Genomic DNA, 45,757 nt, shown 5'->3' with positions numbered 1-45,757 from the left:
CCCCGCCAACATTCCACCGCACCAACTCGATCATGACCGGGATTCGGACACCGGGGACATGGTACGCAGGAGCCGCGAAGACGGCCGGTCATGGCCGACGGCGCACCACCCTTGTGTCGGCCTCTACGGCGCGGTTACCGGGTGATGCCGAGCGTGGCGATCAGGTCCTCGTGGAGTTCGAACCAGACCCGGTGACAGGAGTCGACCTCGATTCCGGTGATCCACGCCGGATCATGGTCGGCCTGGGCCAGCGCGGCGGTGAACCGGTCGTGGTAGCCGGCGAATCGGCCCAGGGGTGCGGCAAGAGGCCGTTCGAGGTCGCGCAACTCGCTGGCGAGGTCGGCGAGCTGCCGGAAGGCGTCCGTGGAACTGCCGGGGTCCAACTGCCAGGCGGTGAAGACCTGGGTTGCTCGGACGTTGAGCGGCAGGAACTGTTCGTGGACGGCGGCGACGGTCCCGTGGGCGCCGGCGCGGTTGAGCTCGTCGCGGAGCTGGGCCTCGTTGTGCCGGTACCCGGTCCCGGTGAGTGACCACCCAGCCAGGTCGGCAAAGGAGGATCTGCTGACCCAGCCGTGCGCCTGGGCGTCGAGGAGTTCCTCCCGGGTCTGGTCGGTGTCGAGGCCGAACCGGGAGGCGACGGCGGCAGTATCGGCGAATCCTTTGAGCCGTACCGCGTGGAGCACCAGCAGGTCGATGGGAGACGGATGGGCCATCAGCCACATCCGCAGGTGATGGTGCCGACGGTGCCGTCGACGGTGACGGGGGCGCCGTCGGTCAGGCTGGTCATCGCCTCGTCGGCGCCGACGACGGCGGGGATGCCGAACTCCCGCGCGACGATGGCTGCGTGGCTGAGTACGCCGCCGGTCTCGGTGACGACGGCCGCGGCGAGGCGGAACAGCGGCGTCCAGGCCGGGTCGGTGGTTCGGCACACCAGGATGTCCCCGCGCCGGACGCGGGAGAAGTCATCGACCGAACGCACGAGGCGTGCCGGTCCCCGCACTCGGCCGGGACTGCTGGGCACACCGGTGGCCAGCGGGCGAGCCGACCCCGGGCCGCCGCCGGGGGTGGCCGGGGCGCCGAGGGCGGTGATCGGGCGTGCCTGCAGCAGCCAGATCCGGTCGTCGCCAACCGCCCACTCGACGTCCTGGGCCCGGCCGAGGAGATCCTCACACCGCCGGCCGAGCGCGACGAGCCGGGCTACCTCGTCGACCGTCACGCAGCTGCGGGCCCTGTCGGATTCGGGTACGGGCGAACGCACCAGGCCGTGCTCGCGCAGGTCGAGCCGGGTCTGTTTGGCCCCGATGGTGACCCGGACGGTGTCCGCCTGCGCGGTCGCGACGACCTCGTCGGGGACCACGGCGCCGGAGACGACGGACTCCCCGAGGCCCCAGGACGCGTTGATCACCACCGCGTCGGCGCCGGTCCGGGGGTCGCGGGTGAACAGCACGCCCGCGTGGTCGGCCTCGATCAGCTGCTGCACGAGCACGGGCGCGGCGGGCTCGTCCGCGCCGTCATCGTCGAGGTCGAGGTGCGCCCGGTAGGTGCGCACCCGGTCCGTGTGCGGCGAGGCGGCGCAGCGCCGGATCGCGGCCAGGACCTCGTCGACGCCACGGGCGCCGAGGACGGTATCCAGCTGCCCGGCGAAGGAGGCAGTCGCCGAGTCTTCCGCCAACCCCGACGACCGGACCGCGACCGCCCGGCCGCACAGCCGGCCCAGGTGCTCCGCAACCACGTACGGGTCGACGGCCGGGTCGGTGACGACGAACCCGTCCGGGACAGGAAGGCCGGCTCGCAGCAGCGAGGCGAGCCCGTGGGCCTTGCGGCCGCACGCGGGACCCGCGTCGACGAGTGGGACGACGCTCATGAACCGGCTTCCCCGTCGAGCCGGGCCAGCACTCGCTCGTGCCGCTGCTGCGCCGCCTGAGCGGTCCGCAGGCCCAGCGGTCGGGCGACTTGGGCCCAGGTCAACCCCTCGGCTCGGGCGACGAACAGCAGACCCGCCTCGAGCTGGTCCACCTCGGCGCGTGCGGCGGTCAGCAGCGCGATCGCGGCCAGCAGGTCGTCGGGCAGTTCCAGCGCGCCCCGGTCGGTATTGGCCCGCCACAAGGCCTGACGGATCAGCGTGACCGCGTCGTGTGGCTGGCCGCCGGCCAGCCAGGGCAACCGCGGCAGGTCCTTGCCGCCGCGGGCGGTCAACCGGTCCCGCGCCCACCGCTCAGCGTCCCCGGCGGACTGGTCGTCCCATCCCTCACGCACGCGCCCAGCGTGTCTTTCAACAACTTGTTTGTCAACAGATTGTTGAAAGCTTCGTCGGCAGGCGAAGGGCCGTCGTAGCTCCTGCGGAGCCGTACCCGCCCTTCCGTCGACCGGTCCTCCACGATGTTGGTCGGTGTCGAAGGTCCATCGATTGCCGACGGCCGGCAAGCAAACCCCATGGTTGTTGGCCGGTGACATCCCGTGCCGTCCCTTCGTGCGCGGCGCAGGCTAGGCCCCACGGGCTGTACCGGAGCGAGCGAGGAGGCGAACGGTGACGAGTCACATGCTGACCCCGGTGCCGGGCGTTTGCGCCGCTGGGATGCGGTCTCATTCGGCCGGATATCCGGTACGCGTCGGTCCCGGCCGGCACGAACGCAGGGCGGCGATCGACCCAGCGGCCAGTCCAGGTGACGCGGTGTCGCGCTCGGCGTACGCGCCGGGCCCAGTGCCAGTGAAGCACTGAGCCGGCAACCCGCCCTCGCACGCTCGCACATCCCGTAGTCCGCTCCCCCGCCCCGTGGCACCACCGCACCCGAAACAGCCTGCCGCCCGGCGTGGTTGTCATCCGACCTTGTGCTCGAACCGTGGAAAGGACCAGTGAGGTGACCAGTACCGTGCAGGATCCGATCGACCTGCTCCGCTCCAGCCTGGAGGAGCAGTTCAAGCTATACACCGAGCAGCTCACCGAACTCACCGCGTGCAGCCGGCAGCCGGGCCGCGGCGGCTACGACCGCGACACGCTGACCGCGCTGATCGGATCGGCCCGCCAGGCGCTGGCCGACAGTGCTCGGGCGCTGCGCCGCATGGCCGAGGGCAGCTACGGGACGTGCGAACGCTGCACTGCCGATATCCCGCTGGAACGGCTGGAGATCCTGCCGCACGCCCGGTTCTGCGTTCCGTGCCAACGTCAGCAGACCGGCTGACCCGGCCGGCGCGGGGCGAGCACCGTCGCCGCGCTGGAGCCGCCATCCAGGACACGCTGGGTCCACCGAGCACCCGGGGTTCCGCGCACTCCCGATGTGTGGAGGCAAGAATGGGACGCATCACCATCGTCGTCGGCATCGACGGCTCCGAACAGAGCAGGAGGACAGTCCGGTGGGCCGCCGCCGAGGCGCGAATCCACGCCGCCCCACTGAAGATCCTCACCGCGTACCCGTGGAACGGGCCGTCAGAAGCGCTCCACGGTGTCGGTGAACTGCCGGAGCTCGTTGCGCAACGGTTCGAGCAGCTGGCCGCTACGACCGCCGCCGAGACGCGGGCGCAGCAGCCGGGCATCGAGGTCACCGGCACCGCGGTGATCGGCGACCCGGCCCAAGCCCTGCTGGAGGCCGGTCGAACCGCGGCCATGCTCGTCGTGGGCAACCGCGGACGTGGAGGGTTCGCCAGCCTCGTGCTCGGCTCCGTGAGCCAGCACGTCGCCACCCACGCGACCGGCCCCGTCGTCGTCGTCCGCGGTCGGGCCGACGCCGGATCCGGTCCGATCGCGGTGGGTGCCGACGGCTCGGCCTCGGCACAGCGCGCCCTGGCGCTCGGATTCGACGAGGCGCAGCGGCGCGGCTGCGGGCTCCTCGCCGTCCTCAGCTACCCGCCGCCACCGTACGGAATGGACGTACCGCCGCTGCCTTGTGACCGGGACGCCGCCTGGCGAGACGCGGCCAGCGACCTCGACGCGGCAGTGACGCCATGGCGCGAGAAATACCCTACGGTGCCGGTGAAGACGCTCACCGAGCCAGGGAGCCCGGCGAAAACCCTGGTCGACGTATCCAGGGATGCCACTCTGCTCATCGTCGGCAACCGCGGCCACGGTGCGCTGGCCGGCAGCCTTCTCGGCTCGGTCAGCCAGCAGCTACTCCACCACGCCGACTGCCCGGTGATGATCGTCCACGCCGACCAGGCGCCGTGACCGCGTTGTCCGGGGTGGTGGGCGCGGGGGCGGCCACCCCGCGTGGCCCAGGTGTCACGGGCCACGTCCACGCAGGCGGGTCCGTCGGCGCCGCCGCAGATGACAGGTATCGGGCCTGGGTGAATGCGATGATCGGCGCCGGGCACCAGAACGGGGTGCCGTGGCACCAGTGGCTCGGGAGGCGAGGCAGAGGTGACTGACAGCGCTCGGCGACGCGGCGGGCGGCGGGCGTCGGCACCTGGGCCGGAGGACGGCTGGTTGGTCGATGTCGCCGAAGGCGCCAGCCGCGACGCGGGCGGGGTCCCGGTGGAGTTGCTCGGCGACTATCTGCCGCTGCTCGCAGATGCGGCGGCCTACGGACGGCAGGCCAAGCGCGGCGAACTCGACGCGGTCGGTCTGCTCGGCCGGCGCGCCGCCGAGCAGGGCATCTCCGCAGGACGAGTGGTACAGCTGTACCTGTCCGCGGCGCGGCGGCTGTGGCAGGACCTGCCGGTCGTGGTGCGTTCCCGCGACCGGGAGGCGGTACGCGCGGCCGCCACGGCCGTGCTGCAGGTCGTCGACGACGCGGTCGCGACCCTCGCCGAGGGTTATGCGGTGGCACGCCGTGACCTGGTGCGGCGGGAGGAGGCACTGCGCCGGGAACTGATCGACGATCTGCTGCGCGGCGATTCCGACCTGGGCACCCTGGTGGAACGCGCGGAACCGTTCGGGCTGGACCTCGCCCGGGTCCACCAGGTGGCGCTGGCCGCACCGAGCCGGCGGCTACCGGACGCCGACGCGGCGATCAGCGCCCTGGAGGCGGTCGTGTTCGACCGGCTCGGCGATCGGGACGTTCTCGTCGCGACCAAGGACGGCCTGCTCGTGGTCCTGGCGCCGGCCGACCCCGCAGCGGCGGGCCGGTTGTCGTCCGCGATGGACGCGAGCAACGAACTCGGCCGGCTCATGCACCGCGAGCTCAGTCGGCTGCCTCGCGGACGACCGTGGCGGGTCGCCGTCGGCCGGGCCCACCCCGGCCTGTACGGCATCGCCCGGTCCTACGAGGAGGCCCGCGAGGCACTCGCCATGGCCGGCCGGCTCCACGCGGACACCCCCGTCATCAACGCCCACGACCTGCTCATCTACCGGGTCCTGCTGCGCGACCAACCCGCCATCGTCGACCTGGTCCAAGCCGTACTCAGCCCACTCACGCAGGCCCGGGGCGGCGCCACACCGCTGCTCGACACGCTGGACGCCTACTTCGCCACCGGCGCAGTGGCCACCGAATCGGCGAAACGGCTGCACGTGTCGGTACGCACCGTCACCTACCGCCTGGACCGGGTCAAGACGTTGACCGGTTATGACCCGGCCGACCCCGCCCACCGTTTCACTCTGCAGGCGGCGGTGCTCGGCGCCAAGGTACTCAACTGGCCGCAGGAGTCACTGCCGAACCCCGGATGAACGGACCCGGGTCCGATGAGGGTGCTGTCGGCAGGGGTCAGGCCGGTTGGTGGGACACGACCCCGCGGATTGCCTCGATCATGGCGGCCGTGCGGGGGTCTGGGCCCAGCGTGATGCGGAGTCCGTTCATCACGTACCCGAAGGCGATGCCGCTGGCCGGATCGGCGTAGCCGAGCGAGCCGCCGAGGCCGGGAAAGCCGAAGGCGGTGGGCGACGACCACGGCTGCTCCGGCAGCGGCAGGCCGAAACCGAGCGCCGGCCGGGTCGGCACCATCAGCACCCGGTCGATTCCGCTGACCTGCTCGCGGGTGGCGGCGGCGAGCGTGGTCGCATCGAGGATCCGGACGCCGTCGACCTCCCCGATCAGCCCGGCGTAGAAGCGGGCCAGTGACGAGGCGGTGCAGATGCCGTTGCCCGCGGGGATCTCCGCCGTCCAGGTACGTGGATCGGTGAGCAGGCCGAGCGGCGGGTCGGTCACCATCGTCGACCGGACCGCCAGCGACGTCGGATCGCTGTACGCGGCGAGCGCCTCCCGCAGCGCTTCCGGCACCGCCACGGTGGAGGTGGGCGGGGTGACCGGCTGCTCGACGATCCGGGCGACCCGGTGTGTCTCGGCGGGGGGCAGGCCGATCCAGAAGTCCAGGCCGAGTGGTTTGGCGATCTCATCGGCGAAGTACGTGCCGAGGCTGCGACCGGAGACGCGGCGTACCACCTCGCCGACCAGCCAGCCGTAGGTGACCCCGTGGTAGCCGTGCGCGGTACCCGGCTCCCAGGCGGGTGCCTGTGCGGCCAGCGCGGCGACGACCGGTTCCCAGGTCAACGCCTGCTCCAGCGGCACCGGACGGTCGAGTACCGGCAGCCCTGCCTGGTGGGACAGGAGCCAGCGGACCGGGATGTCGCCCTTGCCGGCCGCCGCGAACTCCGGCCAGTACTCGGCGACCGGTGCGTCCAGGTCGAGCTGCCCGCGCTGGGCCAGCAGGTGCGCGCAGGCCGCCGGCACGCTCTTGGTGGTCGAGTAGACCAGTTGGAGGGTGTCCTCCCGCCAGGCGCGACCGGTGGTGGGATCGGCGACCCCGCCCCAGAGCCGAACCACCTCCCGGCCGTGCCGGTAGACGCTGACGGCCGCGCCGATCTCGGACCGCGTCTCGAAGTTCGCCAGGAACGCCTCCCGAACCGGCTCGTAACCCGCCGCGACGGCGCCACTGACCACGGACATGCGCTTCTCCCCCTGGAGCGTCGGGCCCGGACGACGATCAGCCCAGGCATGCACGTCAGGATATGCTGACATGCTCAGTCAGGGAACCCTGACGAACATATGCTTGCGGGATGGCGGAGGAAATGGTTCCGGGGCACGCGAACCTCATCGCGTTCCGGTTGCCAGACGGGACGCTGAGTACCGACGCCGCAGCACCGGCCGGCACCGCCGCCTACCGGGCCCGGTGTAGTTGCGGTTGGGCCGGAACCAGCGACTATCCGGCCGCCGAAGAGGGGCGCTGGATGGCCACCTCCGAGTGGGGCGGACACATCAGGCCGATCCTGGCCGCCACTCCGCCCGGCTGGCTGCTGGTCCGCTCCGACACTCTTCGGGACAACGTCGCCGAGCTGGCCACTACCTGGCCGTTGCAGGCGCTCGGGGTCCTCGCCGAGGTGGAACGCTGGCAACGGCCGCTGATCGAACGGGCCGTGACGGCGGCCCGGGAGGCCGGGCTCTCCTGGGCCGAGATCGGCAAGGCGCTCGGCATCAGCCGGCAGTCGGCGCACGAGCGGTTCCGCAACGTCGCACCGTCCAAGCCACCTACCTGAGGTCCTCGGCGACGCCCCAATCAGCGCCGTCAGCTCGCGCACCGGCACGAGGAGGTCTCACACCACCAGCCCTGTGCGGTAGGCGTAGACGACCGCCTGTACGCGGTCCCGAAGGTCGAGCTTGGTGAGGATGCGGGACACGTACGTCTTGACGGTCTCCTGGCTGATCACGAGCGTCGCGGCGATCTCGCTGTTGGACAGGCCATTGGCGATGAGGCGCAACACCTCCAGTTCGCGCGGGGTCAGCACGACGTCGGCCGGCGTGCCCTCGGCGGGACGGATCCGCGCCGCGTACCTGCCCACGAGTTGCCGGGTCACCTCCGGTGCCAACAGCGCGGCACCGGTCGCGACGGTGCGGATGCCGTGCAGCAACTGTGCCGGCGGGGCGTCCTTGAGCAGGAACCCGCTCGCACCCGCGCGCAGCGCCTCGTACACGTACTCGTCCAGGTTGAAGGTCGTCACGACGAGCACCTTGACGGGATGCGCCACCCCGACGCCGGCCAGCAGGCGAGTCGCCCCGATGCCGTCGAGCACCGGCATCCGTACGTCCATCACGACCACGTCCGGGTGCAGCCGGCCGGCGAGGTCCACCGCGGCGCGCCCGTCGCCGCACTCCCCCACCACCTCCAGGTCGGGCTGTGCGCCGATGATCGTCGTGAAGCCGGTGCGGATCAGCGCCTGGTCGTCGCAGACCAGGACGCGAACCGGCGCGGTCACGACGGGCTCCCGGTAGGAATGCGGGCCTGCACCACGAAGCCGCCACCCGCCCGCCGGCCCGCGCTGAACTCGCCGCCGAGCGTCCCGACCCGTTCGCGGAGCCCTGCGAGGCCGCGCCCGCTGCCGCCCGGGGACGCGACAGGCGATCCCGAGCCGTCGGTGCTGACCTCCACAGTGGTCTCTCTTTCACCGTGGTGCACGTGGACGGTGGTGCGGCGGCCGTGGGCGTGCTTGAGGGCGTTCGTCAGCGCCTCCTGCACGACTCGATAGGCCGCGACCTCGGCGCTGCCGGTCACCTGCCCCGGCCTGCCATCCTCGGTGAATTCCACCGGCTGCCCGGCCCGCCGGGTCTGCTCCACGAGGGCGTGGAACTCGCCGACGGACGGCGTGCGCGGTTCGGTGCCGTGGTCGGGGTTGAGCAGATCGAGCAGGTGCCGCAGGTCTGTGATGGCCCGCCGGCCGGTGTCGGTGATGGCGGTCAGGGTCTGGTCGAGGCGCTCGGGGGCGGCGGTCAGGTAACGTGCCGCCTCGGCCTGCACCACCATCGCCGTCACATGGTGCGTCACGACGTCGTGGAGTTCGCGGGCGATGCGGGTGCGTTCGGCGGTGCGGGTGGTCTCGGCGACCTCGCGGCGACGTTCCGCCTCGGCGACCCGGGACAGCCGCAGCCAGGCCCCGATGGCCCACGCGAGGGCCAACGCCAGGTAGAACGTCACGAACCCGGCCACGTCTTCGGTCGAGCCGTGCCGGTCGAGCGCGACAGCCAGTGGCACGTACGCGGCGGAGGCCAGGACCACGGTGGTGCGCCGGTGATGTTCCAGATGGGCCGCCGCGCTCAGCAGCGCGATGGGTAGTGCGGTGCCCGCGACCGTGTGGTAGCCGCGGAGCTGGTCGATCGCGAAGCCGAGCGACACCAGCGCGAGGCAGAGAGCGGGCCAGCGCCGGCGCACGGCGAGCGGGAGGCACTCCAGAGCGACCGCCACGACGGTCAGGGCGTCGAAGGGACGGGGCGGCAGGTCGCCGATCCGCGTTCCGATGTTGTGCAGCGCCGGCACCACCGACGCGAGGGCGAGTAGCAGCGCGAACGGGAGATCCCGGACCGTGACGTCCCATTGCCGCCACCGGTCCGGGAACCTCCGGCGATCGATCACGGGGAGACTGTAGCGGTCGTCCGGGCCCCGGTCGCGCGGCGGCGACGCGGGACGATGTGACCGCGACGCCGGGCCAGCCACATGAACACCAGGGTCAGCACCACGCCCGCCGCCACGGTGTACAGGCTTCCCTCCGGGCCGAAGTCACCGCCGGTCAGCAGGGTCGGCCCGACATCGTGGCGTCCAGCAGACCCTTCGACTCGCCGTTACCGGAGACCACGACGCTGAAGATGCCGCCCGCGGCGAAGTTCCAGCCGAAGTGCAGTCCGATCGGCACCCACAGGTTGCGGGTCGCTGCATAACAGGCGGCGAGCATGAAACCTGCCTCGATCGCGATGGCGATCGCGCCCCACAGGCTGGCGTCCGGATTGAGGAGGTGCACCAGGCCGAACACCACGCCGCTGAGCAGCAGCGCGATCCAGGTGCCGGTGCGTTCTTCGACGACGCGGAACAGGACGCCGCGGAAGAGCAGTTCCTCGGTCACGGCGGCGGCGGCCATGAACCCGAGCAGCGCCACCGCGCCCGTCACCGAGCCCAGTCCGTCGACGTGGTAGCCACCGAGGAAGGCGATGTTGACGATGACGGCCGCGAACATCCCTGCCCCGATCAGCATCCCCCGGGTGACCCGGCCGACGGCACCGGTCCGGGCCACCTCCGTGGGCGCGCGGCGTTCGGTACGCCGCACCACCGACGCGTAGACACCGATCGCGAGCACGGCCGTCACGATGCCAAGAGCCAGAGCGAGCCAGGCGTTCCCCTGTACCGCGACGACGGCCTGGCCGCCGACGAAGGCAACCGCGGCAACGGCGACGAGCTGCTTCAACAGACGCATGAGGCTCCTCCACGAGGTACCCGCGGCCGGAGCGCCGCGACTGCGTCGAACGCTATGGAGTCGCCGGCCAGGAATCGTCACCGCACGGTGGACACTCGCGGGTAGCTCGCGCGGGGGACAGGTCGTCGGCTCGCGGATCGAAGCTGGGGGGACGAAAGTCCCTGCCGGGCCTGGCGCTATCCGCGCAGCAGTGGAAGCAGCTGGTCGCCCTGGCGCCTGATCTCCGGCAGGTACGGGGTGTCGGAGAGGACGAAGTGGGTGATGCCCAGGTCCTGGTACCGGCGCAGCGACCTCGCCACGTCCTGGGCCGAGCCGACCAGCCAGGTGGTGCCGGCGCCGCCCCCGCCGAACCTGCCCGGGGTGGTGTAGAGGTTGTCGTCGAGCACCTCACCTCGGGCGGCCAGGTCGAGCAGCCGCTGCTGACCGACGGCGGCCCGGCGGAGCGGATCCGGCGGGATGCTGCCGGCCCTGCCCTTCGCCATCTCGGCGACCTTGGCCTCGGCGTCGGCCCAGGCCTGTTCCGTGGTGTCCCGGACCAGGGTGGTGACCCGCAACCCGAACTCCAGCGGGGCGTGCTCGCGTCCGAGCTCATCGCCGAGTTTCCTGAGCCGTTCGATCCGCTCGCGGACACCGTCCAGCGGTTCGCCCCAGAAGAGCTGTACGTCGGCCTCGGTGGCCGCCACCCGCTCGGCGGCGTCCGAGGCACCACCGAAGTAGAGCCGGGGATGCCGGCGGTCGCCCAGGACGACCGTCCGTTGCGCCACTGTGGAGTCGGTGACCCGGAAGTGCTCGCCGTGGTAGGTGACGTTCTCCTGCGTCCACAGCCTGCGCACGATCTGGAGGAACTCCCTGGTACGGGCGTAACGGTGCGCCTGGTCGCCCTCGCTGTCGCCGTACGCCGCCAGGTTGTCCCGCCCCGAGACGATGTTGACCAGCACCCGTCCGCGACTGAGGTGGTCCAGGGTCGCGGCGGCGGAGGCGAAGTTGGCCGGATGCCAGTAGCCGGGCCGGATCGCGATCAACGGCTGGAAGGTCGTGGTCCGCGCGGCGAGGGCGGTGGCCACGGTGAGGGTGTCGGGCCGCCCCCAACCGGTGCCGAGCAGCGCACCACCCCAGCCGTGCTCCTCCAGGGCCCTGGCGTGGTCGGTGAGCGTCTCCAGGCTGTTGTGGTCCACGACGACGGCGTCGCCGCGGTGACCGGGCTGGACCTGGTTCGGGATGTACCAGAGGTACTCGGAACTCATTGACGGACCCTCCTTGTTCCCTCGGCGTGCAGGGCACGCGCCGGCTGTCGTTGCCAGGCGGCCACGCCGGATCGAGATCCGTGGTTCGGATCACAGCGGTAACCTATGAAGCCTATCGGTATAGTAGAGATTATGATCGGTCCGCTCCTCCGCCACAAGCGCGAGATCGCCTTCACACGGAGGACCGGGCCCCCCGACGTCGTCCCCCAACGCCTGGGAGAGTTACCACCCATGAGCTACGGCGCTTTCGAGAAAGTCCATGCGGCGGCCGAGGACCGGTACGAGAGGTTGGCGTACCGACGCGCCGGGAAATCCGGCCTCGACCTGCCGGCGCTCTCCTTCGGCCTCTGGCAGAAGTTCGGCGCCGACTACTCGTACGAGGTCCAGCGCGAGATCGTGCTGCACGCCTTCGACCTGGGCATCAGCCACTTCGACAACGCCGACCGGTACGGCCCGCCGCACCGTGCCGCGCAGCAGCTCTTCGGCAGGGTGCTGGCGAAGGACCTGGCGCCGTACCGGGACGAGCTGATCTTGTCGACCAAGGCCGGCAACCCGATCGGCCCCAGCCCCTACCTGCGGGGCGGCTCGCGCAAGTCGCTGCTCACCTCGCTGGAGCACAGCCTGCGCGACCTGGGCACCGATTACGTCGACATCTTCTACAGCCACCGCCCCGATCCGACGACGCCGCTGGAGGAGACCGTCGGTGCCCTGGTCAGTGCCGTGCAACAGGGCAAGGCGCTCTACGTCGGCGTCTCCAACTACAGCCCGGAGCAGACGCGCGACGCGGCCGAGCTGCTGCGCGGGGCGGGGGTGCCGCTGTTGGTGCACCAGCCGAGGTACTCGATCTTCGACCGTCGCCCGGAGCAGGACGGACTGCTCAAGCTGGCCGCCGAGGACGGCTTCGGCCTGGTCGTCTACTCGCCGCTGGCGCAGGGCCTGCTGACGGACAAGTACCTCGACGGCATCCCGGCTGACGCCCGGGCGCGGAACAGCCAGTTCCTCTCACCCGACGTCATCGACGACACCTATCGACTGCGGGCCGCCGCGCTCAACCGGATCGCCGAGGAGCGCGGCCAGTCGCTGGCCCAGTTGGCGTTGCAGTGGGTGTTGCGGCAACCGCAGGTGACCTCGGCGCTCATCGGCGCTAGCTCGACGCGGCAACTGGACCACAACGTCAGGGCGCTCGACTTCCCGCCGCTGCTGCCGGAGGAGCTGGCGATGATCGACGAGCACGGCGTACACGGGACCGGGTGGAAGCCGTGACCGGGCCGGCCGGTGCCGGACGGTACGGTGGCCTGATGTCCGTTGCCGCCCGCTACGGCGACCCCGACGCGACTCTCGCCGTGCTCAACGACGTACTCAGCCTGCAACTCGCGCATCGTTCGGTGCGCAAGTTCGGCCCCCGCGAGGTGACCGACGACGAGCTGACCGCGCTGGTCGCGGCGGCGCAGTCCGCGCCGACCTCCTCCAACCTCCAGGCGTGGAGCGTGGTGGCGGTACGCGACCCTCAGCGCAAGGCGCGGCTGGCCACGCTCGCCGGCGACCAGGCATTCATCAGGCAGGCGCCCCTGCTGCTGGTCTGGGTGGCCGACCTCGGTCGGGCCCGCCGGCTGGCCCGACGGGCCGGCCGGGAGGTCGCCGCCGCGGACTACCTGGAGAGCACCATCATCGGCTTCGTCGACACCGCGCTGGCTGCCCAGAACGCCGTGCTGGCCGCAGCGTCGCTCGGCCTGGGCTCGGTGTTCGTCGGCGCGTTCCGCAACCATCCCGAGCAGGTCGCGGCCGAGCTGGGACTGCCGCCACACACGGTGGCGACCTTCGGCCTGGCCGTCGGCACCCCGGATCCGACCGAGCACGCCGGGATCAAGCCACGCCTGCCGCAGGGCGCGGTGCTGCACCGCGAGCGGTATGACGCCGACGCCGCCGACGCGCACATCAGCACGTACGACGGACGGCTCGCCGCCTACAACACCCGGTTCGGGCTGCGGAGCAACTGGAGCGGCCGGGTGCTTGACCGGCTCAGGGGTCCGGAGTCGATGGCGGGACGGCACCGGCTACGCGGCACGCTGGAGCGTCTGGGCCTGCCCTCGTTGTGAACCCTCGACGCCCGGCGGAACAGCCCGGCGAAGCCCGATAACCGGTCCTACGGCGCCTGGTGCGGGTTCGTCGGGGTGACGAGGCCGGACTCGTAGGCGAGCACGACAAGTTGGGCGCGGTCGCGGGCGTGGAGTTTGGTCATCGCCCGGCTGATGTGTGTCTTCGCGGTCGCCAGGCTGATCACCATCTGCGCGGCGATCTCGTCGTTGGACAGGCCACGGGCGGCCAGCGCCACCACCTCGCGTTCCCGGTTGGTCAGGATCTCCAGTGCCGTCGAGAGGTCGCGCTGCGGCGGACGGGAGACGTACTCGTCGATCAGCCGGCGGGTGATGGTGGGTGAGAGCAGCGCATCTCCCCGGGCGGCGACCCGTACGCCGTGCAGCAGGTCCTCCGGCTCGGTGTCCTTGACGAGGAACCCGCCGGCTCCGGCCCGTAGCGCCGTGTAGACGTACTCGTCGAGGCCGTAGTTGGTCAGCATCACCACGTGCACCCCGGACAGGCGCGGGTCGGCGGCGATCTGCCGGGTCGCCTGGATGCCGTCGAGAACGGGCATCTGGATGTCGATCAGTGCCACGTCTGGCAGGTGCGTCACGGCGAGCGCGACCGCCTGGCTGCCGTTCGCCGCCTCGGCCACCACCTCGATGTCGTCCTCGGCGTTCAACAACGCGCGGAACCCGGCGCGGATCAGTGCCTGGTCGTCGGCGAGCAGCACCCTGATCACGAGTCCACCCCGAGCGGCAGTTCGGCCCGGACCCCGAAGCCCCCACCGTCTCGCGGGCCGACGTGCAGCGATCCGCCGAGGGCGGTCACCCGTTCCCGCATCCCGACCAGCCCCACCCCCGGCACGACGGACGCGCCACCGCCGTCGGCGACGGTGCCGCGTCCGTCGTCGTCGACCCGTACCGCCAGGGCGTCGTCGCGGTAGTCGAGTTCGACCGCCACGGTCGCCGCCCCGGCGTGCCGGGTGACGTTGGTGAGCGCCTCCTGGATGATCCGGTAGGCGGCACGGTCGACCGGGGCGGGCAGCGGACGCTGGTCGCCACCGACCTTCACCACCACCGGGAGGCCGGCCTTCCGGGCGCCCTCGACAAGGTTCGCCAACCGGTCCAGCCCGCTGCCGGGTTGGTCGCCGTCGCTGCGCAACACCTCCAGGGTCGCCCGTAGTTCCCGGGTCGCCTCGCCGCTGGCCTGCTGGATGGCGAGCAGCGCCTCGGGGACCGGCTCGTCGCGCTTGCGGGCCAGGTGTACGGCGACACCGGCCTGCACCTTGATGATCGAGATGCTGTGCGTGAGCGAGTCGTGCAGTTCCCGGGCGATCCGCAGCCGTTCCTCGTCGGCCCGGCGTCGGGCGGTCTCCTCCCGGGTCCGTTCGGCATCGGCCGCGCGCTGTTCCACCTGTTCCAGATACGCCTGCCGCTGCCGGGCCACCTCGGCGGCCACGCTGGCGGCGACCATCCAGCCGATGAGCAGGAACCACCGCTGGAAGGCGTCGGGGGCCGCCTGACCGCCGCTGGAGAGGACGACTTCGGCGGTGAAGCCTCCGACCAGGATGGCCCCGATGGCGGTGCCGGCGAGCCGACGGTGCCCGGCCTGCACCGTGGCGTACAGGGCGAACATCGTCGGCACCGCGGGGACGACTCCGGGATAGCCGCGCGCCTGATAGACCAGCAGGCAGACCGTGGTGATCCCGAGGACGAGTCTGGGCGTCCGCCGACGTACCGCCAACGCCGTCGCCGAGAGCACCAGCAGCAGACAGCCGGCCGCGTCGAGCGGAATCCGGCCGGGCTGCGCGGTCGCGGCGCCGAGCAGCACCAGTACGGCGACGCCGAAGGCCACCAGCCAGTCGCGCGACCCTCCGCGCCAACCATCGTCGCGCATGGTCGAAACGGTAGACGATCATCGGGGATCCCGCGTCGGGCGGAGGTTGTAGTCCGCCGCTACCGCCCGGGGCGTACCTACGGCCCGGGCTACGCCGCCGTCGGCAGCCGCGATTGTCGTCCCTGGCCCGACGACCTCGACCCCCGCGCGGCGGCATCGTCACTACTCGCAACGTCGGTATCGCGGGGACGGCGCTCGGCTCGGGCATCGGCCTCGTTCCCCGGCCCCGTTCCGTCAGCCCAGTGAAAGCGGGTAACCCATGAGCAACTCCGTCGACCGCACGCCCGCCCCCGGCGGTGGCCCCGGTGCGCGTGTCGAACCTGAACCTGGACCCGGACCCGAGGTAGTCCCGGCGGAGGGCCGCAGAGGCGCCTGGATACGCACGCTCCGGACGCTCGCGTTGCTCTCCACCGGCCTGCTGGCGGGAACGTTCTGCTACGGCGCGGTCAACGTCGTGCAGGCGTTCAGGGCCGTACCGCTCGACGTACGGCTGACATTCCACGCGGCGCTGATGAGGATGAACGGTCCCGTCATGCAGTCGGCGATGGCGGTGGCGGTACTCAGCACACTCGTGCTCGCCATCCTGCTCCGTTCCACGCCACGACGGCTCGCCGGCACCGCAAGCGCGCTGGTGGTGACCACCTTCCTGGTCACCCGGTTCGGAAACGTTCCGATCAACGGCCAGATCAAGATGTGGCTGGCCACCTCGGTTCCGGCCGACCACGCGGAGATCCTGCGGCGCTGGGAGCTGCTGAACTATGTCCGAACCGGCACCGCGCTCGCCGCGTTCGTCCTGCTGCTGGCCCTCGTCGACCGGGCCCTCGCCCGCCGGGGCGGCGCCGGCGCCGGGGCCGGAGGAGCCGCCTGATGCCGTCGACCATCCACTCCGGCCGAAGGTCCTTCGTCGGGCTGGTCGCCGGTCGGCGTACCAGGTGGGTGGTGTTGGGGTTCTGGCTGGTCGCCGCCGTCGCGGCGGCGGGCCTGGCTGGCCGGTTGGGGTCGGTGCAGCGTGACGACGCGGCGGCCTCGCTGCCGGCGGACGCCGAGTCCACCCGGGTGGTACGGCTCCAGCCGTCGGCCGCCGAGGCCGACACGCTGCCGGCGGTCGTGGTCTACGAGCGGCCCGGCGGACTCGACTCCGACGACCGGGCCAAGCTGGAGGCCGACGTGCGGGTCTTCGGCCAGCGTCCCGATCTCGGTGGTGGCGTCGCCGGGCCGACCCTGAGCGCCGACGGCACCGCCGCGCAGATCGTGCTGCCCCTCGACCTCGGCCCGGACGCGTTCGCGCGGGTCGGCGCCGCCGTCGCGACGATAAGGCAGGTCGCGCGGGCGGACGCGGCCGGAATGACGGTGCACGTCGCGGGGCCGGCGGGATCGCTCGCCGACCAGAGTGCGGCGGTCGGTGGGATCGACACCCGGCTGCTGCTGGCCACCGTCGCCGTCGTGATCGTGATCCTGCTGGTCACCTATCGCAGCCCGGTGCTGTGGCTGCTGCCGGTGCTGTCCGCCGGGCTGGCGCTGATCGCCGCGCAGGCGGTCGTGTACCTGCTCGCCCGGTACGCCCAGTTGACCGTGACCGCCGACAGCAGCGCGATCCTGACCATCCTCGTCTTCGGCGCGGCCACCGACTACGCGCTGCTGATCGTCGCCCGGTACCGGGAGGAACTGCACCGGCACCGGGATCGACACGACGCGATGGCGGTGGCGCTGCGGCGGTCCGCTCCGGCGATCATCGCCAGCGCCGGTACGGCGGCAGCGGCGATGCTGTGCCTGCTGCTGGCCGACCTCAACTCGACCCGGGGTCTCGGCCCGGTGCTGGCCATCGGCGTCCTGACCGGGCTGGTGGTGATGCTGACCGCGTTTCCCGCACTGTTGGTCACTACCGGTCGCTGGGTCTTCTGGCCGGCCCGTCCCCGGTACGGATCGACCGCGCCGGGCGCCGCCGGCAGGTGGACCCGGATCGGCCGGAACATCGCCCGGCGGCCCCGCCTGACCTGGCTGGCGACCACGTTCGCGCTCGGCGCGATGGCGCTCGGCATCGTCCAACTCGACGCGACCGGGCTGAACAACCAGGAGTCGTTCCGGGGCAGCCACGACTCGGTCCTCGGGGCCCAGGTGCTGGCCCGGCACTTCGCCGCCGGTGTCGGAACCCCGATCGTGGTCGTCAGCCGGGCCGACCGCGTCGACGAGGTACGCGCGGCGGTGCTCGGGACCCGGGGCGTCGACGCCTCTTCGGTGACGTCGGGCGCCATCCGCGGCGGCCGCGCACACCTGGAGGCGATCCTCACCGATCCGGCTGACAGTCAGGCCGCGTACGACACCGTGGACCGGGTACGCGCGGCGGTACATGCCGTACCGCAGGCCGACGCCCTGGTCGGCGGCGACACCGCGGTCCAGCTCGACATCCAGCGCGCCGCGCGAGCCGACCGGAACCTTATCGTCCCGATCGTGTTCGCGGTGGTGTTCGCGATCCTGGTACTGCTGCTGCGGTCCCTGGTGGCTCCGCTGCTGCTCGTCGGGACGGTGGTGCTGTCCTTCGGCGCCGCCCTCGGGGCGAGCGTCCTGGTGTTCCGGCACGTCTTCGGCTTCACCGGGGAGGACAGTTCGCTTCCGCTCTACCTGTTCGTGTTCCTCGTCGCGCTCGGCGTCGACTACAACATCTTCCTGATGACCCGGGTACGCGAGGAGGCCGCCCGACTGGGCACCCGACCCGCGACGGTGCTGGGGCTCGCCACGACCGGAGCCGTGATCACCTCGGCCGGTCTGGTCCTCGCCGGCACCTTCGCCGTGCTCACGACACTGCCGTTGACCATGATCGTCCAGCTCGGCTTCGCGGTGGCGTTCGGCATTCTCCTGGACACCATCGTCGTGCGGTCCGTACTGGTTCCCGCGCTCAGCCTGGATGTCGGACGGTACCTGTGGTGGCCGAGCCGGCTGCGCCACGAACCGGCGGAACCAGCGTGGTGACCGCGACCACGCTCGCTCATTCCTCGATCATTGTCCGTAACTTTCGGACGCTTTCGGAGGGGTTTCGGCGCTGCCGCGAGCCATTACTGCCTGGCCATTGGGCGACAGCATGAGGGATGGCATCATATGGATGAACTTGAATGGCTCGAAACTTTTCCGTAACGTCAGGATCGTCAAGGCCGCACGGAACGGGCCTCCCAGGCGACGCGCGGCATCGACTCCTGCTCACGCACAGCGGCCGACTACCGCGCACGCGGTACATCTCCGGCACCTGCGGCATCCGCGGCAGCCCGGGTGAGCCACGCGCGGCAGCGCAGAGTGTCTGCGGCTGCGGGACGACCAGCGACGGCCCGGCCGACATGATCGGGTGACATCCAAATCGGACCGCGGGACGTATGAGAGCACCTCGGGCCGGTCCGATCTGTGCTTGCGACGGACGTGCAGGAGACGCAATGGCGAACAATGTGGTGGAACGGCCGGCACCGGCCCCGGTGGGTTCGGCACGCACGACCCGTGCGCTGTTGGCATGCGGCGTCGTGGGCGGTCCGGTGTACGTGGCGGTGACGCTGACCCAGGCGCTGAGCCGCGACGGCTTCGATCCGAGGGTGCACCGCTTCAACGTGCTGACCACCGGTGACCTCGGCTGGATCCACAAGTCGAACATGCTGCTGGTCGGGGTGCTGACGGTGCTGTTCGCGGTCGGTGTGGGCCGGGTGTTGCGGACGGGCCGGGGTGCGGTGTGGGGGCCACGGCTACTCGGGCTGAACGGGGTGGCCTACATCGTCGGCGGGGTGTTCACAGCGGACCCGGTGGCCGGCTTCCCGCCCGGTACCGCGCCGGAGATGGTGCAGACCACCTGGCAGGGGGCCGTCCAGAACGCCTCACGGGGGGCCGGCTCACTCGTCCTCATCGCGGCGAGCCTGATGATCGCGGCGTGGTTCGCCGCGGCGGAACGCCTGGATGGGGCCTGGTTCTACGGGGCCGCCATCCCCATGGTCTTCGTGGTCCTGACCGCCGTCGGCTTCGCCATCGGCGGCAACCCCACCGCCCCGGCCTTCCTCGTGGCGCCGTGGATCTGGATCACGGCACTGGCCGCACACCTGTACCGACGTGAGGCAGCGCGACGTGATGACACCCCAGCCGGCAGGCTCAATACTGCATGACGCAGTAGACGACCGTCGGATGCGTGAACTTGTACCAGCGGTTCCACTTGCGGTCTCGCGTGCATCGGTTGCCGTTGGAGGCGCCCGGGACTATGTCGATGACATGAACCGTGCCCTTCGCCTTGCACTTCGGCGCGTGGACGACCCAGCCCTTGTCCTTTGGGAACTTGTAACAGAAATAGCGCACCAGGTGGTGCTCCAGACAGAGCCGATATCCGTTTACCGTGATGTACGGGGCACCGGCGTCGGCGCAGGGGCGCTGGTCATAATCGGCTGACACCACCTGGTAGGTGCCGCTGGTGCCATTGCAGTTGCCGATCCCGAGAAAGTTCCCCTCGGTGTCCACGCCGATGCACTGCCCGATCCGGGCCGGCGCCGGTGGCGGCGGTGGTGGCGTGGTCGTGGGAACCACCTCGGGCGGCGAGTAGGTGCTTCCGGCGGCGACCTGCGGGCCTCCGTCTTTCCTGTTGTTGTTGATCGCCACGCCCACCACCGCGACCCCGCAGACTCCGACCAGGCACAGGGCGAGGAGTCCACCGACCAGTCCGATGATGAGCGGCCCGTTGCTTTTCGGTGGCACCGGTGGCGGCACGGTCATGCCGGGTCGCGGTGGGGGCACGCCAGGATAGCCAGGCAGACCCGGCGGTGGAGGCGACGTCACGCGACGAGTCTCACATACGTCGTCGACAGACTACCAACCCCCCGTCTGTCCATGTCGGACTCACGCACTCGCGAACGGGATGACCCTTCGCTCTATTTCCTATACGCCGTAGCACTACTATACGGTGTAGCCCTACGCCACGTGAAGGCTTGGAGACTCCGCCCATGTACGGACTTGACGGCCCCGCACTGCTACTCATGCCGCTGCTCTGGCTGATCGCCGGTGTCCGACCGACGCGATGGCTGTGTGCGGTGGCGCTCGCGGTCGACGCCGTGTTCCTGGTGGAGGTGCTCGGCGATCTCGCCTGGTTCCTCGACCACGACAAGCGGTGGCTGCACGTCGCGCTGACGGTGCTGCCCGCCGCGGCGGTCTGTGTCTGGACGCTGCCCCGGCTGGGCAGCACGCGGGACTCCTGGCGACCATCCCGGGCAGGGCCGGTCGTGCCGGCGGGAAGCGCCGCCCTCTGCGCCGTGCTGAACCTCTACCTCGCCGTCGTACCGCACGAGCGGATCACGCCCGGCGTGCTCGCCGCTCCGCTCCTCCCCGCCGCCGCGCTGCTCGCGGTGATCGTGCTGCTGCGCCGCCGTGACCGCCCGCGAGGACGCCTCGCGCGGGTCACCGTCGGAATCGGCATGGCACTCGTCCTGGTAGTGGCCCTCGCAGTCGCCGCCATCACCACCAGCACCGTCACCGGGTACGACGCGAACGACGTCGCCGAGGCCCGGAGCCGGGCCGAGCGCGTCCCGGCCCGCACGGGGAGGGTCAGCACCGAAGGCGACGATCTCTACTTCGAGGTACGGGGATCAGGCCCGCCCCTGCTGATGATCGGCGGGGCCCAGGGCGATGCGGCCTTCTACACCTATCCGGCGGCACTACTCGCCGACGAGTTCCAGGTCATCACCTACGACCGGCGGGGCCACTCGCGCAGTACCCGCAACGTGACCGACTTCGACATCTCCCAGCAGGCCCGCGACGCGCTCGCCGTGCTCCGGGCGACCGGACACGATACGGCCACCATCTTCGGCAACAGCGCGGGCGCGATCATCGCCCTCGAACTGGCCGCCCGCCACCCCCGGGCGGTAACCGCCGTCATCGCGCACGAACCGCCGATGGTCGCCTTCGGGCCGGACCGCAGGTCCCTCGCGTTCTTCGACGCCATCGGTCGCACGTCGCGCCTCTTCGGCGCCGAGGCAGGCATGTTCATGTTCTCCGTGCCGGTGGGCCTCCCCTTCGCCGCCTACGGCAGCATCCCGGCCGACTTCAGCGCACGTACGGCGGAGAGCCAGGCCTACTTCGTCGAACACGAGATGCAGGACTTCGTCCACTACGTGCCCGATCTCGTGGCGCTCAAGGCCGGCAAAATGCCCATCGTCCCGGCGGTCGGCATGACCACGCAGGCCACCAACAGGTACTACGGCCAGCCCGCCGGTACTCTCGCCGAGCGTCTCGACGTACCACTGGTGGTCTTTCCCGGTCATCACATGTCGTACTTCGACCTGCCACGGTCGTGGACCGAAGCGCTCCGCGTCACGCTCCACCGCACCGCGAGCGTGGCGGGACGTTAATCTCGACGGCATGACACGGCGCCCCAACAGCGGGAATCCACTCGGTACCGATGCCGAGGGCCGGCCCGTTCGCCGGGCGCTCACCCGCGAGTACATCATCCGTACGGCGCTGGCGGTGCTCGACCGCGACGGCGTCGAGGGGCTCTCGATGCGCAAACTCGCCGCCGAGCTGGGCGTCAACCCGATGGCGTTCTACCACCACCTGCCCAACAAGTCCGCGCTCTTCGACGGGGTCGTCGAGGCCGTCCTCGGCGAAGTCACCGTCGGCCTCGACGCCCTGAACCCGGAAGACACCTGGCGCGAGCAGCTTGCCAGCCTCATGCGCCAGTTCCGTACCGTGCTGCGTCAGCATCCCAACGTGCTGCTGGTCCTGGCGACCCGGCCCACGTACGCGCCATCGCTGATGGCTTTCGGCGACCGCACGATCGGGCTGCTGCGCGACGCCGGATTCACCGAGCACGACCTGCTCATCATGATCAGTTCACTGCGCTCGTACACGATCGGGCAGCTCCTCGTCGAGGTCGGCCAGCCCGTCGGGGGCCCGACCACCGACCCGGACAAGGCCGTCGCGCTCATCGCGGGCTATCCCAACCTGGCCAAGGCCATCGCCGGCGGCTACGACCCCGACGCCCACTACGAACTCACCCTGCAAGCCATGCTGGACGGCTTCGAGCAGCGGTTAGGCCGCCGGAAGAAGTGAGCGGCGCTTCGGACAGTGCGCCGCACACGTCCGCGTAGCAATGTGCGGATGTCGCGCCCATCGTCGGATGTCCGGCAGGACGCTCAGCCGTCGACGGCTGGCTGGTTGGTCGACGGCGGTGTTTGCGCCGTGGCCAGTGTCCGGAAGCACGGCCGAAGCAGGTCGATGATCTGGTCGGGCGAGGCGTCGGCGAGTCGGCCGAGTCGAAGCAGGTAGCGCTCGATGATCACGCCGTGGACGATCGCGCTGAGCAGGCTGGCACGCAGTTCGGCGTCGGCGGTGGGGATCGCGGCGGTGATCTGGCTGAGCTGGGGCTCGCCCGCGGCCCGGTACCGGTTGGCGGCGTCGGTGTTGGTGAGCATGGACCGCAGGACGGCAAGCGAGGCCACCGGCTCGCTGTCCAGGCGCTTGGCCAGCGAGGTGAGCAACGCCTCGGCCACCTGGTCGGCGGTACCGCTGGGCAGCTCGTCGGCGGGCAGGCTTGCCGCGCGCGCGAAGAGCTCGTCCTTGGTACCGAAGTAGTGCATGACGAGGCCGGCGTCGACACCGGCCGCCTTGGCCACGGCCCGGATCGTGGTGCGGTCGTAGCCGAGTTCGGCGAACATCTGGCGGGCCGCGGCGAGAATGCTCTCCTCGGTCTGGCGCCGTTGCTGGGCCCGGGTCGGTCTGGCGTTCGGGTCGGTCACCCTGCTCATTCTACGGTCGTTGACAGACGTGATCGTTCGTTCTACGGTCGTTCAATCAACGCGCGTTCAATGAAAGGGGAGGCGATGACCATCACGTCACGGGAGATCGTCGAGCGGATGCTCCGAGCGGGCCGCGAACTGGATATCGAGACGTTCCTGGGGTTGATGGCACCCGACGGGTACCTCGAGTGGCCGTTCCGGCCGCCGGGCGTGCCCGCGCGGGTGCAGGGCCACACGGAGATCCGCAGGCATCTGACCGGGGCGGCCAGAGCGTTCATCAGGTTCGACGAGTACCGCGACGTCGTGGTGCACGAGACCATCGACCCGGAAGTCATCATCGTGGAGTACGAAGCGCACGGAACCGTCGTCACGACTGGCGCGCCGTTCCAGCAGATGGTCATCGCCGTATTCCGGGTCCGGAATGGTCAGATCCTGTCGTACCGCGACTACATCAACCCACTGCCTCTGGTCGAGGCGCTCCCCGACATGACAAGCCCCGCCCGGGCCGGTGCGTAGGCACGCGGTCGGATACCAGTGGAGCACCTGGTACTGGCTGATCGGCAGCCCGGTGCTCGGTCCTGTGCTCGGGTTCTCCGGCGCGCTGATCCGGCGGCGCGGTCCAGTCGGAACGCTCTCCCGTCTACTTGTCCCGGCCGGTGCGGCACTCCACATGGTGCTACTGCCTCCGCCGCCCGACAGCTCGCTCAGCGACGAACTGGCGCTCACCGCCTCGCGCGCGTGCGTCGTGCAGTGACGTAACGCCGGATCTTCTCGGCGGTTCCGCAGTCGTCCATGCTGCACCAGCGGCGACTGCGGTTCTTACTCTCGTCGTTGAAGATGAAGCGACAGCCTCCGCATCCCTTGATCCGGTCCAGCGCGCCCGTGGTGAGGAGCTGGACCGCCGCGTGCACCACCGGCCATAGGGGCCGGGCAAGCGTGTGGTCATCGCGCCAGGTCCACGCGAACGTGCTTCCTTGATCGAGCCGTGCGTGGCCGAGCGCGTCCACTTCGTCGTCTCGCAGCCGGGCCAGTACGGACGCGCTCGGGCGTCGCCGGGCGGCCAGCGCCCGGAACACCTCGTCGAGATCGTCGCGAGTGCGCAGTGATCGCGCGAAAGCGGCGTCGGCGCCGCCCGGATCGTCGCGAGACAGCCGGCGTAACGCCGCCGCTTCCGCCTCGGTGAGGGCACCCGCGTACACGCCCCAGGCGACCAGTTCGGGATAACCCGTGAGCACGTCGTCGTCCGGTGCGCCGACGGGTGGACCAACGCGGGTGTTGACGAAGTCCAGGGCGAGGTTGCCGCCCACCAGACGCATCCGCGTGACGTCCTCGACTGTTTCCATCGAAACCCACTTTACCAGTTGCCCCGGGTCGGCGGCGCCGCTAGCCTGTTGCCATCATAGCTAATTTAGACGGTAACAATGGAGGGTCGGATGGGAAGCAAGCGGGCGATAGGAGCGCTGATCGGCTTGTCCGGCGGGACGTTCCTCTACACCACCGCCGAGGCGCTGCCGATCGGGCTGCTGCTACCGATGGCTGTGGACCTGGCCGTAGCACCGTCGCAAGTGGGCATGCTCGTCACCGCGTACGGCGCAGTGGTGATGGTCACCTCGGTCCCATTGACGGCGCTGGTCCGGAGAGTCCCTCGCCGACGGCTGCTGTCGGCGCTCTTGGCAGGGTTCATCGTCAGCAACGCGATCACGGTGCTCGCGAACTCGTTCGCGCTGATGCTGGCGGCAAGGATGGCGACTGCGGCGACCCACGCGTTGTTCTGGGCGGTGGTGGTGCCGGCCGCGGCCGAAATGTTCCGGCCCGCACTGCGCGGGCGGGTGGTCGCGGTCGTGTTCGCCGGCGGCACCGTCGCCCTGGCCCTCGGCGTGCCCGCAGGCACCTGGCTGGGCGAGCGCGCCGGCTGGCACGCGTCGTTCCTGGCGGTGGCCGGGCTCGGCACGATCGTGCTCGTCGTGGTGGCCTCGCTGCTGCCGTCGACGCGGCCCGAAGCGGGACATGCCGCCCGTGGCGCGACGCCCGACGTCCGCCGGTTCTGGCTGCTGGTGGCGGTGGCCGTCGTGGCGACCGCCGGTGCCATTGCCGCCTACACCTATGTCGCCCTCTTCGTCACCGAGGTCAGCGGGTTCGCCGCCTCGTCGGTCGGGGGCATCCTGTTCATGCGCGGCGTCGCAAGCGTGCTCGGCATCCTCGCCATCGGCGCGGTGGTGGACCGCAGCCCGTGGCTCGCCCTGGTCGCGACCGTCGCGCTGCAGTCGGTGGCCCTGCTCGGGCTCTCCGCGTTCGGCCAAAGGCCGACAGTGGCCGTCGGGCTGATCGCACTGGCCGGACTGGCGTTCGCCGCGTTCACCGCAGCGCTCGGTGGCCTCGTGCTACAGGTGGCACCTGGGCGCTCCGACCTCGCCGCCGCCACGGTCTCCGCCGCTGTCAACGTCGGCATCACCGGTGGCGCCTTCGTCGGTGGCCTGGCCCTGCCGAGCCAGGGCGTGCACAGCACGGTGCTGATCGGCGCCCTGCTCGGCGTCGTCGCTCTGGTGCTGGCTCTCGGCGAACGACTCATCCGGCCCACGGCCGGCTCACCGGAACGAGCGCAGCTGCCCCCGCTCGTCCCGACCGGCGGACGACCCGCTGCACAGCACGGCTGAGCTGCGCCGGTCCAATCTGCGTGCATTTGGCGACACGAGTCCTACCGACGCCTCTGTGCCAATGGTGGATCCTCCCGGGCCGACGGTACCGCCGCACGCGGCGCGGCTGCGCAGAGAGGTCGCACGGCAGAGAGGTCGCACGGTTTCGCAGGGAGGCCGTCCATCGAGCGGACGATTAGCGGGAGTGGAGTGCCCAGCCCCCTCCACTCCTAACATATAGCAGACCAGGGGGCTTGCGGCAAGACCCAGGTCGTGCCGCAGAATCGTCGGCCGAGGCCAGAAGGACCGGAGAAGCGAGACCCTGCACAACCTGGTGACCTGAACCGACAGCGGCCGCGGGGTCCGCGTCAGCGAAGTGTGCCCGTCATGGCCAGCGGGTTGGTCACGTCGCGGTACCCGCCTTCCTGCACGCAAGGGTCACCAGTGACCTCAGATCGGAGCCGATGAGTTGAATCCCCTGACGACGAGCGCCTTTGACCTTCCCGAGTGCCTCTCCCCCAAGGCCGACCCGGCGCTGATCGCCCGCGACGAGCAGCACTTCGCGGCCATCGCCGATTGCCTCGAGCAGATGCTCACCGACCTGTCCGACCGTCTCGACGACGCGCGCAAGGCGGCCGGCGGCATGGGCCGGCAGGCGCTGGACCGGGACCAGGAGGTCCACCGACTGACCGCCCGCCTGCGTACCCTGCGCCGCTACGGTCTGGACCTGTGCCTCGGGCACATGGTCGGCGCCGACAACCCCGAGCCCGTGTACGTCGGACGGCTCGGCCTCACCGACAGCGCGGGCCGCCGGCTGCTGGTCGACTGGCGCTCCCCCGCGGCGGAGCCGTTCTTCGGCGCAACCCACGCCAACCCGATGGGTCTGACGAGCCGCCGCAGGTATCGCTGGACCCTCGGCCGGATCACCGACTACTGGGACGAGGTGTTCACTCCGGACGGGTTCACCGGGCACGCCGTCGCGCTCGACGACCAGTCCGCCTTCATCGCCAGCCTGGGCGGCAACCGGTCGAGCCGGATGCGGGACGTGCTCGGGACGATCCAGGCCGACCAGGACGCCATCATCCGGGCGGGATCCCGCGGCGCTCTCGTGGTCGACGGCGGTCCGGGTACGGGGAAGACCGTCGTCGCTCTGCACCGCACCGCCTACCTCCTCTACTCCGACCCTCGTCTCGGTCACCGCCGGGGCGGCGTGCTGTTCGTCGGTCCGCACCAGCCCTACCTGGCCTACGTCGCCGACGTCCTCCCCAGCCTCGGGGAGGACGACGTGCAGACCTGCACCCTGCGGGACCTCGTCGCCGAGGGAGCGGCGGCAGCGATCGAGAGCGACCCGGACGTGGCCCTGCTGAAGTCGTCCGCGGACCTGGTGAAGGCGATCGAGACGGCCGTCGGGTTCTACGAGGAGCCGCCCACCAAGGGGATGGCGGTCGCGACCGACTGGTCCGACATCTGGCTGAGCGTCGACGACTGGGCCGAGGCGTTCGAAGCACCAGAACCCGGTACCCCGCACAACGAGGCACGCGACCAGATCTGGGAGGCACTGCTCACGATCCTGGTGGACAAGTACGACGGCGACGAATCGCCTGACCTGCTCCGCAGTTCGCTGCGGCGGAACAAGGAGCTGCGTACGGCCTGCGACCGCGCGTGGCCGCTGCTCGACGCGGCCGACCTCGTCGGGGATCTGTGGTCGGTACCCGCCTACCTGCGCAAGTGCGCTCCCTGGCTCAGGCCCGACGACGCCCGGAAGCTGCGGCGCGCAGACGCCCAGGCCTGGACGGTCTCCGACCTGCCGCTCCTGGACGCGGCACGACAGCGGCTCGGCGATGCGGAGGCGTCACGACGTCAGCGCCGGCACGACGCCGCTGTCGCGGTCCAACGCGAACGCATGGCCACGGTCGTCGACGACCTGATCGAGGCCCATACCTATGACGACGGCGAAGGCGTGCTGATCATGCTGCGCGGACAGGACATGCGGGACGCCCTGGTCGACGAGACCGCGCTGCCCGGCACCGACCCGGACCTGCTCGCCGGCCCATTCGCGCACATCGTCGTGGACGAGGCTCAGGAACTGACCGACGCTGAGTGGCAGATGCTGTTGCTCCGCTGCCCGTCCCGGAGCTTCACCATCGTCGGGGACCGTGCCCAGGCCAGGCACGGGTTCACGGAGTCGTGGCAGGAACGGCTCGAGCGGATCGGGCTCGACCGGATCAACCTGGCCTCCCTGAGCATCAACTACCGGACGCCGGAAGAGGTCATGGCGGAAGCCGAGCCGGTGATCCGGGCCGTGCTCCCGGACGCCAACGTTCCCACCTCCATCCGCCGCAGCGACGTCCCCGTCGTACACGGATCCGCTGCGGAACTGGACTCGGTCCTCGACACCTGGCTCGCTGCCCACGCCGACGGGATCGCCTGTGTCATCGGCGATCCCACATTCCCGGCGACGCCCCGGGTCCGGTCGCTGACCCCGGAACTGTCGAAGGGGCTGGAGTTCGACCTGGTCGTCCTCATCGACCCAGAGGCATTCGGCAAGGGCATCGAAGGAGCAGTCGACCGCTACGTCGCGATGACCCGAGCGACCCAGCAACTCGTCATCCTCAGGAGGTCCTGACAACGCGATCGCCGCCTGATGCTCAGTTCGGTGGCCGGCGGCTCGGTGTCCGGCATCGGTCAGCTGCCGCAGCAGCCGCCACCTGCGGCGATGGTGTCGTCACCGATGACCGGGTTGCTGTTGCAGACTCCGGTCTCGGGCAGGTCGAGCTGGACGTCGCGGGCCGCCGTCCAGTCGCCGCGAAGGGCGGCGACGACGGAACGCGCCTGCTCGTAACCGGTGGCCATCAGAAACGTCGGGGCGCGGCCGTAGCTCTTGACCCCGATCGCGTAGAAGCCGGGTTCGGGGTGGCTGAGTTCGTCGACGCCGTGCGGCGGCACGGTGCCGCAGGAGTGTTCGTTGGGGTCGATCAGCGGGGCGAGGGCCCGGGTGGAGCCCATGATCGGGTCCAGGTCGAGACGCAGTTCGGTGGCGATGGAGTGGTCGGGCCGGAAGCCGGTCGCCGACACGATCCGGTCCACCGTCACCGTCCGGGTCCCGTCCGACACCGCTACTGCGCCGCCGGCTGCCAGGGCGAGGTGGTGCACGGAGAAGCCGGTGATCAGGTCGATGCGGCCGGCTTCGACGTGTTCGCGTAGCCGGGTACCGAGAGCCCCGCGGGCCGGTAGGGCGTCGGCGGTCTCGCCGCCGTAGGTGCGGGTCGGGCTGCTGGCCCGGATCGCCCAGCTGACCTTCGTCGTGGGTACCTGCTCGGCGAGCTCGGCCAGGGCGAGGAGGGTGTTCGCGGCGGAGTGGCCGGCACCGACGACCAGGACCCGCTGGCCGGCGAACCGGTCACGGTCGGCGCCGAGCACATCGGGCAGCGCGTGCTCGACGGCTTCCGCGGCGGTGGCTTCTCCGTGGGCGGGGATGCCGGCGGCCCCGAGCACGTTGGGTGTGCTCCAGGTGCCGGAGGCGTCGATGACCGCGCGGGCGGGCAGGTCCTCGCCGGACGCGAGCCGGACCAGGAACGGCGTCGCCTCTCGCCCGGCGGTGCGGAGCCGGTCCAGGCCGAGACGGGTCACGGCGCGCACTCGTGCCCCGTACCTGATGTTCGGCTTCACCGCGGGCAGGTCCGCCAGCGGTCGCAGGTAGTCCGTGACGAGTTCGCCACCGGTGGGCAGGACGTCGGGATCGGGTTCGACCCAGCCCGCGTCGCGCAACAGTCGGGCGGCGGCCCGGTCGACGTTGTACCGCCACGGCGAGAAGAGCCGGACGTGTCCCCACTGGGCGACGGCTGCGGCGGGGCCGTCACCGGCCTCCAGAACGGTGAACGGCAGCCCGCGCTCGTGCAGGTGGGCGGCGGCGGCCAGGCCCACCGGGCCGGCACCGATCACGACTACGGGCAGGTCTTCCAGGCGGTCGCTCATGACGACTCCTTTATCGTGAAAGTACTCGAAATAGCAGGTCGGGCGGTGCCATTGCCCTGATCGAGGGCTGGTGGGTCAGGTGATGGTGGGGCTGCGGCGTTCGATCAGGACGACGTCGCGCCACTTGTCGTAGTGCCGGCCGATCCGCTCGCGGGTGCCGATGACCCGGAAGCCGGCCCGCTGATGCAGCGTCAAACTGGCCGCGTTCTCCGGGAAGACACCGGACTGGATCGTCCAGATCCCGGCGGCCTCGGCCCCGGCGATCAGCGCGTCGAGCAGTGCCGCGCCGACCCCTTGACCTTGCGCGGTGGGGTGGACGTAGACGGAGTGTTCGACCACCCCGGCGTAGACGGCTCGGCTGGACACCGCCGAGACGGCCACCCAGCCGAGGATGGTGCCGTCGACGGCGACCAGACGGTGGTCGGCCAGCTTGCCGGCGTCGAACGCCGCCCAGGTCGGTGCCACGGTCTCGAAGCTGGCGTCGCCGCCGTCCAGGCCGGCCTGGTAGATGGCCAGCACCATCTCGGCGTCGCCGGGCTCCATCGAGCGGATCCGCATCAGCAGCCCTCGATCGGCGTCGGAGCCGGCTTCCCCATCACCACGTCGGCGGCGGAGGGAAAGCAGTTGATGCAGGCATCGTTGATCCGGTAGTGGCGCGCGGTGCCGACCTGCTCGACGAGGACGAACCGGACGTCGGCGAGGATCTTGAGGTGCTGCGACACGGTCGACTGGGCGAGCCCGACCGCCGTCACGATCTCGCCGACGCTCATCGGCCGGCCCTGTCGGGCCAGGTACTCCACGATCTGCACGCGACTCGGGTCGGCGAGGGCCCGGAACCAGGACGCGTACTGCTCCGCGACCGACCGGTGCAGCAACTCCGCCACCACGAACCACCTTCATCGCCTTCTATCGCCCATCGGCGATGGACGATAGAAGTGTAGCCGGTGTGGCCGAGGCGAACCACACCGTCGCGATGACGAGCCGGGTGACCGCCGCCAGGGTGGCGGGCTCGACGCGGTCGGGTGTGTCGGCCGGGCTGTGGTAGCCGGCCATGCCGGCGCCGATACCGAGTGCCGCGAAGCCCGCAGCGGCGTAGCGGCGGTTGTCCGAGGCGACCGGACCGGCGGCCAGGGGTACGCCGGTGTACCTACCGGCCCGGTCGAGGACGGCGAGCAGGCCGTGCGCGGGGCCGCCCGCCTCCACAGCGGCCGCCTGCCGGAGGTGCCCGGCCCCGTCGACGTTGACCACGAACGGGTCGGCGCCGCTCTCGGCCAGGCGGGTGGCATGGTGGGCGGCACCGAGCGCGCCAACCTCCTCGCCGTCGAGCAGGGCCACCGACAGACCGGCACCCTCGGGCAGGGCGGTGGCGAGGAGGCGAGCGGCTTCGAGGACGACCGCGACACCGCTGGCGTTGTCGGCGGCGGCGGGTTGTCGTACGCCGGGATGGTCACCGACGCCGTCGAAGTGCGCGGTCAACAGCAGGTCCCGGTGCCCGGCCGCCGCCGGCCGGAGCCGACCGTGCAGATTCGTGGCGGTGACGTCGACGCGGCGGATCGGGGCGTCGGCCGCCAACCAGGCGTCGCCGGCCCGTGCCGCCCCGCCGACGGCGTCGTGGATCGCGGTGGAGAGAGTCAGCACCGGCACGGGGCCGGGGTTCGTACCGGCCAGCATCGTGAACTGCCAGCCGTCCGCATCGACGTGACGCGACAGCAGCAGCCCGGCCGCCCCGTCGGCGTGGCCGTACCCGTCGGACAGGCTCATTCCGGCCGGCACCACGAGCCAGCGACCGCCGGGATCACTCTCACCCGCGATGCCCAAGAGGCCGCGTCGCCGCGAGGGAAGATCGGCAGAGGCGAGATGTGGTGCGACGTCCCGGCCGAACGACAGGTCGGCCGCAGTGCTCCGGTCGCCCCACTGCGCGGTCGGCACGGCGTAGATGTCCGGCACCGCCCGTACCGCAAACGGGTCGGTCGCCACGGCCGCGCCGATGTCGGTCAGCCGGGTGGCGAGCCAGGTCCGGGCGGCGGCGTTGCCCGGCGTGCCGACCCGGCGTCCGGTGAAGGCGTCGCCGGCCAGCGCGGCGACCGTCGCGGTCAGCCGGTCGACCGACACCGCGCCCAGCGCCGGGTCCAGGTCGGCGGCAGTCACCGGCCGGACCGTCGAGCCGGGTCGGGCGGTCATCCGCAGCACCCCGTACCGGACCCGACGGCCTCGGCCCCGGCGGCCGGCGCGCAGCAGGAATTCGCCTCGGCGGGCTCCGCCGGAGTGCCGCAGCAGGTGCGCCCCGTGCTGTCGGCGGGGTCGGGCAGGGCGATGTTCGTCGTCTGGGCGGGGTTGCCGCAGCAGCCGGCGGAACCAGCCACGGTCAGCGCCGCGATCGGATCCCCGGCGAAACCGCCGCGGCTCTCGTTTCCGGTCATGACGTAACTCCTCTGGTGTCAACGGAACAGGATCAACGGGGACGGCGACGGGAAGGCGGAGCATGGCTCCCTCCTCACGTCAGCGCTGTCTCGACGTTCTTCGAATCAGAGAGTTGCACGCTGATTCGAGATCTGTCAACCTAGACGTATGTCAAAGCAGACGCCGGCACTCAAGTTCACCGACCTCAACGCCGGAGTGCCCTGCTGCGCACCGATCAGCGAGCAGCGGATACCGGCCGAGACGGCGGCCGTCCTCGCCCCCGCCTTCAAGGCGCTCGGTGATCCCGTACGGCTGCAACTGATGTCGATGATCGCCTCGGCACCGGCCGGAGAGATCTGCGTCTGCGATCTCACCCCGGCGTTCGACCTGTCCGGGCCGACGATCTCCCACCACCTCAAGACCCTGCGTGAGGCCGGACTCGTCGACGCCGAACGCCGTGGCACCTGGGTGTACTACCGGGCACGGCGGGGGATCATGCGACAGCTCGCGAGCCTTCTCGAAGTCGACGTCCCGGCGAGCGCGTGACCAGCCGGTATCCCGACACCCTCGAGGCCGCCGACGCGGCACCCACAGTCGTCGGCCGGCTGTCCCGCCTCGACCGGTTCCTGCCGCTCTGGATCGGTCTGGCGATGGTCGCCGGGCTGCTGCTCGGCCGTGTCATCCCCGGGCTGAACACCGCCCTGGAAGCGGTCAAGGTGGGCGGGATCTCCCTGCCGATCGCCGTCGGCCTGCTGGTCATGATGTACCCGGTGCTGGCCAAGGTCCGCTACGACCGACTCGACACCGTCACCGGCGACCGCCGCCTGCTGATCTCCTCGCTGGTGCTGAACTGGCTGATCGGACCGGCGGTCATGTTCGCCCTGGCCTGGATCTTCCTGGCCGACCACGCCGAGTACCGCACCGGCCTGATCATCGTCGGACTCGCCCGCTGCATCGCCATGGTGATCATCTGGAACGACCTCGCCTGCGGCGACCGCGAGGCCGCCGCCGTCCTGGTCGCCCTCAACTCCGTCTTCCAGGTCATCGCGTTCGGTGTGCTCGGCTGGTTCTACCTGTCGGTACTGCCGCACTGGCTGGGTCTGTCGGGTGCGGAGCTGGCAGTCTCCGGGTGGGACATCGCCCGCAACGTGCTGATCTTCCTCGGCATCCCGCTGCTCGCCGGATTCCTCACCCGACGGTTCGGCGAACGGGCGAAGGGCCGCACCTGGTACGAGGGACAGTTCCTGCCGAGGATCGGCCCGGTCGCCCTGTACGGGCTGCTGTTCACCATCGTCATCCTGTTCGCCCTGCAGGGCGACGCCATCACCAGCCAACCGTGGGACGTGGTGCTCATCGCGATCCCACTGCTGGCCTATTTCGCGATCATGTGGGCCGGCTCCTACGTCCTCGGCCGCTCGATCGGACTGTCCTACGAGCGGACCACGACCCTGGCCTTCACCGCCGCCGGCAACAACTTCGAACTCGCGATCGCCGTGGCGATCGGCACCTTCGGCGTGACCAGCGGACAGGCCCTCGCCGGCGTCGTCGGACCGCTGATCGAGGTACCCGTCCTCGTCGCACTGGTATACGTCAGCCTCGCGCTGCGCCGACGACTGCTTCCGACCGCAACCGCCTCGCGGAACCCGTCATGAATCCAACGACGGATCCGGGCGGTCCTCGCTACGGACCGTTCGACCGCCACGTGAACGAGCCCTACCGCCCACGGTTCCGCACCGCCCGGCTCGACCAGCAGCTACCCGAGATGCCCCAACGCCTCGCCGCGAGCCGGGACGCCGCCCCGCCCGAGCGAACCGCGATCATCGACGCGCCTGCGGGACGCCGCCCGCACCGCCCGACCCCGAAGGAACCGTTCATGTCCGACAAGCCCAGCGTCCTGTTCGTCTGCGTCCACAATGCCGGCCGCTCCCAGATGGCCGCCGGCTGGCTCCGCCACCTCGCCGGGGACACCGTCGAGGTCCGCTCCGCCGGCTCCGCACCCGCGAACCAGGTCAACCCCGCCGCCGTCGAGGCGATGCGCGAGGTCGGCATCGACATCACCGACCAGACCCCGAAGCTGCTGGAATGGGAGACCGCCGAGTCCTCCGACGTGATCGTCACCATGGGCTGCGGCGACGCCTGCCCGGTCTTTCCGGGCAAGCGGTACGAGGACTGGCAACTCGACGACCCCGCCGGCAAGGACGTTGACGCGGTCCGCCCGATCCGCGACGAGATCCGCGCCCGGATCGAGAAGCTCGCCGGGGAGCTGGCAGCAGGTCGGACGGCGGGCTGAGCCGTCGGCAGCGGCGCGGCCGCTCGGATGCCCGGTCGCCGCTCGGATGCCCGGTCGCCGCTCAGGTGTACCTGCGCCATGGGCCCCAGACAGCGAACGACATCGCCGGCTGGTTGGGCGGATCCTCGCCCATGATGTTGAGGAACAGGATGTTCCCGTCCGGGCTGAACGTCGGGCCGGTCACGTCGTTCTTTCCGTCGACCGCGTTTCCGATCGGAAAGATCTCGCCCTTGGGCGTGATGCCGCGCAACAGTGTCGTACCGGGGCCGTCCTCGCAGACGACCAGCGTGCCGTCGTGCGAGGCGGTGAGCACGTCGGGGTAGCTCAGCACGTCGATGCCCGGGGACTCGTACAGCAGTTCCAGGGTGCCGGACTCTCCGTGCCGCCGGTGGTCCGGGTGGTAGGCCCAGATCTGGCCGCATCCCGCCGCGCCACCCGCGGTGGAGACGAACACCGCGCTGGGGCCACCGGTGTTGCCCCGCGCCTGCCAGGTGCAGCCCTCCAGACCGGTGAAGACGGCAGCGCCCTTCGCCGCGCCCTGGCGGAACACGCCCTGGGCCGCGTCGTCGTACGTGACACCGGCCGGCGGGTCCGGGTTCTCGATCGTCACCCAGTCCGCCTCGAACCGCGTACCGGGCTGCACGCCGCCGCGCAGGTCGATCCCGGGCTTGTGCTTCACCCGCAGCGCCTGGAGCACACCACCCCTGGCGAGATGTCCCCGATAGTGTGGCCGGAACCGGTAGAACCCGGCGACGTCGTTGTCCTCCGTCAGGTATACGTCGCTGGTGGCCGGGTCGACGGCGACGGCCTCGTGGTTGAACCGCCCCATGCCGACCAGCGGTACGGGATCGACGGGTCCGTTCGCGGTGACGGGCACCTCGAAGACGTAACCGTGCCGCCGCTCGAAGCCGTTCTGGAAGTCGTCGTTCTCCTCGTTCACGGCGAACGGCCGGTTGTCCTCGACCGTCTCCTCGCACGACAGCCAGGTGCCCCACGGGGTGGGTCCGCCGCTGCAGTTGCAGTGTGTGCCGTTCAGGCTGACGAACTCGCGTACCACGTCGACCGAGCCGTCCCGGTCGCGCTTCAGCTCGACGGTGGTGGTGCCGCCCCCGGCCCGCCGGTCGTACGCCTTGTGCGGGCCCGCCATCGGCCGGGCCTCGGTGGACGGGGCGTCGACCTCGTGGTTGCGGATCAGGCGCAGCCGCCCGTTGGGCAGCTCGAAGGCCGCGGATCCGTCGTGCGCGGTCGGGCAGATGTTGCCGTCGCTCATACTTTCGCCCGCCACACCGAAGCTGCGGTAGCCGAAGCCCGGCGGCAGTTCGAGCCGGGCCACGCCGTCGCGGGCGTCAGCGACCGGGCGGAGCGGTCCGAGCAGTTCGACCGGCTTCAGGACGCCCTTACGGCTCTGCGCGACGGCGGCCGGCGCCGACGTGGGGTTGAATACGCTCAGCGCGGCGGCAGCACCGCCGGCCATGACGAACGATCGACGGTTCAGTCTTGACGGTTCGGGCACGGACGCTCTCCGATCTTGCCGGGTGGTACCCCCGGAAAGCTTCCATGCGCTGGTGGCGGGGCGATGAACCGTGGACACAGAATCAGCCAACTTGGTGGACCCCGGGGGTCGACCGCCGACGTGCGGGTCGGCGCCCTAACGGAGCCGGCGAACCGCCAACTCGGCGAGGAGCGCGGCGCCGTCGGCGAGCACGCCGTCGTCGTACGTTGCCCGGGGCGAGTGGTTTCCCGGCGCCGTCTCCGGGTCGTCGGTGGTGCACGCACCGAGGAACAGGTACGCCCCGGGCACCCGGCCCAGTACCCGGGAGAAGTCCTCCGAGCCGGTCACCGGGTTACGCAGGTCGGCGAACCGCTCCTCCCCGAACACCTCCCGGACGGTCGTGGCGGCGAACTCGTGCTCGACGGGATCGTTGACCGTCACCGGGTACTCCGCCTCGTACCGCGCCTCGGCCCGCAGGCCGTGCGCCGCCGCGATCTGCTCGCAGAGCCGTACCGCGTGCTCCCCGATCTGTTCGCTGACCGATCCGTCGAAGGTCCGTACGGTCGCCTCGAAGTACGCCTCGTCCGGAATGACGTTGCGGCGGGTGCCGGCGTGGAAGGTCCCGACCGTCAGCACCACCGGCTCGAACGCGTCGAACCGACGGGTGACCATCGTCTGGAGCGCGGTCACCATCTCGCAGGCGGCCGGCACCGGATCCAGGGTCGTGTGCGGCCGGGAACCGTGCCCACCCGCGCCGACGACCTTGACGAACAGGCCGGCTGAGCCCGCCATCAGCGGCCCTGGCCGGGACGAGAACACGCCCCGGCCGAGAATCGAGGAGAACACGTGCAGCCCGTACGCGGCCTCGACCGGTCGACCGGCGGCGGTGAGTACGCCCTCGGAGATCATGTGGGCGGCGCCGTCGTAGCCCTCTTCGCCGGGTTGGAACATGAAGACCACGTCACCGGCGAGTTCGTTCCGGCGGGCGGCGAGCAGCCGGGCGGCGCCGACCAGCCCGGCGGTGTGCAGGTCGTGGCCGCAGGCGTGCATGAGGTCCGGATGCCGCGAGGCGAAGTCGACGCCGGTGTCCTCGACGATCGGCAGCGCGTCCATGTCGCCCCGGAGGAGCACCACCGGTCCCGGCTTGCCGCCGCGTAGTACCGCGGTCACCGAGGAGAGGGCCTTACCGGTGCTGATTTCCAGTGGCAGGGGTTCGAGGGCGGCGAGCACCCGTTCCTGGGTACGCGGAAGTTCGAGTCCCATCTCCGGGATCTGGTGCAACTCCCGACGGAGCGCGACCAACTCGTCCCGGATCTCCGCCGCATCTTCCCGCAGACTCATCGGTCCCCCGCCGTCGTCGTGCCCCTGCCTGCCGTGTCCTCGGACCGGTCGCCGCAGCGCGGTCCCCTGGCAGGTACCCAGGATCCTACGGAGCGGGGTCGGATGATCAAGTGCCGCGACCAGCTCCGCCGCAGCGAAGGTGACGAAGGGCACCCCCGGCGGACCTGGGACGACGACTCGGGTCGACGACCGGCGGCGGACGCAGACGTCCCGGGCGTCCCGGCCCGGGGTGGCGGGCCGGCGTCCGGCCATCGGACATCGGATGGCCGGACGGTGTCGATCGGCAGCTCCGCTGGCGTGGCCCGCGACGGGTCGTTATGGTGCCGTCGGCACGCCTACCAGGCGCATGCTCCCCGTCTAGGAAAGGCACGGCATGACCCCCCTCACCGGCCCTTCGCGGCGGCAGGTGCTCGCCGGTGCCGCAGCGGTCGCCGCGGCACCGCTCGTCGGCGCCGCACCGGCGCAGGCACACCGGCCGACCAAGCCGAAGACCTACGACCTCACCGTGTTGGGCACGTCGGACACCCACGGCAATGTCTACAACTGGGACTACTACCGCGACGCCGAGTACGACGACAGCGCCCACAACGACGTCGGGGTGGCGAAACTGGCCAGCCTGGTGAAGCAGATCCGCACCGAGCGGCGGGGCAGGGCCACGCTGGTCCTCGACGCCGGTGACACGATCCAGGGGACCTCGCTCGCCACCTACTACGCGAAGCAGGAGCCGATCACCTCCACAGGTGAAACGCACCCGATGGCGCGGGCGATGAACATCCTCGACTACGACGCGGTGACGCTCGGGAACCACGAGTTCAACTACGGGCTTCCGCTGCTGGACAAGTGGATCCGGCAGCTCGGCTTCCCGGCGCTGGCCGCCAACGCGGTCAACGAGCGCACCGGCAAGCCGGCCTTCACGCCGTACCTCATCAAGAAGGTCTCGCTCGGGCACGGCGCGCCGACGCTGCGGGTCGGCATCCTGGGTCTGACCAACCCGGGTACGGCGATCTGGGACCGTGGCCACGTCGAGGGCAAGCTGCGTTTCGAGGACATGGTGTCGACCGCCGCGAAGTGGGTCCCGGTGATGCGGCAGCGCGGCGCCGACATCGTGCTGATCTCCGCGCACGGCGGCGACAGCGGTACGTCCAGCTACGGGCCGGAACTGCCGAACGAGAACCCGTGCGCGCTGATCGCCGAGCAGGTGCCCGGGATCGACGCCATCCTCTTCGGACACGCCCACGCCGAGGTGGTGGAGCGGTTCGTCGTGAACGTCCGGACCGGCGAGCGGGTCCTGATGTCGGAGCCGTCGAAGTGGGGCCAGCGGCTGACCCGGATGGACTTCACCCTCGAACGCGACCGTGGCCGCTGGCAGATCACCGCCAAGCGGGCCACGATGCTGAACAGCAACACCGTCCCCGAGGACCCGAAGGTGCTCGCGGCGGTACGCGGCCAGCACACCAAGACGGTCGCGTACGTCAACCAGGTGGTCGCCACGTCGGCGGTCGAGTTGTCTGCGGCGGAGTCCCGGTACAAGGACACCCCGATCCTGGACTACATCAACAAGGTGCAGACCGACACCGTCACCGCCGCCCTGGCCGGCACCCAGTACGCCAGCCTGCCGGTGCTGTCGATCGCGGCGCCGTTCAGCCGGACCGCGGTATTCCCGGCCGGCGACGTACGGATCAAGGACGTGGCGGGGCTCTACATCTACGACAACACCCTCGAGGCGGTGGTGGTCAGCGGTGCCGAGGTACGGGCCTACCTCGAGCACTCGGCGAAGTACTTCCGCACCTTCGGGCCGGGTGCGCCGGTCGACCCGGCGGAGATCAACGACCCGACCGTGCCGGACTACAACTACGACACCATCTCCGGGGTCGACTACGACATCGACATCAGCCGTCCGGTGGGTCAGCGGATCACCAGTCTGACCCATCCGGGCAGCGGGACCCCGGTCGCCGACGGCGACCAGTTCGTGATCGCGGTGAACAACTACCGGCGCAGCGGCGGCGGCAACTTCCCCGGGATCGTGAAGACCCAGATCTACAACGAGCAGCAGGAGATCCGCCAGCTTCTCATCGACTGGGCCCAGGCCAAGGGGAGCATCGACCCGGCCGACTTCTTCCAGCCGAACTGGCGACTGGTCCGCGAGGGCGTCCCCGTCTTCTAAGGCGTTAGGAAGGGCCCCTTCTTCTACAAAAAACGCGAAGAAGGGGCCCTTCCTAACGGTCTGCCGGCACCCCAGCCGGCTCGGAAACGTGGGCGCTGACGATGCGCCAGCCGACCGGCAGGCGTACCCAGGTCTGGGTCTGGCGGCCGGTGGTGCCGCCGCCGGGATAGTCGAAGAAGGTGTTCACCACCGCCGTGTCGGCACCGAAGGTGCTGATCACGGTGCCGTGCAGGCGGCGGCCCGGTGGCAGCGGCGGCTGCGCCGCACGCCACCGCCGCTGCTCTGCTATCCCGACCTGATGGTCGGCGACGCCGAACCGGACCGTCCGGGCCGACGCCCAGAAGTAGCCGATGATGGCGTCCACGTCGCCGGCCGTCAGCGCCGCCTCGTAGCCGGCGAACTCGGCCGCTACCTCGGCGACCACCTCCGGCCGGTCAACGTCCACGGGTCGTGGCCTCCGACCCGGCCGTGGCCTCCGACCCGGCCGTGCCCTCCGACCCGGGTGGTGCCGATGGCTCCGGTTCGCCCGTTCGGTGCACCGGCGGCGCCGGGGTGGGAGCCGCTGCTGCTGGCCCGCCGTGCTGGCGGTCCAGTTCCCGTTCCTCCGGGTCCGGCTCACGCGGTGGGATCTTGGCCAGTGCGAACAGGCCGCAGACCACCGCCACGAACAGGTACCCCAACGCCACCTGACCGTTGGCGTTCCATTCGATCCGTTCGCCGTGGATGAGCCCGATGAAGGAGAGCACCGAGCCGACGGCCGCGAAGATCGCCGCCCGGGTGAACCGCTTGTCGATGATGAACACCACCACCGCGCCGAGCACCAGGCCAGCCAGGATCGCGCCCTGACCGAGTACCAGCAGTCCGTCGTAGACGACGCCGGCACCGGCCAGCGTCGGATCGCCCACCTCGGCGGCGGTGGTACCGGCCGCGGCGAGCACGTTGTCCATCTGCCCGGTCGCCCAGGCTGCGATGTTGGGAATCAGCGCCGCCACCACCGCGGCGGCATGCACCCTGGGGGTCGCCTGGAACGCCTGCGCCCCGATCAGCAGACCGATGTAGAGCAGGATCGGCACGATCGCGGCGGTCGGGAAGATCGTGGCGAGCAGGCCGAACATGCCGAGGAAGCAGAGCACCGCGATGACGACGCCGGTCGCCATCGAGTAGCCACTGCGGCCACCCGCGGCCTTCCAGCCCGGGTGCCCGACGTAGACGGCAGGCGGGAACGGCGAGCCGAGCGCCGAACCGATGACCGCGCCGGCCCCGTCCGCGAGCAGCACGCTGCGCAGGTTGTAGTTGTCCCCCGCCGTTGCCGCGCTCTCCACGTTGGTCATGCCCTCGGTGAAGTTGTAGACGCCCAGCGGAATGGCGGTGGCGAGCAACGGCGCCATCTCGGAGAGCCCGTCGAACAGCAGCCCGAGTTGCAACGACGGCAGCCCGAGTGCGATGTCACCGGCCGCCGCCGAGACGTCGGGCACCGACATCGCGCCACCGATCCAGCCGATCGCCGTACCGAGCAGCAGGGCGGCCAGCCCGATCGGAATGTTGCCCGGCAGTCGTACGTCGGTGAGCAACCCGATGAGCAGCAATGCCAGTACCGGCAGGGCGATCCAGGCCATCCGCCACATCTGACCAGCCGGGTTCATCGAGATGAACGTGATGGAGATTCCGGCCAGGGTGCCGAGCAGTGCCGCCCGAGGGGCGTACCGGCGGATGTACGGGCCGACGAACGCGCCGATCAGCACGATGACGCCGATGATGAACGCCCAGGCCACCCCGGCCTGCCAGGCCTGCCTCGCGTCCTGGGTACGCAGGTAGATCGGCAACATGATCACGAAGATCACGATGAACATGTGCGGCACGCTGGGCCCGTACGGCAGCGCGGTGACGTCGGTCCGGTTCTCCCGGCGGGCCAGCCGACGGGCGAGCACCGTGTAGTAGATGTTGCCGGCGACCAGGGCGATGCCCAGGGCCGGCAGGATGGTGCCGAAGACGTCGCCGGAGGAGAGCTTGACGACGCCCAGGCAGAGAGCGGTCAGCGTCAGCACGTTGACCAGGACGTTGACCCCGAAACCGAAGAAGGCGTTGGTGTCGCCACGCACCCAGAGTGGGAGATTCGCGGCGGTGCGCTCGGTCGTCTTCACCATGGCTGGCACCCTTTGCGATCAGGAGGGTTGCAACACGGACGTGGCCGGTGCCGCCGGAGCGGCGGGCTCGGATGGGGCGGTCGGCGACCAGGCGATCGTCAGCTCGGCGATCAGCGCGGTCGAGTCGGCGACCCAGCCGAAGATCCCGCCCTGCGCGGAGATCATGTCGAGACCGACCCGCTGGAACTCGGGAAAGTACGATCCGACGCAGTCGGCGAGCACCAGACACTCGTACCCGCGGTCGTTCGCCTCCCGGACCGTCGTGTGCACGCACACCTCGGTCGTCACACCGCTGATCAGCAGGCTCGTTATCCCACGGTCGACGAGCATCGCGTCGAGGCCGGTGGCGTAGAAGGCACCCTTGCCCGGCTTGTCGATGACCGGCTCACCGTCGGTCGGCGCGAGTTCGTCGACGATGTCGTGGCCGTACTCGCCCCGGATCAGGATCCGGCCGTTCGGTCCGGGATCCCCGATCCGGGCACTCGGCGCTCCGCGGTCACGCTTGGCCGGTGGGCAGTCGGAGAGATCCGGCAGGTGCCCCTCCCGGGTGTGGATTACCGGAAGCCCGGTCTCCCGGGCCGCGGCAAGCAGCGCCGTGAGCGGCGCGATGGTTCGGCGCAACTGGGCGACGTCGTTGCCCAGGCTCTCCCCGAACCCGCCGGGTTCGAGAAAGTCGCGCTGCATGTCGATGACCAGCAGCGCGGTCGTGGACAGCTCGAAGGTGTACGGATCGGGACGCGCGTCGACGGTAGGCATGGGGATCCTCAAGGGGGTCAGGGGTCCGCCGTGACAACGGCGGTCAGTCGTCGGTGATCGCGACGAGAACGTCGTCGGAGCTGGCGACGCAGCCGAACACCCCGCCCTGCATCGTCACCATGTGCAGGGCGGCGGCATGGTTGTCCGGGTCGGTCGCGCCGGTACAGTCGGAGAGGATCAGGCACTCGTAGCCCCGATCGTTCGCCTCCCGCATCGTGGTGTGCACGCAGACGTCGGTGGTGATGCCGGTGAGAATCAGGTGGGTGATGCCCCGGGTACGCAGCACCAGATCCAGGTTGGTGGCGTAGAAGGCGCCCTTGCCGGGCTTGTCGACCACGACCTCGCCGGCCGCCGGGGCGACCTCGGGCACGATCTCCCAGCCGGGCTCGCCCCGGACCAGGATCCGACCACACGGGCCGGCCGCGCCGATCTCGGCGCCGATCCGGGCCGACCGCCAGCGTTTGTTGGCCGGCAGGTCGGAAAGTTCGGGATCGTGGCCCTCCCGGGTGTGTACGACCAGCATGCCGATCTCCCGGGCCCGGTCGAGCAGCCGGGCGGTGGCCGGCAGGCCGGCGCGGGTGAGGCCGATGTCGTAACCCATGCTGTCGACGTAGCCACCTGGGCCGCAGAAGTCGGTCTGCCAGTCGATACAGAGCAGTGCGGTGCGTTCGGCGGGTGCCGAGCCGTCGTACGGCCAGAGGTAGGGGTCGGCTTTGACGGGGCCGATGCGGGGCATGGGGGGCGGCTCCCTTCGACGGGGCTGGGTCAACCGGTACGCGCGGCCTGCCGGTAGGCGCGCCACCCACCGGCGGCGGTGATGTCCTCCACCTCGTCATCGGCCGCGTACGCCTCGCCGAGGAAGCCGAGCACCTCCCGACCGTCGTGCAGGCGCAGCCAGCCGAGCGACAGCGGTGCCGGCACTCCGGCGAGCAGCCCACCGATCGCGTTGACCGGTAGGCGCCACAGTTCGATCTCGATGGCCGCGCCGTCCGACGTACCGACCCGGACCAGGCTCGGCAGGCCGACGCCGTCGTCGGAGGGCAGCCGGTAGAGGCGGTAGAGCGGTGCGGTCAGACCGATCCCGGCGAGGACCGCGCCGCGGTCGATCAGTTCCGGGTTGCGGGATTCGCCGGTCAGGTGCCGGCCGACCACCGCGAGCAGCACGCGGTCGTCGTCGGAGGCGTCGGATGCTTTGGAGACGGTGGGATCGGATACCGTCGGCTCCGCCGCCGTGGGCCCGGACACGGTCGGCCCGGACGGTGAGGGCTCGGCGGCCAGCGCGGCGGCGAGCCGGATCAGGGTGGTGTCGCTGAACGCCGGCCCGACCAGGGTCAGGCTGGCTGGCCGGCCCGCTTCGGTGAACCCGTTGGGCACGGTCACCGCGGCCAGGTCGAGCAGGTTGGCGAACTGGGTGTAGCGGCCGAGCATGGTGTTACGGCCGATCGGATCCTCGTCGATCTCCTCGATCGTGAAGGTGGTGCCAACCGTCGGCACCACCAGTACGTCGATCCGCTGCCACAGTCGGTCCGTCCACGCGCGTAGCTCCTGAAGGCGGTGCCGGGCCCGGAAGACCTGGGCGCCGTCGTAGCGGCGTCCACTCTCCAGCACCTTCCGGGTCACCGGAAGTACGGCATCCGGCCGGCTCCGCAGGAAGTCGTCGAGGTCGGCAAGGCGCTCGGCCACCCACGGCCCCTGGTACAGCAGGTCACCGGCCTCGAACAGCGGACGGAGTCCGACTGGCTCGGTCTCGCCCACCAGTACGGCGACCCGGTCCTGTCCGGCGGCGAACCGGTCGCGCTGGCCCAGGTCGCCGAAGAAGTCCAGGTCCTCGGCCCGGGGCAGGCCGAGCCGGAGTGTCGCGGGTGGGCGCGCGGCACTCCGATCCGCCGGTAGCGGCCGTGCCCAGGGATCGTCCGGGTCGACGCCGTGCGCGACGCGGAAGACCGTGGCGGCGTCGTCCGGAGTGTGGGTGAAGATCGAGACGCAGTCCAGCGATCGGCAGGCCGGTACGACACCGGCCACGCTCAGCAGTCCCCTGGTCGGCTTCATGCCGACGATTCCGTTGCAGGCCGCCGGCACCCGCCCGGACCCGGCGGTGTCCGTACCCAGCGCGAAGGACACCAGGCCGGCGGCCACCACGACGGCCGAGCCGGAACTCGACCCGCCGGCGATCAGGCCGCCGCCGAAGACACTCTCACAGCGTCCGTACGGTGAGCGGGTGCCGGTGAGCCCCGTGGCGAACTGGTCGAGGTTGGTCTTACCGACCAGCATCGCCCCGGCGTCGAGCAGTCGGGTCACCACGGTGGCGGTCCGGTCCGGCCGGTACGCGAATTCCGGGCAGCCGGCGGTGGTCGGCAGTCCGGCCAGGTCGATGTTGTCCTTCACCGCGAACGGCACTCCGTAGAGCGGGAGGACGGCCAGCTCGTCCCGGCGTTCGTGCAGCTCGACCGCGCGGGCCCGTAGCTGTGCGGCCGGAACGGTGCTGATCCAGATCGGGTTCCCGGTCGGATCCCCGATCGCGGCGAGCACCCGATCGGCGATTTCCACCGTGGTCAGCTCTCCGGCGGAGTATGCGGACCGGAGGACCGCTGCGGTGCCGATCGGTTCTGGCATACAAACGATTGTCGACCGTTCTGTTTCGACAGACAGTCAGTCAGGTAACGACGATGTGTCACAGCCGGCAGCATCCTCAGCTAAGATAGGACCGCCCGCCGTGTGCCGCCAGCTCGGCGAGCACCGTCTGCGGATCCCCGTCCGTCACTGCCGCGAACAGGCGCTCATGCCGGTGTACGCCGTCGCCGGCCGTCGCCGCCTCTGCTTCCCGGTGCAGGTTGAGCGCCATGTAGAGCTGAAGCTTCAACAGGATGGAGCCGTAGACGGCAGAGAGTTGCCGGTTGCCGGCGAGAGCCACCAGTTCCATGTGGAAGGCGCGGTGGGCTTCCGCCACGGTCAGCCGGTCGCCGGACCGGGTCGCCTCCCGCATCTGGTCGAGCGCCGCCCGGAGCCCGTCCAGGTCGGTTCCCGAGCGCACCGGCAGGGCCGTCTCGACGGCGTACCGTTCCAGCACGTCGCGCACCGCGTACAGCTCCAGCATGTCCCGGTCGGACAGGGTGGCCACCCGGACTCCGCGCCGTGGAACGTGCTCGACCAGGCCCTGCTGGGCGAGCAGCCGCAGCGCCTCCCGCAGTGGAGCCCTGCTGATGCCCAGTCGCCGGGTCAGCTGTTCCTCGACCAGCCGCTCCCCCGGGTCGGTCTTGCCGCTCAGGATCTCGCGGCTGAGCCGGAGCACGGCCAACTCGACGAGGCTCGCGCTCTCCAGCCCACCGTCCGTCGCCGGTTCCGCGCCGTCGCGGTACGACATCGACCCGCGCTGCGTCGGCAGACCACGAGCGGCATCATCGCTGAACCTGACAGTCCGCTCGGTTGGCTCGGTCACGCCGAAGAGTCTGCCACCCGCCTCGGCCGGCACGGTCGCGGGCGGGCCGCAGACGCCGCTGGCCGG

44 protein-coding genes and 1 pseudogene are annotated in these 45,757 nt (G+C 70.7%); 19 read left to right on the top strand and 26 right to left on the bottom strand.

Features of this window, described 5'->3' with window-relative positions; all coding sequences use genetic code 11:
* Positions 1–134: 134 nt before the first annotated feature.
* From ACFP2T_RS47040 to ACFP2T_RS47030, 3 genes are read right to left on the bottom strand one after another with little or no spacing between them, the layout of a single operon-like run.
* Positions 135–713, bottom strand: a complete 579-nt coding sequence (locus tag ACFP2T_RS47040; protein ID WP_377434343.1) for a transcriptional regulator — start codon at positions 711–713, stop codon at positions 135–137.
* On the bottom strand, positions 713–1,864 hold the full coding sequence (locus ACFP2T_RS47035; RefSeq protein ID WP_377434342.1) for a PEP/pyruvate-binding domain-containing protein: 1,152 nt from the start codon (positions 1,862–1,864) through the stop codon (positions 713–715). The genes ACFP2T_RS47040 and ACFP2T_RS47035 overlap by 1 nt, the downstream gene beginning before the upstream one ends.
* Positions 1,861–2,256 carry a DNA-binding protein gene (locus ACFP2T_RS47030; RefSeq protein ID WP_377434340.1) on the bottom strand — a complete coding sequence of 132 codons (396 nt, stop codon included), beginning with the start codon at positions 2,254–2,256 and terminating at the stop codon, positions 1,861–1,863. The genes ACFP2T_RS47035 and ACFP2T_RS47030 overlap by 4 nt, the downstream gene beginning before the upstream one ends.
* A gap of 602 nt (positions 2,257–2,858) precedes the next feature.
* On the opposite strand from ACFP2T_RS47030, the gene ACFP2T_RS47025 reads away from it, so the two are divergent.
* The 3 genes from ACFP2T_RS47025 (at position 2,859) to ACFP2T_RS47015 (ending at position 5,596) form a co-directional block, all read left to right on the top strand.
* A complete protein-coding gene (locus ACFP2T_RS47025; RefSeq protein WP_377434338.1) occupies positions 2,859–3,179 on the top strand; it encodes a TraR/DksA family transcriptional regulator in 321 nt (106 codons plus the stop codon).
* Positions 3,180–3,289: 110 nt separating this feature from the next.
* Positions 3,290–4,159 carry a universal stress protein gene (locus ACFP2T_RS47020; protein WP_377434335.1) on the top strand — a complete coding sequence of 290 codons (870 nt, stop codon included), beginning with the start codon at positions 3,290–3,292 and terminating at the stop codon, positions 4,157–4,159.
* A 192-nt stretch (positions 4,160–4,351) separates the two neighbouring features.
* Complete coding sequence (locus ACFP2T_RS47015) at positions 4,352–5,596, top strand: PucR family transcriptional regulator (protein ID WP_377434333.1); 1,245 nt, start codon at positions 4,352–4,354, stop codon at positions 5,594–5,596.
* A gap of 37 nt (positions 5,597–5,633) precedes the next feature.
* On the opposite strand, the gene ACFP2T_RS47010 is transcribed toward ACFP2T_RS47015, so the two are convergent.
* Positions 5,634–6,812 (bottom strand): serine hydrolase domain-containing protein, encoded by a 1,179-nt coding sequence (locus ACFP2T_RS47010; protein WP_377434331.1) that lies wholly within the window; start codon positions 6,810–6,812, stop codon positions 5,634–5,636.
* Positions 6,813–6,922: 110 nt separating this feature from the next.
* Between ACFP2T_RS47010 and ACFP2T_RS47005 the strand changes: the two genes are divergently transcribed.
* On the top strand, positions 6,923–7,399 hold the full coding sequence (locus ACFP2T_RS47005) for a hypothetical protein (protein ID WP_377434329.1): 477 nt from the start codon (positions 6,923–6,925) through the stop codon (positions 7,397–7,399).
* A 57-nt stretch (positions 7,400–7,456) separates the two neighbouring features.
* On the opposite strand, the gene ACFP2T_RS47000 is transcribed toward ACFP2T_RS47005, so the two are convergent.
* The 4 genes and pseudogenes from ACFP2T_RS47000 to ACFP2T_RS46985 form a co-directional block, all read right to left on the bottom strand.
* Positions 7,457–8,116 (bottom strand): response regulator, encoded by a 660-nt coding sequence (locus tag ACFP2T_RS47000; RefSeq protein WP_377434326.1) that lies wholly within the window; start codon positions 8,114–8,116, stop codon positions 7,457–7,459.
* The gene (locus ACFP2T_RS46995; RefSeq protein WP_377434324.1) at positions 8,113–9,267 is read right to left on the bottom strand and encodes a sensor histidine kinase; all 1,155 of its coding nucleotides are present in this window, start codon (positions 9,265–9,267) and stop codon (positions 8,113–8,115) included. The genes ACFP2T_RS47000 and ACFP2T_RS46995 overlap by 4 nt, the downstream gene beginning before the upstream one ends.
* A pseudogene (locus ACFP2T_RS46990) lies at positions 9,264–10,099 on the bottom strand (lysostaphin resistance A-like protein). Before ACFP2T_RS46990 ends, ACFP2T_RS46995 begins: the two are co-directional and overlap by 4 nt.
* Before the next feature lie 176 nt (positions 10,100–10,275).
* The gene (locus ACFP2T_RS46985) at positions 10,276–11,343 is read right to left on the bottom strand and encodes an LLM class flavin-dependent oxidoreductase (protein ID WP_377434321.1); all 1,068 of its coding nucleotides are present in this window, start codon (positions 11,341–11,343) and stop codon (positions 10,276–10,278) included.
* 231 nt (positions 11,344–11,574) lie between these two features.
* Here ACFP2T_RS46985 and ACFP2T_RS46980 point away from each other — a divergent pair, with 231 nt between their 5' ends.
* Together ACFP2T_RS46980 and ACFP2T_RS46975 are read left to right on the top strand one after the other, a co-directional pair.
* Positions 11,575–12,606 carry an aldo/keto reductase gene (locus ACFP2T_RS46980; RefSeq protein ID WP_377434318.1) on the top strand — a complete coding sequence of 344 codons (1,032 nt, stop codon included), beginning with the start codon at positions 11,575–11,577 and terminating at the stop codon, positions 12,604–12,606.
* A gap of 35 nt (positions 12,607–12,641) precedes the next feature.
* Positions 12,642–13,439 carry an NADPH-dependent oxidoreductase gene (locus ACFP2T_RS46975; protein WP_377434317.1) on the top strand — a complete coding sequence of 266 codons (798 nt, stop codon included), beginning with the start codon at positions 12,642–12,644 and terminating at the stop codon, positions 13,437–13,439.
* Positions 13,440–13,486: 47 nt separating this feature from the next.
* Here the strand turns inward: ACFP2T_RS46975 and ACFP2T_RS46970 are convergent, their stop codons facing one another.
* On the bottom strand, positions 13,487–14,161 hold the full coding sequence (locus tag ACFP2T_RS46970) for a response regulator (protein WP_377434315.1): 675 nt from the start codon (positions 14,159–14,161) through the stop codon (positions 13,487–13,489).
* Entirely contained in the window at positions 14,158–15,318 is a 1,161-nt protein-coding gene (locus ACFP2T_RS46965; RefSeq protein WP_377434312.1) for a sensor histidine kinase, read from the bottom strand. The genes ACFP2T_RS46970 and ACFP2T_RS46965 overlap by 4 nt, the downstream gene beginning before the upstream one ends.
* 400 nt (positions 15,319–15,718) lie before the next feature.
* On the opposite strand from ACFP2T_RS46965, the gene ACFP2T_RS46960 reads away from it, so the two are divergent.
* The 3 genes from ACFP2T_RS46960 (at position 15,719) to ACFP2T_RS46950 (ending at position 19,448) form a co-directional block, all read left to right on the top strand.
* The gene (locus ACFP2T_RS46960; RefSeq protein WP_377434309.1) at positions 15,719–16,186 is read left to right on the top strand and encodes an anthrone oxygenase family protein; all 468 of its coding nucleotides are present in this window, start codon (positions 15,719–15,721) and stop codon (positions 16,184–16,186) included.
* Positions 16,186–18,285, top strand: coding sequence for an MMPL family transporter (locus ACFP2T_RS46955; protein WP_377434307.1), 2,100 nt, complete (start codon positions 16,186–16,188; stop codon positions 18,283–18,285). The genes ACFP2T_RS46960 and ACFP2T_RS46955 overlap by 1 nt, the downstream gene beginning before the upstream one ends.
* Positions 18,286–18,737: 452 nt before the next feature.
* Positions 18,738–19,448 (top strand): DUF998 domain-containing protein, encoded by a 711-nt coding sequence (locus ACFP2T_RS46950; protein WP_377434305.1) that lies wholly within the window; start codon positions 18,738–18,740, stop codon positions 19,446–19,448.
* On the opposite strand, the gene ACFP2T_RS46945 is transcribed toward ACFP2T_RS46950, so the two are convergent.
* Entirely contained in the window at positions 19,435–20,067 is a 633-nt protein-coding gene (locus ACFP2T_RS46945; protein WP_377434303.1) for a hypothetical protein, read from the bottom strand. The two genes, ACFP2T_RS46950 and ACFP2T_RS46945, sit on opposite strands and share 14 nt — an antisense overlap.
* A 206-nt stretch (positions 20,068–20,273) precedes the next feature.
* On the opposite strand from ACFP2T_RS46945, the gene ACFP2T_RS46940 reads away from it, so the two are divergent.
* Both ACFP2T_RS46940 and ACFP2T_RS46935 read left to right on the top strand, forming a co-directional pair.
* Positions 20,274–21,674, top strand: a complete 1,401-nt coding sequence (locus ACFP2T_RS46940; protein ID WP_377434301.1) for an alpha/beta fold hydrolase — start codon at positions 20,274–20,276, stop codon at positions 21,672–21,674.
* Between the two features lie 10 nt (positions 21,675–21,684).
* Positions 21,685–22,374 carry a TetR/AcrR family transcriptional regulator gene (locus tag ACFP2T_RS46935; RefSeq protein WP_377434298.1) on the top strand — a complete coding sequence of 230 codons (690 nt, stop codon included), beginning with the start codon at positions 21,685–21,687 and terminating at the stop codon, positions 22,372–22,374.
* A gap of 83 nt (positions 22,375–22,457) precedes the next feature.
* On the opposite strand, the gene ACFP2T_RS46930 is transcribed toward ACFP2T_RS46935, so the two are convergent.
* A complete protein-coding gene (locus ACFP2T_RS46930) occupies positions 22,458–23,060 on the bottom strand; it encodes a TetR/AcrR family transcriptional regulator (RefSeq protein WP_377434295.1) in 603 nt (200 codons plus the stop codon).
* A gap of 84 nt (positions 23,061–23,144) precedes the next feature.
* Between ACFP2T_RS46930 and ACFP2T_RS46925 the strand changes: the two genes are divergently transcribed.
* Together ACFP2T_RS46925 and ACFP2T_RS46920 are read left to right on the top strand one after the other, a co-directional pair.
* Positions 23,145–23,576, top strand: coding sequence for a nuclear transport factor 2 family protein (locus ACFP2T_RS46925; protein ID WP_377434293.1), 432 nt, complete (start codon positions 23,145–23,147; stop codon positions 23,574–23,576).
* Positions 23,569–23,814 carry a hypothetical protein gene (locus ACFP2T_RS46920; protein ID WP_377434290.1) on the top strand — a complete coding sequence of 82 codons (246 nt, stop codon included), beginning with the start codon at positions 23,569–23,571 and terminating at the stop codon, positions 23,812–23,814. Before ACFP2T_RS46925 ends, ACFP2T_RS46920 begins: the two co-directional genes overlap by 8 nt.
* Here ACFP2T_RS46920 and ACFP2T_RS46915 read toward each other — a convergent pair.
* Complete coding sequence (locus ACFP2T_RS46915; RefSeq protein ID WP_377434287.1) at positions 23,783–24,403, bottom strand: CGNR zinc finger domain-containing protein; 621 nt, start codon at positions 24,401–24,403, stop codon at positions 23,783–23,785. The two genes, ACFP2T_RS46920 and ACFP2T_RS46915, sit on opposite strands and share 32 nt — an antisense overlap.
* A gap of 90 nt (positions 24,404–24,493) precedes the next feature.
* Here ACFP2T_RS46915 and ACFP2T_RS46910 point away from each other — a divergent pair, with 90 nt between their 5' ends.
* Together ACFP2T_RS46910 and helR are read left to right on the top strand one after the other, a co-directional pair.
* Entirely contained in the window at positions 24,494–25,714 is a 1,221-nt protein-coding gene (locus tag ACFP2T_RS46910) for an MFS transporter (protein WP_377434284.1), read from the top strand.
* Between the two features lie 457 nt (positions 25,715–26,171).
* Complete coding sequence (gene helR, locus ACFP2T_RS46905; RefSeq protein ID WP_377434348.1) at positions 26,172–28,319, top strand: RNA polymerase recycling motor ATPase HelR; 2,148 nt, start codon at positions 26,172–26,174, stop codon at positions 28,317–28,319.
* Between the two features lie 59 nt (positions 28,320–28,378).
* Here the strand turns inward: helR and ACFP2T_RS46900 are convergent, their stop codons facing one another.
* From ACFP2T_RS46900 to ACFP2T_RS46880, 5 genes are all read right to left on the bottom strand, one after another.
* A complete protein-coding gene (locus ACFP2T_RS46900; protein WP_377434282.1) occupies positions 28,379–29,668 on the bottom strand; it encodes an FAD-dependent oxidoreductase in 1,290 nt (429 codons plus the stop codon).
* Positions 29,669–29,743: 75 nt separating this feature from the next.
* Positions 29,744–30,226, bottom strand: coding sequence for a GNAT family N-acetyltransferase (locus tag ACFP2T_RS46895; RefSeq protein WP_377434279.1), 483 nt, complete (start codon positions 30,224–30,226; stop codon positions 29,744–29,746).
* Positions 30,226–30,555 carry an ArsR/SmtB family transcription factor gene (locus ACFP2T_RS46890; RefSeq protein ID WP_377434276.1) on the bottom strand — a complete coding sequence of 110 codons (330 nt, stop codon included), beginning with the start codon at positions 30,553–30,555 and terminating at the stop codon, positions 30,226–30,228. The genes ACFP2T_RS46895 and ACFP2T_RS46890 overlap by 1 nt, the downstream gene beginning before the upstream one ends.
* Before the next feature lie 19 nt (positions 30,556–30,574).
* Positions 30,575–31,849 (bottom strand): M28 family peptidase, encoded by a 1,275-nt coding sequence (locus ACFP2T_RS46885; protein WP_377434273.1) that lies wholly within the window; start codon positions 31,847–31,849, stop codon positions 30,575–30,577.
* Entirely contained in the window at positions 31,846–32,088 is a 243-nt protein-coding gene (locus ACFP2T_RS46880; protein ID WP_377434272.1) for a hypothetical protein, read from the bottom strand. The genes ACFP2T_RS46885 and ACFP2T_RS46880 overlap by 4 nt, the downstream gene beginning before the upstream one ends.
* 148 nt (positions 32,089–32,236) lie before the next feature.
* On the opposite strand from ACFP2T_RS46880, the gene ACFP2T_RS46875 reads away from it, so the two are divergent.
* The 3 genes from ACFP2T_RS46875 to ACFP2T_RS46865 all read left to right on the top strand — a co-directional run bounded on the left by ACFP2T_RS46875 (position 32,237) and on the right by ACFP2T_RS46865 (position 34,358).
* On the top strand, positions 32,237–32,614 hold the full coding sequence (locus tag ACFP2T_RS46875) for an ArsR/SmtB family transcription factor (protein WP_377434269.1): 378 nt from the start codon (positions 32,237–32,239) through the stop codon (positions 32,612–32,614).
* Entirely contained in the window at positions 32,611–33,720 is a 1,110-nt protein-coding gene (arsB, locus tag ACFP2T_RS46870) for an ACR3 family arsenite efflux transporter (RefSeq protein ID WP_377434267.1), read from the top strand. The genes ACFP2T_RS46875 and arsB overlap by 4 nt, the downstream gene beginning before the upstream one ends.
* Before the next feature lie 221 nt (positions 33,721–33,941).
* A complete protein-coding gene (locus ACFP2T_RS46865) occupies positions 33,942–34,358 on the top strand; it encodes an arsenate reductase ArsC (RefSeq protein WP_377434346.1) in 417 nt (138 codons plus the stop codon).
* Positions 34,359–34,419: 61 nt separating this feature from the next.
* On the opposite strand, the gene ACFP2T_RS46860 is transcribed toward ACFP2T_RS46865, so the two are convergent.
* The gene (locus ACFP2T_RS46860; protein WP_377434264.1) at positions 34,420–35,832 is read right to left on the bottom strand and encodes an alkaline phosphatase PhoX; all 1,413 of its coding nucleotides are present in this window, start codon (positions 35,830–35,832) and stop codon (positions 34,420–34,422) included.
* 174 nt (positions 35,833–36,006) lie between these two features.
* Positions 36,007–37,443 (bottom strand): M20 metallopeptidase family protein, encoded by a 1,437-nt coding sequence (locus ACFP2T_RS46855; protein ID WP_377434261.1) that lies wholly within the window; start codon positions 37,441–37,443, stop codon positions 36,007–36,009.
* Positions 37,444–37,564: 121 nt separating this feature from the next.
* Between ACFP2T_RS46855 and ACFP2T_RS46850 the strand changes: the two genes are divergently transcribed.
* Positions 37,565–39,355: a bifunctional metallophosphatase/5'-nucleotidase gene (locus ACFP2T_RS46850; protein ID WP_377434259.1), complete on the top strand. Its 1,791-nt coding sequence runs from the start codon at positions 37,565–37,567 to the stop codon at positions 39,353–39,355.
* Positions 39,356–39,407: 52 nt separating this feature from the next.
* Here the strand turns inward: ACFP2T_RS46850 and ACFP2T_RS46845 are convergent, their stop codons facing one another.
* The 6 genes from ACFP2T_RS46845 to ACFP2T_RS46820 all read right to left on the bottom strand — a co-directional run.
* A complete protein-coding gene (locus ACFP2T_RS46845; RefSeq protein WP_377434257.1) occupies positions 39,408–39,800 on the bottom strand; it encodes an AtzH-like domain-containing protein in 393 nt (130 codons plus the stop codon).
* Complete coding sequence (locus ACFP2T_RS46840; protein ID WP_377434254.1) at positions 39,790–41,499, bottom strand: regulator; 1,710 nt, start codon at positions 41,497–41,499, stop codon at positions 39,790–39,792. Before ACFP2T_RS46840 ends, ACFP2T_RS46845 begins: the two co-directional genes overlap by 11 nt.
* An 18-nt stretch (positions 41,500–41,517) precedes the next feature.
* Positions 41,518–42,255, bottom strand: coding sequence for a cysteine hydrolase family protein (locus ACFP2T_RS46835; protein ID WP_377434251.1), 738 nt, complete (start codon positions 42,253–42,255; stop codon positions 41,518–41,520).
* Between the two features lie 43 nt (positions 42,256–42,298).
* The gene (gene biuH, locus ACFP2T_RS46830) at positions 42,299–42,991 is read right to left on the bottom strand and encodes a biuret amidohydrolase (protein ID WP_377434249.1); all 693 of its coding nucleotides are present in this window, start codon (positions 42,989–42,991) and stop codon (positions 42,299–42,301) included.
* 29 nt (positions 42,992–43,020) lie between these two features.
* On the bottom strand, positions 43,021–44,868 hold the full coding sequence (gene atzF / locus ACFP2T_RS46825) for an allophanate hydrolase (RefSeq protein WP_377434247.1): 1,848 nt from the start codon (positions 44,866–44,868) through the stop codon (positions 43,021–43,023).
* Positions 44,869–44,944: 76 nt separating this feature from the next.
* Positions 44,945–45,757: GntR family transcriptional regulator (locus ACFP2T_RS46820; protein ID WP_377434244.1), on the bottom strand; the 813-nt coding region annotated here is incomplete at its 5' end.

This window comes from Plantactinospora solaniradicis, from assembly GCF_042658085.1.
Taxonomy (GTDB): Bacteria; Actinomycetota; Actinomycetes; order Mycobacteriales; family Micromonosporaceae; genus Plantactinospora; species Plantactinospora solaniradicis.
The sequence above is the reverse complement of the archived record's forward strand: the minus strand, read 5'-3'. Positions and strand labels throughout refer to the sequence as shown.

Bases quoted from the DNA above. Each gene is read 5' to 3' on its own strand.
- ACFP2T_RS47040 (WP_377434343.1), bottom strand. From the start codon at position 713: ATGGCCCATCCGTCTCCCATCGACCTGCTGGTGCTCCACGCGGTACGG.
- ACFP2T_RS47035 (WP_377434342.1), bottom strand. From the start codon at position 1,864: ATGAGCGTCGTCCCACTCGTCGACGCGGGTCCCGCGTGCGGCCGCAAG.
- ACFP2T_RS47020 (WP_377434335.1), top strand. From the start codon at position 3,290: ATGGGACGCATCACCATCGTCGTCGGCATCGACGGCTCCGAACAGAGC.
- ACFP2T_RS47010 (WP_377434331.1), bottom strand. From the start codon at position 6,812: ATGTCCGTGGTCAGTGGCGCCGTCGCGGCGGGTTACGAGCCGGTTCGG.
- ACFP2T_RS47005 (WP_377434329.1), top strand. From the start codon at position 6,923: ATGGCGGAGGAAATGGTTCCGGGGCACGCGAACCTCATCGCGTTCCGG.
- ACFP2T_RS46985 (WP_377434321.1), bottom strand. From the start codon at position 11,343: ATGAGTTCCGAGTACCTCTGGTACATCCCGAACCAGGTCCAGCCCGGT.
- ACFP2T_RS46980 (WP_377434318.1), top strand. From the start codon at position 11,575: ATGAGCTACGGCGCTTTCGAGAAAGTCCATGCGGCGGCCGAGGACCGG.
- ACFP2T_RS46975 (WP_377434317.1), top strand. From the start codon at position 12,642: ATGTCCGTTGCCGCCCGCTACGGCGACCCCGACGCGACTCTCGCCGTG.
- ACFP2T_RS46965 (WP_377434312.1), bottom strand. From the start codon at position 15,318: ATGCGCGACGATGGTTGGCGCGGAGGGTCGCGCGACTGGCTGGTGGCC.
- ACFP2T_RS46955 (WP_377434307.1), top strand. From the start codon at position 16,186: ATGCCGTCGACCATCCACTCCGGCCGAAGGTCCTTCGTCGGGCTGGTC.
- ACFP2T_RS46950 (WP_377434305.1), top strand. From the start codon at position 18,738: ATGGCGAACAATGTGGTGGAACGGCCGGCACCGGCCCCGGTGGGTTCG.
- ACFP2T_RS46940 (WP_377434301.1), top strand. From the start codon at position 20,274: ATGTACGGACTTGACGGCCCCGCACTGCTACTCATGCCGCTGCTCTGG.
- ACFP2T_RS46935 (WP_377434298.1), top strand. From the start codon at position 21,685: ATGACACGGCGCCCCAACAGCGGGAATCCACTCGGTACCGATGCCGAG.
- ACFP2T_RS46925 (WP_377434293.1), top strand. From the start codon at position 23,145: ATGACCATCACGTCACGGGAGATCGTCGAGCGGATGCTCCGAGCGGGC.
- ACFP2T_RS46915 (WP_377434287.1), bottom strand. From the start codon at position 24,403: ATGGAAACAGTCGAGGACGTCACGCGGATGCGTCTGGTGGGCGGCAAC.
- ACFP2T_RS46910 (WP_377434284.1), top strand. From the start codon at position 24,494: ATGGGAAGCAAGCGGGCGATAGGAGCGCTGATCGGCTTGTCCGGCGGG.
- ACFP2T_RS46900 (WP_377434282.1), bottom strand. From the start codon at position 29,668: ATGAGCGACCGCCTGGAAGACCTGCCCGTAGTCGTGATCGGTGCCGGC.
- ACFP2T_RS46895 (WP_377434279.1), bottom strand. From the start codon at position 30,226: ATGCGGATCCGCTCGATGGAGCCCGGCGACGCCGAGATGGTGCTGGCC.
- ACFP2T_RS46885 (WP_377434273.1), bottom strand. From the start codon at position 31,849: ATGACCGCCCGACCCGGCTCGACGGTCCGGCCGGTGACTGCCGCCGAC.
- ACFP2T_RS46880 (WP_377434272.1), bottom strand. From the start codon at position 32,088: ATGACCGGAAACGAGAGCCGCGGCGGTTTCGCCGGGGATCCGATCGCG.
- ACFP2T_RS46875 (WP_377434269.1), top strand. From the start codon at position 32,237: ATGTCAAAGCAGACGCCGGCACTCAAGTTCACCGACCTCAACGCCGGA.
- ACFP2T_RS46865 (WP_377434346.1), top strand. From the start codon at position 33,942: ATGTCCGACAAGCCCAGCGTCCTGTTCGTCTGCGTCCACAATGCCGGC.
- ACFP2T_RS46860 (WP_377434264.1), bottom strand. From the start codon at position 35,832: ATGGCCGGCGGTGCTGCCGCCGCGCTGAGCGTATTCAACCCCACGTCG.
- ACFP2T_RS46855 (WP_377434261.1), bottom strand. From the start codon at position 37,443: ATGGCCGGACGCCGGCCCGCCACCCCGGGCCGGGACGCCCGGGACGTC.
- ACFP2T_RS46850 (WP_377434259.1), top strand. From the start codon at position 37,565: ATGACCCCCCTCACCGGCCCTTCGCGGCGGCAGGTGCTCGCCGGTGCC.
- ACFP2T_RS46840 (WP_377434254.1), bottom strand. From the start codon at position 41,499: ATGGTGAAGACGACCGAGCGCACCGCCGCGAATCTCCCACTCTGGGTG.
- ACFP2T_RS46835 (WP_377434251.1), bottom strand. From the start codon at position 42,255: ATGCCTACCGTCGACGCGCGTCCCGATCCGTACACCTTCGAGCTGTCC.
- biuH (WP_377434249.1), bottom strand. From the start codon at position 42,991: ATGCCCCGCATCGGCCCCGTCAAAGCCGACCCCTACCTCTGGCCGTAC.
- atzF (WP_377434247.1), bottom strand. From the start codon at position 44,868: ATGCCAGAACCGATCGGCACCGCAGCGGTCCTCCGGTCCGCATACTCC.